49 protein-coding genes and 1 CRISPR repeat array are annotated in these 50,844 nt (G+C 66.3%); of the genes, 27 read left to right on the top strand and 22 right to left on the bottom strand.

Annotated elements, in window-relative coordinates; all coding sequences use genetic code 11:
- Positions 1-1,110: a CRISPR direct-repeat array (repeat unit 28 nt; unit sequence TTTCTGAGCTGCCTATGCGGCAGCGAAC).
- Between the two features lie 130 nt (positions 1,111-1,240).
- Genes cas6f through csy1 form a run of 4 tightly spaced genes read right to left on the bottom strand, consistent with a single transcriptional unit; the run spans position 1,241 to position 5,187 of the window.
- Entirely contained in the window at positions 1,241-1,807 is a 567-nt protein-coding gene (gene cas6f / locus G582_RS0114890; protein ID WP_028840499.1) for a type I-F CRISPR-associated endoribonuclease Cas6/Csy4, read from the bottom strand.
- Between the two features lies 1 nt (position 1,808).
- Positions 1,809-2,840, bottom strand: a complete 1,032-nt coding sequence (gene csy3, locus G582_RS0114885) for a type I-F CRISPR-associated protein Csy3 (protein WP_028840498.1) — start codon at positions 2,838-2,840, stop codon at positions 1,809-1,811.
- A gap of 17 nt (positions 2,841-2,857) precedes the next feature.
- Entirely contained in the window at positions 2,858-3,817 is a 960-nt protein-coding gene (gene csy2, locus G582_RS0114880) for a type I-F CRISPR-associated protein Csy2 (protein ID WP_028840497.1), read from the bottom strand.
- Positions 3,814-5,187 carry a type I-F CRISPR-associated protein Csy1 gene (gene csy1 / locus G582_RS0114875; protein ID WP_028840496.1) on the bottom strand — a complete coding sequence of 458 codons (1,374 nt, stop codon included), beginning with the start codon at positions 5,185-5,187 and terminating at the stop codon, positions 3,814-3,816. Before csy1 ends, csy2 begins: the two co-directional genes overlap by 4 nt.
- A 338-nt stretch (positions 5,188-5,525) precedes the next feature.
- Here csy1 and G582_RS0114870 point away from each other — a divergent pair, with 338 nt between their 5' ends.
- Together G582_RS0114870 and G582_RS0114865 are read left to right on the top strand one after the other, a co-directional pair.
- A complete protein-coding gene (locus G582_RS0114870; RefSeq protein WP_028840495.1) occupies positions 5,526-5,789 on the top strand; it encodes a FitA-like ribbon-helix-helix domain-containing protein in 264 nt (87 codons plus the stop codon).
- On the top strand, positions 5,786-6,202 hold the full coding sequence (locus G582_RS0114865; RefSeq protein WP_028840494.1) for a type II toxin-antitoxin system VapC family toxin: 417 nt from the start codon (positions 5,786-5,788) through the stop codon (positions 6,200-6,202). The genes G582_RS0114870 and G582_RS0114865 overlap by 4 nt, the downstream gene beginning before the upstream one ends.
- 11 nt (positions 6,203-6,213) lie before the next feature.
- On the opposite strand, the gene cas3f is transcribed toward G582_RS0114865, so the two are convergent.
- Together cas3f and cas1f are read right to left on the bottom strand one after the other, a co-directional pair.
- On the bottom strand, positions 6,214-9,648 hold the full coding sequence (gene cas3f, locus G582_RS0114860) for a type I-F CRISPR-associated helicase Cas3f (protein WP_028840493.1): 3,435 nt from the start codon (positions 9,646-9,648) through the stop codon (positions 6,214-6,216).
- The gene (gene cas1f / locus G582_RS0114855) at positions 9,645-10,631 is read right to left on the bottom strand and encodes a type I-F CRISPR-associated endonuclease Cas1f (protein WP_028840492.1); all 987 of its coding nucleotides are present in this window, start codon (positions 10,629-10,631) and stop codon (positions 9,645-9,647) included. Before cas1f ends, cas3f begins: the two co-directional genes overlap by 4 nt.
- 187 nt (positions 10,632-10,818) lie before the next feature.
- On the opposite strand from cas1f, the gene G582_RS0114850 reads away from it, so the two are divergent.
- The 3 genes from G582_RS0114850 to G582_RS0114840 all read left to right on the top strand — a co-directional run bounded on the left by G582_RS0114850 (position 10,819) and on the right by G582_RS0114840 (position 14,582).
- Complete coding sequence (locus tag G582_RS0114850; protein ID WP_028840491.1) at positions 10,819-13,032, top strand: NADP-dependent isocitrate dehydrogenase; 2,214 nt, start codon at positions 10,819-10,821, stop codon at positions 13,030-13,032.
- 101 nt (positions 13,033-13,133) lie between these two features.
- Positions 13,134-13,958, top strand: a complete 825-nt coding sequence (locus G582_RS0114845; RefSeq protein WP_028840490.1) for a class I SAM-dependent methyltransferase — start codon at positions 13,134-13,136, stop codon at positions 13,956-13,958.
- Between the two features lie 81 nt (positions 13,959-14,039).
- Positions 14,040-14,582 (top strand): pseudouridine synthase, encoded by a 543-nt coding sequence (locus G582_RS0114840; RefSeq protein WP_028840489.1) that lies wholly within the window; start codon positions 14,040-14,042, stop codon positions 14,580-14,582.
- 66 nt (positions 14,583-14,648) lie between these two features.
- Here the strand turns inward: G582_RS0114840 and G582_RS0114835 are convergent, their stop codons facing one another.
- Positions 14,649-14,972, bottom strand: a complete 324-nt coding sequence (locus G582_RS0114835) for a hypothetical protein (protein ID WP_028840488.1) — start codon at positions 14,970-14,972, stop codon at positions 14,649-14,651.
- A 62-nt stretch (positions 14,973-15,034) separates the two neighbouring features.
- On the bottom strand, positions 15,035-17,677 hold the full coding sequence (gene hrpB, locus G582_RS0114830; protein WP_038054575.1) for an ATP-dependent helicase HrpB: 2,643 nt from the start codon (positions 17,675-17,677) through the stop codon (positions 15,035-15,037).
- Between the two features lie 190 nt (positions 17,678-17,867).
- Between hrpB and G582_RS0114825 the strand changes: the two genes are divergently transcribed.
- Positions 17,868-18,674: a TatD family hydrolase gene (locus G582_RS0114825; RefSeq protein ID WP_028840486.1), complete on the top strand. Its 807-nt coding sequence runs from the start codon at positions 17,868-17,870 to the stop codon at positions 18,672-18,674.
- Here the strand turns inward: G582_RS0114825 and G582_RS0114820 are convergent, their stop codons facing one another.
- A complete protein-coding gene (locus tag G582_RS0114820) occupies positions 18,675-19,445 on the bottom strand; it encodes an ABC transporter permease (protein WP_028840485.1) in 771 nt (256 codons plus the stop codon).
- Entirely contained in the window at positions 19,442-20,386 is a 945-nt protein-coding gene (locus tag G582_RS0114815) for an ABC transporter ATP-binding protein (RefSeq protein WP_028840484.1), read from the bottom strand. Before G582_RS0114815 ends, G582_RS0114820 begins: the two co-directional genes overlap by 4 nt.
- Positions 20,387-20,474: 88 nt before the next feature.
- Between G582_RS0114815 and G582_RS0114810 the strand changes: the two genes are divergently transcribed.
- Positions 20,475-21,239 carry an FAD-binding oxidoreductase gene (locus G582_RS0114810; protein WP_282705145.1) on the top strand — a complete coding sequence of 255 codons (765 nt, stop codon included), beginning with the start codon at positions 20,475-20,477 and terminating at the stop codon, positions 21,237-21,239.
- 59 nt (positions 21,240-21,298) lie between these two features.
- Here the strand turns inward: G582_RS0114810 and G582_RS0114805 are convergent, their stop codons facing one another.
- The 4 genes from G582_RS0114805 to G582_RS0114790 all read right to left on the bottom strand — a co-directional run bounded on the left by G582_RS0114805 (position 21,299) and on the right by G582_RS0114790 (position 24,924).
- Positions 21,299-22,345: an OmpA family protein gene (locus G582_RS0114805; RefSeq protein ID WP_248642839.1), complete on the bottom strand. Its 1,047-nt coding sequence runs from the start codon at positions 22,343-22,345 to the stop codon at positions 21,299-21,301.
- Positions 22,346-22,448: 103 nt separating this feature from the next.
- Positions 22,449-23,636, bottom strand: a complete 1,188-nt coding sequence (locus G582_RS0114800) for a hypothetical protein (protein WP_156880603.1) — start codon at positions 23,634-23,636, stop codon at positions 22,449-22,451.
- Between the two features lie 212 nt (positions 23,637-23,848).
- Positions 23,849-24,643: a hypothetical protein gene (locus tag G582_RS0114795; protein WP_156880601.1), complete on the bottom strand. Its 795-nt coding sequence runs from the start codon at positions 24,641-24,643 to the stop codon at positions 23,849-23,851.
- Positions 24,640-24,924 carry a hypothetical protein gene (locus G582_RS0114790; RefSeq protein ID WP_028840479.1) on the bottom strand — a complete coding sequence of 95 codons (285 nt, stop codon included), beginning with the start codon at positions 24,922-24,924 and terminating at the stop codon, positions 24,640-24,642. The genes G582_RS0114795 and G582_RS0114790 overlap by 4 nt, the downstream gene beginning before the upstream one ends.
- A 332-nt stretch (positions 24,925-25,256) precedes the next feature.
- On the opposite strand from G582_RS0114790, the gene G582_RS18130 reads away from it, so the two are divergent.
- The 7 genes from G582_RS18130 to G582_RS0114755 are packed head-to-tail and all read left to right on the top strand — an operon-like array spanning position 25,257 to position 30,218.
- Positions 25,257-25,430, top strand: a complete 174-nt coding sequence (locus tag G582_RS18130) for a hypothetical protein (protein ID WP_156880599.1) — start codon at positions 25,257-25,259, stop codon at positions 25,428-25,430.
- Positions 25,427-26,023: a hypothetical protein gene (locus tag G582_RS0114780; RefSeq protein WP_051247375.1), complete on the top strand. Its 597-nt coding sequence runs from the start codon at positions 25,427-25,429 to the stop codon at positions 26,021-26,023. Before G582_RS18130 ends, G582_RS0114780 begins: the two co-directional genes overlap by 4 nt.
- Positions 26,020-26,445 (top strand): hypothetical protein, encoded by a 426-nt coding sequence (locus G582_RS17340; RefSeq protein WP_028840477.1) that lies wholly within the window; start codon positions 26,020-26,022, stop codon positions 26,443-26,445. The genes G582_RS0114780 and G582_RS17340 overlap by 4 nt, the downstream gene beginning before the upstream one ends.
- Positions 26,442-26,639, top strand: coding sequence for a helix-turn-helix transcriptional regulator (locus G582_RS0114770; protein WP_028840476.1), 198 nt, complete (start codon positions 26,442-26,444; stop codon positions 26,637-26,639). Before G582_RS17340 ends, G582_RS0114770 begins: the two co-directional genes overlap by 4 nt.
- 45 nt (positions 26,640-26,684) lie before the next feature.
- On the top strand, positions 26,685-28,235 hold the full coding sequence (locus G582_RS0114765; protein ID WP_028840475.1) for an alpha/beta hydrolase: 1,551 nt from the start codon (positions 26,685-26,687) through the stop codon (positions 28,233-28,235).
- Positions 28,236-28,260: 25 nt separating this feature from the next.
- A complete protein-coding gene (locus G582_RS0114760) occupies positions 28,261-29,016 on the top strand; it encodes an ABC transporter ATP-binding protein (protein WP_028840474.1) in 756 nt (251 codons plus the stop codon).
- On the top strand, positions 29,013-30,218 hold the full coding sequence (locus G582_RS0114755; RefSeq protein WP_051247373.1) for an ABC transporter permease: 1,206 nt from the start codon (positions 29,013-29,015) through the stop codon (positions 30,216-30,218). The genes G582_RS0114760 and G582_RS0114755 overlap by 4 nt, the downstream gene beginning before the upstream one ends.
- A 76-nt stretch (positions 30,219-30,294) precedes the next feature.
- On the opposite strand, the gene G582_RS0114750 is transcribed toward G582_RS0114755, so the two are convergent.
- The 5 genes from G582_RS0114750 to rpmH all read right to left on the bottom strand — a co-directional run bounded on the left by G582_RS0114750 (position 30,295) and on the right by rpmH (position 35,227).
- On the bottom strand, positions 30,295-31,317 hold the full coding sequence (locus tag G582_RS0114750; RefSeq protein ID WP_028840472.1) for an energy transducer TonB: 1,023 nt from the start codon (positions 31,315-31,317) through the stop codon (positions 30,295-30,297).
- A 76-nt stretch (positions 31,318-31,393) separates the two neighbouring features.
- Positions 31,394-32,722 (bottom strand): tRNA uridine-5-carboxymethylaminomethyl(34) synthesis GTPase MnmE, encoded by a 1,329-nt coding sequence (gene mnmE, locus G582_RS0114745; protein WP_028840471.1) that lies wholly within the window; start codon positions 32,720-32,722, stop codon positions 31,394-31,396.
- A gap of 177 nt (positions 32,723-32,899) precedes the next feature.
- Positions 32,900-34,537, bottom strand: coding sequence for a membrane protein insertase YidC (gene yidC / locus G582_RS0114740; protein ID WP_028840470.1), 1,638 nt, complete (start codon positions 34,535-34,537; stop codon positions 32,900-32,902).
- Positions 34,534-35,028 carry a ribonuclease P protein component gene (gene rnpA / locus G582_RS16995; RefSeq protein WP_051247371.1) on the bottom strand — a complete coding sequence of 165 codons (495 nt, stop codon included), beginning with the start codon at positions 35,026-35,028 and terminating at the stop codon, positions 34,534-34,536. The genes yidC and rnpA overlap by 4 nt, the downstream gene beginning before the upstream one ends.
- A 58-nt stretch (positions 35,029-35,086) precedes the next feature.
- Entirely contained in the window at positions 35,087-35,227 is a 141-nt protein-coding gene (rpmH, locus tag G582_RS0114730; protein WP_028840469.1) for a 50S ribosomal protein L34, read from the bottom strand.
- A 207-nt stretch (positions 35,228-35,434) separates the two neighbouring features.
- On the opposite strand from rpmH, the gene dnaA reads away from it, so the two are divergent.
- From dnaA to G582_RS0114680, 10 genes are all read left to right on the top strand, one after another.
- Positions 35,435-36,763 (top strand): chromosomal replication initiator protein DnaA, encoded by a 1,329-nt coding sequence (gene dnaA, locus G582_RS0114725; protein WP_028840468.1) that lies wholly within the window; start codon positions 35,435-35,437, stop codon positions 36,761-36,763.
- Positions 36,764-37,020: 257 nt separating this feature from the next.
- Positions 37,021-38,121, top strand: coding sequence for a DNA polymerase III subunit beta (dnaN, locus tag G582_RS0114720; RefSeq protein ID WP_028840467.1), 1,101 nt, complete (start codon positions 37,021-37,023; stop codon positions 38,119-38,121).
- A 131-nt stretch (positions 38,122-38,252) separates the two neighbouring features.
- The gene (gene recF / locus G582_RS0114715; protein ID WP_038054571.1) at positions 38,253-39,335 is read left to right on the top strand and encodes a DNA replication/repair protein RecF; all 1,083 of its coding nucleotides are present in this window, start codon (positions 38,253-38,255) and stop codon (positions 39,333-39,335) included.
- Between the two features lie 150 nt (positions 39,336-39,485).
- Positions 39,486-41,948 carry a DNA topoisomerase (ATP-hydrolyzing) subunit B gene (gyrB, locus tag G582_RS0114710; protein ID WP_028840465.1) on the top strand — a complete coding sequence of 821 codons (2,463 nt, stop codon included), beginning with the start codon at positions 39,486-39,488 and terminating at the stop codon, positions 41,946-41,948.
- Positions 41,949-42,024: 76 nt separating this feature from the next.
- On the top strand, positions 42,025-42,837 hold the full coding sequence (locus G582_RS0114705) for a M48 family metallopeptidase (RefSeq protein ID WP_051247369.1): 813 nt from the start codon (positions 42,025-42,027) through the stop codon (positions 42,835-42,837).
- Between the two features lie 109 nt (positions 42,838-42,946).
- On the top strand, positions 42,947-44,071 hold the full coding sequence (locus G582_RS0114700) for a hypothetical protein (RefSeq protein ID WP_156880597.1): 1,125 nt from the start codon (positions 42,947-42,949) through the stop codon (positions 44,069-44,071).
- 154 nt (positions 44,072-44,225) lie between these two features.
- The gene (locus tag G582_RS0114695; protein WP_028840462.1) at positions 44,226-44,885 is read left to right on the top strand and encodes an energy transducer TonB; all 660 of its coding nucleotides are present in this window, start codon (positions 44,226-44,228) and stop codon (positions 44,883-44,885) included.
- 83 nt (positions 44,886-44,968) lie between these two features.
- Positions 44,969-45,727, top strand: coding sequence for a MotA/TolQ/ExbB proton channel family protein (locus G582_RS0114690; RefSeq protein ID WP_028840461.1), 759 nt, complete (start codon positions 44,969-44,971; stop codon positions 45,725-45,727).
- 36 nt (positions 45,728-45,763) lie between these two features.
- The gene (locus tag G582_RS0114685) at positions 45,764-46,192 is read left to right on the top strand and encodes an ExbD/TolR family protein (RefSeq protein WP_028840460.1); all 429 of its coding nucleotides are present in this window, start codon (positions 45,764-45,766) and stop codon (positions 46,190-46,192) included.
- Between the two features lie 15 nt (positions 46,193-46,207).
- Complete coding sequence (locus tag G582_RS0114680) at positions 46,208-46,618, top strand: ExbD/TolR family protein (protein ID WP_028840459.1); 411 nt, start codon at positions 46,208-46,210, stop codon at positions 46,616-46,618.
- A gap of 85 nt (positions 46,619-46,703) precedes the next feature.
- Here the strand turns inward: G582_RS0114680 and G582_RS0114675 are convergent, their stop codons facing one another.
- From G582_RS0114675 to cls, 3 genes are read right to left on the bottom strand one after another with little or no spacing between them, the layout of a single operon-like run.
- On the bottom strand, positions 46,704-47,459 hold the full coding sequence (locus G582_RS0114675; RefSeq protein WP_028840458.1) for a pyridoxine 5'-phosphate synthase: 756 nt from the start codon (positions 47,457-47,459) through the stop codon (positions 46,704-46,706).
- Complete coding sequence (locus G582_RS0114670; protein WP_028840457.1) at positions 47,456-47,713, bottom strand: hypothetical protein; 258 nt, start codon at positions 47,711-47,713, stop codon at positions 47,456-47,458. The genes G582_RS0114675 and G582_RS0114670 overlap by 4 nt, the downstream gene beginning before the upstream one ends.
- Positions 47,714-47,760: 47 nt before the next feature.
- The gene (gene cls, locus G582_RS0114665) at positions 47,761-49,200 is read right to left on the bottom strand and encodes a cardiolipin synthase (protein ID WP_028840456.1); all 1,440 of its coding nucleotides are present in this window, start codon (positions 49,198-49,200) and stop codon (positions 47,761-47,763) included.
- Positions 49,201-49,252: 52 nt separating this feature from the next.
- On the opposite strand from cls, the gene G582_RS0114660 reads away from it, so the two are divergent.
- From G582_RS0114660 to G582_RS0114650, 3 genes are all read left to right on the top strand, one after another.
- Positions 49,253-49,552, top strand: coding sequence for a radical SAM family protein (locus G582_RS0114660; RefSeq protein ID WP_156880595.1), 300 nt, complete (start codon positions 49,253-49,255; stop codon positions 49,550-49,552).
- Between the two features lie 124 nt (positions 49,553-49,676).
- Positions 49,677-50,525 (top strand): tyrosine-type recombinase/integrase, encoded by an 849-nt coding sequence (locus tag G582_RS0114655; protein WP_169380665.1) that lies wholly within the window; start codon positions 49,677-49,679, stop codon positions 50,523-50,525.
- A gap of 63 nt (positions 50,526-50,588) precedes the next feature.
- Positions 50,589-50,844, top strand: a 256-nt coding sequence (locus tag G582_RS0114650) for a transposase (RefSeq protein WP_028840453.1), incomplete at its 3' end; no start/stop codon positions are given.

Genomic DNA, 50,844 nt, shown 5'->3' with positions numbered 1-50,844 from the left:
TTTCTGAGCTGCCTATGCGGCAGCGAACCCTCGCCCGCTCTATTTGACGTTCGACGATGATTTCTGAGCTGCCTATGCGGCAGCGAACGATGGCGACGAAACGCAGGCGCGGGGATGCCTTTTCTGAGCTGCCTATGCGGCAGCGAACGTGGCGAATGGTGCCACCAGCATCGACATCCATTTCTGAGCTGCCTATGCGGCAGCGAACAATTCCGACCTCGGCCTCCAATTAAATCAACGTTTCTGAGCTGCCTATGCGGCAGCGAACCCCGCACCGGCACGCCGGCAGGTGGCGCAGGTTTTCTGAGCTGCCTATGCGGCAGCGAACCACGCGGCGAAGGTGTAAGGGCGGCTGAAGACTTTCTGAGCTGCCTATGCGGCAGCGAACGCTCGAAAAGTGAACCGGGTGGCAAGAAAGGTTTTCTGAGCTGCCTATGCGGCAGCGAACGAACGAAATGAGCCTTTCGCCATACGACCACTTTTTCTGAGCTGCCTATGCGGCAGCGAACAGCTCCGGGCGCGCGGCCGGCTGCGCCACGACTTTCTGAGCTGCCTATGCGGCAGCGAACATTTCCACCAACGAAGCTCGATGCGGGACTCCTTTCTGAGCTGCCTATGCGGCAGCGAACACAACGAACCCATGAGGAACACGACCCGCCACTTTCTGAGCTGCCTATGCGGCAGCGAACTCTGTTTACGCCACGATCAATCACGGTCGTAAATTTCTGAGCTGCCTATGCGGCAGCGAACGTCTTTCCTAAGCAAGAACAACGAACCCATCATTTCTGAGCTGCCTATGCGGCAGCGAACGGCCGGAGTAATTGCGGACGCCGAGCGGTACATTTCTGAGCTGCCTATGCGGCAGCGAACGTCTTTCCTAAGCAAGAACAACGAACCCATCATTTCTGAGCTGCCTATGCGGCAGCGAACGGCCGGAGTAATTGCGGACGCCGAGCGGTACATTTCTGAGCTGCCTATGCGGCAGCGAACGTCGCCGCCCGAATACAGCCCCGGCTCAAATTTTTCTGAGCTGCCTATGCGGCAGCGAACCGGCAACACCCCGCGATCAAGCTGCGCCTCCATTTCTGAGCTGCCTATGCGGCAGCGAACTAGACGTGATGGCCGTTAAGCCATTGAGATCATAGGGGAAAAGCAGCAGCAAAAGCATGCCCCCGTTTTCTCGGGGGCATGCGCAAGGTATTGATTTCCAAAGAGCCGGGTGACTCCCGGTGGAAAAGGGTCAGAACCAGGGGATGGTGGTGCTGGCACTCAGTCCATGGCTGCTGAACGAACCAGCTTGCTGCTTTTCCTGAAGAGGGCCCAAGGCAACGAACAGATGAAACGTCTGGCCAGTGCTGCGGCTGTGCAGATGCAGGTAGGGGAGATCCGGGCGGCGTTCGATGGTGTGCGGGATGGCGGCCCGGGCTTGCTCCGCTGTTTCGCCCTTGCGCTTCATGCGACGGCGTCGCAGGCGTTCGGCGCTGGTCTTGTACTGCCGGCGCTGAATGGTTCGATGGCGGGCATCGGCCGGGACTTCGGCGATCTCGCTCAAGCGCACATGGTCACGCATGCCCTTGAGCCAATCGGTTTTCAGGAACTGGAGGAGTCCCTGTTCGCCACCATGGAGTCGCAACCGATTGCCGATTGCGCGCGGGCTCAGGCTGTAATCGGGGAAGCTGACGCCGATGTTGTCCAGCCGCTGCTGCACGAGGGTCAGATGCAAGCGGTCGTAGAGCGCACCCAGCAGCTGCGCCGGGCCTGTCTCCGGATCCGGCAAAACCCGGATATCGAGATAGTGGCTGGTCATATCACTTGTCCGCGTCGCCGAACACACCGCCGCGGATCAGGGTGGCGATGACGAAGTGCTGCTGTTCCACGTCAGGCGTCTTGTCCTTGATGATCCAACCGTCGAGCAGGTTGTAGAAGTCGACTTTTTCCTTGGGTTGGCGATAGGCCTTGCCCTGGGTAGTGACCGAGCCGTAGGGCTCCACTGCGATGGGGCCGTTCTCGGCGGCTTCGGGATACCAGGTGTCGATGGTGCGGATGGCGTTGCCGAGCTTTTGCGAATGAATGGCGGCCACGCCGGCAACGTCATACAAGGTCTTGCTCTTGTCGCCGCGTCCACGATCGAGAATCAGTTCCTGCGAGGGAAACACTTCCTGGCCGAAACCAATGCGCACGAATGCGGTGACTTGCAGCAGCACATGCGAGCTACCACCGAGGCCAGCCGCAACAACATCGGCCAACGCCTGCAGCTTATCCTTTTCGCCTGCCGATGCCGTGAGCTTGACTATGTCATGCGATAAGGCATCGAACGTCCAGCTCGCGACAGGCGCACCATCCTTCAGTTGTGCGACGGTGACTTCCACCTGCTCGGCACCGATGCGGTTGCGCCACAGGAAGCGGCCGTTGGCGAGATTGGCGGCGTAGCGCTTCGCCAGCTCATCGAAACCGCCATGCTGCGCGACATAGCCATTCACCGTAGCCAACAGCTTTTGCCGGTAAGCCGCGTCGTTGCAGGCGGATGGCTGTCCGGTGCCGGCCAGTACGCGGACGGTGAACTGCACTTTCAGCGTGTCCGCATCGACGGGCAGAGTAGCCACATCCACGGTCTGCAGGTTGGGGCTCTGGATGTCGGCATCGAGTTTCGCGGGATCGGTGGCGCCGCTTTTCCGGCGATTGGAAATCGTGCCCCGCACGGATTTTTCGCGCAGCGCGATCGGTGCCCAGTTGTCCGTGGCGGCGCGATTGTTCCAGTCGCCGCCATACATCAGCGCATCTGAAGGATCGAGCTTTCGCTCGAAGGCGAGCACGGAAGCAGTCTTGAGTTCGTTGGCCATGGGATTCCCCTTGTCGGTCAGATGGTGGTTTCGGTGGCGCGGTAATCGTTGCGGCAGCGGTAGAGGCCTTGCTCGGGCTGGCTGTCGGCGTACCAGAGCAGGTCCTGCGGTTTCTGCAGGCGGTGCGGCCCGATCCATTCGCCAATGGAATACAAGCTTTCCACGAAGCGGAAGGGTGTGGTGGCATCGCGGGCATTGGGCACGCTGCCGGCCGCAAGCACGGGGCCCAGTGCGCCGTAACCCACCGGGATGGGCACGATCCAGCCCGCGCCCTTGCGGTCGTGCTGCCACGCGCCCTTGCCGTTATCGGCAGCCGCATCGAAGTGCCAGTTGATCCGCGAAAGGGATAGCCAGGCATCAAGGCGGGTGGCTTCGGGCTGCTCCGCTCGCAGCGACTCCAGCCTCGTGTCGATCAGGTCATCGCGCGCCACCAGCGTGGTGCCGGGCAACAGGCGGGCACGCAGCTTGTGGAAGTCGTTGTTGTCCTGATCGGTGAAATCCATCACCCAAGGACGCTGCCGCGACGCCTGCGACGATGTCGATTGCAATAAAGTGCCACCGGCAATGCGCATGCATTGCACCAACCCCGCAATGGTCTGCGTGTCGCGCTGCCGGGTTTCGGCATCCCAGTGTTCGGCGTGCACCGCCAGCAGCAGGCTCACATCGAGGTGGATGCGGCCTTCCTCCACGATGGCCGCCGTCTTGCCGTCCCTGCCCACCGGATTTCGGGTGAGGCGGAAGCTGTGGACAAAGCCGCCGTCGTGGATCTGCTCGTCATGGTCGTGGCACACCACGCCCACCGCGCTGAACTCGATCTCCAGCCCCAGCGCTCGTGTCTTGCGCTCCAGCGCCCACATCAGGCCAAGGAAGGCGGTGATGGAAGGGAAGCCATGGGTCAACGGGCTGGAGACGGCATTGGCGTTCTGCACCTTGAGATGCGGCAGCACCAGGATATGGGTGAATCCGGGGCAGCTCATGCGGCACCTGCCTTGGAGCGGCGTCGTAGGGGAATAGGCCAGGCCACGTCAAGAACGGCCTGACGCGCGAAGTGGCGCATTTCGGCCTCGCCCAGCATCACCAACTTGTCGCTGCGCTTGCGCAGCTCGTCGTTGAGCCAGCGGCCGAAACGACCGGCGACTTCTTCGGCCCAGTCGCCGTGTTCGTAAGCCTCGTTGAAGGCCAGATCGTCCGCCTGCCAGTGCGGGTGCTCCGGGTCGTTGCGCGGCTCCAGTTCGGTACGCTCCGGGTCCAGCCAGAGTCGCTCGCACAACGGCAACCGGCAGCTGTCCTCGCGGCTCCAACCTGCAGGCTGACTGCCACGGATCGCCGCGCCGAACGTGGCCAGCTCCTGGCCGATGGCCAACTCGATCCGCTCGCGATGCTGGCGCGTTTCCATGACCGGCGCGGGATTTTCCCGCAGGAAGTCGGACAGCGTGTCCAGCAGTTCGCGGATACCGCCGAAGCGCTTGAGCGCGCCGTGCGGGTCGTCGAATACGGAGTCGAGTTTGAGCAGACTCGTGAATTCGCGCGACTTCCATGCCCGTGGTGGAAGCGAAGTGAACAGGTAGTTCACGCCGCCGCGCTCGCTGTTCAACTGCGAGATGTTTTGCGGTTTGGTGCCGCCCAGCTTGCGCACCACCAGGTCGCGGTAATCGCGATACGTTGTTTCGGCGGGCTTGTTCTCTCGGCGGGCTTGCCGTGCGGCCTTGTTGATCTCGCCGAAGCGCGCATCCTGGATCTCCGCGTGCACGGCGTGCGCCAGTGCGCTTGAAAACATTGGCTGCAGCAGCTGGTAGTGGCTGTCGTCGTACGGGGTATCGCCAGCCAGCCAGTACAGCTGCTTGGCCATGGGGTGTGTGGCGGGCCGGGTGTCAGCGTGCACCAAGGCGGCGAATGCCTGCATCCAGCGTCGCGACTCGTCGACATCCCCGGAAAGCGCGGCGGCAAGATCGGCATCGCCGGCCTGCATCCAGTTGAGCAAGCGCTTGCCATCAACCTCCAGCTTGAGCAGCTTGAACACATCCAACGCCGCCGCATTGCCCACCACGTCTTCAGCGTAGTCCGTGCCCAGCAGATGGCTTCCCACTTCCGCATGCTGCGACAGTGCCGATGGCTGGACGTGCAGGCTGCTGCCGCGCGCGTCGGGATGGGTGGCCTTGAGCACATGGGTGACGGCCTGGATCTGGCCCACCCGGCGGGCCGCATCCGCCAACCAGCCTGCGTAATCGTATTTCGATGCCGCTTCGGCGTCGTCCTCCTTGCCTTTGAGCTTGGCCTCGCGCCGGGCATCGATGAAGCCGGCGATGGCGGCGCGGAACGCTGTTCCGCGATCGGTCAAATTGCTCATATGCCTCTCCCTCCCAAAGAGTCATCCTCACGAATAGCGATGTACCTTCAGCCGATCTCACAGCCTGCGACTCGCGGCTCGCGACCGCTTGACACGTCGGTGCATGGAGCAAACACTATCATCTATCAACCGTGATACTGATAAATAAAAATTTTAAGAAACACGTTGAGCGGGGCTGAGTGACAGACGCTGTATTGCTCAACCCTGATCGCTGCCGAGCAGGCAGCTCAGAAAGTGATCCTGATGAATGTTTCTTTGCTGCCGGATAGGCAGCCCAGCATCGAAAGTGATTTCAATGCCATCATTGCAATCGCCCTTGAGTCATCTTGGAGTCTTTCATGGCCACCATGACCATCCGCAATCTCGACGACGAACTGAAGGCGCGCCTGCGCATACGGGCGGCGCAGCACGGGAAGTCGATGGAGGAAGAGGCGCGGAGCATCCTGCGCGAGGCCCTGAAATCCGAGCCACTGAGCGGCAAGGAGCTGGTGCAGCGCATCCGCGAGATGGTGGAACCATACGGAGGCATCGAACTGGAGCTGCCGCCACGGGAGCCGATGCGCGAGCCGCCGGATTTCAGCGGCCCCGAGTTCGATCCATGATCGTGCTGGACACCAACGTCATCTCGGAACTGTTCAGGCCCACGCCGGCTCCCGCGGTGATCGCCTGGGTGACCCGCCTGTCGAGCAGCGAGCTGTACACGACGGCGGTCACCCGCGGCGAGCTGCTGTTTGGCGCGTATTGCCTGCCGGAGGGTCAGCGCAAGCATGAGTTGCTGCGCCGGATGACGGTGCTGTTCGTGCAGCGGTTCGCCGACCACGTGCTGCCGTATGACGGCACCGCCGCCGAAGCGCAGGCTGCTTTCGCAGCGATGCGGCGTGCGCAGGGACGACCGGTGTCGCTGGCTGACGCCATGATCGCCGGCATTGCACGCTCGCGCGGTGCGCAGCTTGCCACCCGCAACACCCGTGATTTCGAAGACTGCGGCTTCGAGCTGATCGATCCGTGGCAGTGACTTGCGCAACGTCAACGCGCCTTGCCGAAGCCAAGCCATGGATGCCAGCGCCAGCCCTGCACGCTTGCCGGCACGTCCACGGTGGTGAATTTTTTCCCGGCCTGCTCCAGTGACAGCTCCTGCGTTTCTGCCTGATCGGCGACCAATGCGGTCATGTCGAAATCGCCCCAGCGGCTGACGCCACAGGCGGGCGCCAGGGAAACCTCGTGCCGTAATTCCTCTGCGGGAACATAAAGCCGATCGCCCCGCTTGCCACCACGCTGCTCTTCCACCCGATGCAGTTTCAGCACGTCGGCGTCCACTTCATCCGGCAGCCAGGCCAGGGTGACATCGCGCTGCGGGTCGTCGCGGAAGGGCTGCTGTTGCGGCAGCACGCCACTCAAGGCAGCCTGCGGATATTGCCAACAGGCGGCGGCGTGATCGCGCAAGGACTGTTGTGCTGCTGGCTGGGTGCCGCGCCGCCCTGAGCAGCGTGCTGGCGCAACGGCGCGCGGCAACAGGCCGGCGCGCAGGCGTGCATGCTCCAGATCGACCCAGCGCTGGCGAGGCTTGAGTTCGGCACGCGGCTGGATGCGCGGAACGGCATCGAGGTGCTGGTATTCGGCGGCCTCCAGTAGATCACCGAGACGATGGCTGGCAAGCAGGAATCGCTCGTCGTCCGTGGTTTTCTCGAAGCCCGGCCGCGTGAACACCGCGCCGCGCGCACCACTTTGCAGCACGCCCTTGAGATTGGTTTCGAACACCAGCAGGTTTGGCCGCACAGGCGCCTTGCGCCGATGGCGCTGCACGCGGCCTGCAAGCTGAATCAGCGAGCGCATCGATGACGGTTCCGCGATGGCCCAGTCGGCATCCCAGTCGCGGCCGACTTCGCAGACCGGCGAAGCCAGCACCACGAATAGTTGGTCGGCTTCGGCATGGGTATCCAGCGCACTGCGTACCTCCGGAAGCTGCCACACGGCATCCGCCTTGCGCCGGTTGAACGTGGCATCCAGCATGGCTTCGATGGCCGAACGCAACAGCAGCGGAAAGCGCGCGTGGTAGACGCACAGGTGCAACCGTACGCCGGGAGGCAACTCGCTTTCGATCAGGGCCCGTGCCACCGAAACAATCGGCTCGATGTTGGCCATGCGCACGATGCCGAAACTGACCCGCTTGCCGGTTCCCGGATCGGACTCGGCATGGTCTCCATGCAGGCGCAGGCAGGCCTCGCGGATGCGGGCGGCGAACGCCACGCGGACGCGCTCCTCGCCCAGTCCGGGATGCGTATCGAGCGGCAGCAGCTCGGCGACGCGCAGCGGTGGCACCTTGCGCAACTCGCCCACTCGGCGTTGGACGAAGCGCGCATGCGCGGCGGCGAAGTCGTCATCGTTCTGGCAGGTTTTCGTCTGCACGCCGAACTCGTCCGCCCACAGGCAGGGCAGATCCAGCGGCGCATCGTCGGCCACGCGCTGCTGACCGCGGTTGCGCCGGTAATGGCGGCGCCCGGCGCGATACGCCAGATACATGCCCTGCACCAGTGACGGCGGCAGGGTGGCGGACGACAGCACCACCCGCGCGCCAAGCATGCCGGCCCAGTGCACCAGGCGGGTCAACGCGGGCAGGTCATCGAGGTCGTAATCGTCCAGTTCATCCAGCACCAGATCGCCGCTCAGCAGGCGCAGCATCGGCGCGATCTGGCGACCGGCGCGCAGGGATTCGGTGGCCGGTGCGAGGTGATCCACCGTGCACACCAGCATCGGCGCGGAAAGCAGCTTGCGGATGTCGGGGTTGGCCAGCGCGCGCGACAGCAGCGGGTGATCCGTGACGTTGCCTTCGTAAAGCACGTGGCTGTCTTCTTCGATCAGCGCCTGAGTGGAGGCGGAGCCTGTGCTTTCGGCCTGCTTCTCGTGGTACTCGAACAGGGCGCGGCTGGCCGAACCGCCGACCAGCACCGCCAGTTCGTCGTCGCCCAGGCTCAGATCCTGACGGTAGCTGCGACCGGTTTGCAGGGTGAGCGTGCGCAGGCCCAGCGCATAGCTCATGCGCAGACCGATTGCCGGATCGGACAGGGCATACAGGATGCGCGCATTGGCCAGCGTCTTGCCGCAGCCTGTGGACGCCATGTTGATGATGAAGGCGCCGTGCTCGCGCGCGGCCTCGCGCAGGCCGGCGGCCGCATCGAACGCCTTGTCCTGCCACGCGAACCTCTTGTCCGCGCTGCGCTTGCGCAGGCCGCGATGATTGGCAAGGCGCGGCAAGTGACGCTCGAAACCGGGCAGCGCGTGGGCGATCAGGCTGGCGGTGTGGCCCACGCCCAGCAGATGTTCCAGCAACGATTGATTGCGCTGTGTGTGGCCACGCTTGTCCTTGCGGGTATTGGCGAAGACGGCCTGGTCGGCCTGCAGGAAGCGCTGGCGTTCGGCGACAGGCATGTCGGCGCCATCCACGCCGAGACTGGAATAGTGGTGGTCGGCCAGCATCAGCGCCAGCCGCGCCAGATGCATGACGTAGGGATTTCCCAGCCAATCACCCTGTGGCTGCGCCTTCCGCTCCAGCAAGGTCTTGGCGACACGGCGTGCCTGGGTTCGCCATGCCGGTGCGACGGCGGGCAACTCGGCCACCAGGTCCCAGTACGGCGTCGCTTCAACCGGCGTGGCGCGCGAATCGATTTCGTTCCAGTCGTGGGCGACTTCGGCCAGCGGGGTTTCCAGCCAGACTTGTCGATGGCCCTTGGCGCGGGCACCGATCCCGGCCTGGCCTTCACCATTTTTCTTTTCCCCCGGCACGCAGGGAAGACGGTGATGGGTGACGATCAGCCAGCCGATCGCGGCGGCCAGCGGCGCGCGTGCAGCAAGCTCGCGAAACGGATAGCGCTCGATGCCCGCATCCACGCCATCGCGCAGGTAGCGACCTTGCGCCGTCCACACGCCATCATCGGCCTCTTCGCTGGCCATGCGTGTCAGCCAGCCGGCATCATCGTCCCCGCCCACGAAGGCCAGGAACAGGCGCAGCGACACCCATTCGTGCCGGTAGCGGTTGCGCTCGTCGAGCCGGCCCTGTAGCCGCTGCTGGAACGCCACGCTGGCCTTGCCGAGGTCATGCAGCAGCGCGCCGAGCTGCGCCAGCAGGCGAATGTGCTCAGCACTGTGCCAGTCGTTCTCGTCGCCTTTGCGCAGCACGTCGCCGGCAGTGGCATTGGTGGGCACGGCGCCCTCGCTGTTGAAGCGCCGCGCGTCGCCGACCACCCACAGCAGTTCGCTGTGGTCGGCGCCGCGAATCCAGTGACAGGCCACGGCGGTGTTCTTGCGTGCAGTCTTGCGCAACAGCTTGCGCAGGGTATCGAGCCCGGCGCGGGTGATCGGCGTCTGCCAGGTGCGGTCGCCGCGGCGTTCGGCGAACTGGTCGAGGATGCGGCGGGTTTCCGTAAGGGCGCGCTTGTCGCATTGACTGACCAACAGCACATTCATGCCGGCTTCCCGCTGGCGAGGGCGGCGGTGTCCAGTGCCACGGCCTTCACCGAATCGATCATGAAATCCAGCGCCTCGCTGCGGGTCAGCGCTTCGATGCAGTTCTGGCGAAAATCTTGCTCTTCATCGCCGCGCATCGCCGAGAGAAAGGCCTGCGGCAGGATGTGGGCATCCTTCACCAGATCGGCGATGTCGAACACCAGGCCGCCGCGGCGGGTCTTGCCGTGCAGGACGGCGAGTCCGTGCGGCAATCCCAGCACCCAGGTCGCGGTGGCACCGAGCCCGTAGGCTAGGTAGTTGCCATGATCGAGGAAGCGGTTGGCCGGATCGCCACCGGTGCCGCCCTTGGCGCGGGTGAAGTCGCCGTAGCCCACGGTATCGACGGCGAGCTTGAACAGGGCCTTGGTGAGGCGTGCCTCTTCGGTCAGCAGATGGGTGTTGTCTTCTGCAAGATCGATCTGTCTAACGGTTGCTTGCAGCAAGTCGTCCAGTCGCCGGGTGTCGATGTCGAAGCCGGCATCACGGAGACTCCGATGCTGCCATTGCGTGCGGATGCGCGCGGCGCGGGCATGCTGGAACGCCTTGGCTGCAGCCAGACGAAGGTCATCATCGAACCAGAACCGCACCCACGCCTGCAGGTATTCGGTGGGCCGGTACTCGGACTGCGGCGAGAACCATGCCACCTCGGTATCGACCTCGTTGGCGCTGAAAAGGGGCGTGCCGCCACCGCCACAGAATCCGACCAGCACGCCGGCCTTGGCCAGCTCGCGCATCGCCGCCTGGGTGATCGAGGTGCCGGTGCCCAGCAATATGGTGGTGGTATTGGCGATAGGAATGTTCCAGTACAGCGAGCGCTTGCCGGCGTCAGTGACATATTCGACGCGGCCGCCATTGACCAGCACCCGGCAATGCTGCAGGTAGTAGATGTTGGCGCGCTTGGAATGCAGGATCGTTTTCAGATCCGACGGTGAAATTTCGTCCACGTCCACTCTTTAGTGTTCGGCCCGGCTTCAAAGATGCCGTAAATCCCGCGGGCCGGAAAACCGGCCCTGTCGTTTCTGCCACCTCCCCGTCTCATTCCCCGCGACTCTCGGTCCATTCTCGCCCCCGCTTTGCCGGCGGGGGCGGCCGGGGCGACAATGGCGGTCTCCTCCGCGAACCCGAGCCGCCATGTCCAAGATCCTCTACACCCTGACCGACGAAGCGCCGTTCCTCGCCACCGCCTCGTTCCTGCCGATCGTGCAGGCCTATGCGAAGACTGCCGGGGTGGCGGTGGACACCCGCGACATCTCGCTGGCGGCACGGATCCTGGCGCAGTTCCCGGAGCTGCTGGGTGAGCGCGCGGTGGCGGATGACCTTGCAGAGCTGGGCGAGCTGGCCAAGACGCCGGAAGCCAACATCATCAAGCTGCCCAACATCAGCGCTTCGATCCCGCAGCTGAAGGCCGCGATCAAGGAGCTGCAGGACCGCGGCTACCCGCTGCCGGACTACCCGGACGCGCCGCAGGGCGAGGGCGAGAAAGACATCAAGGCGCGCTACGACCGCGTCAAGGGCAGCGCGGTGAATCCGGTGCTGCGCGAGGGCAATTCCGACCGCCGCGCGCCGAAGGCGGTGAAGGCCTATGCGAAGAAGCATCCGCACCGGATGGGCAAGTGGGACGCATCCTCGAAGTCGCACGTGGCGCACATGACGGCCGGCGATTTCTACGGCAGCGAGCAGAGCTACACCATGGTCAACGCCGGGCCGGTGCGGATCGAATACACCAGCGTCACCGGCAGCAGCTTCCCGCTGCGCGGGCCGTTGCCACTGCAGGCGGGCGAGATGATCGACGCATCCGTACTGAGCGCCGGCGCGCTGGCCGATTTCATCGACGCGCAGATCGCCGATGCCAAGGCGCAGGACGTGCTGTTCTCCCTGCACCTGAAGGCGACCATGATGAAGGTCAGCGACCCGATCATGTTCGGCATCGCGGTGTCGCGCTTCTATGCGCCGGTGCTGGAAAAGCATCCGCGCACGCTGGCCGAAATCGGATTTGACCCCAACAACGGCATCGGCGACCTGTACGCCAAGCTGGGCCAGCTGGCCGAATCCGAGCGCAGTGCGATCGAAGCCGAGATCAATGCGCTGTACGCGCAACGCCCGGGCCTGGCGATGGTCAATTCCGACAAGGGCATCACCAATCTGCACGTGCCGTCCGACGTGATCGTGGACGCCTCGATGCCGGCGATGATCCGCGACAGCGGCCGGATGTGGAACGCCCGCGGCGAACTGCAGGACACCAAGGCGGTGATCCCGGACCGCTGCTACGCCGGCATCTACCAGGTGGTGATCGACGACTGCAGGGAACACGGCGCGTTCGACCCGGCAACCATGGGCAGCGTGCCCAACGTCGGCCTGATGGCGCAGGCGGCCGAGGAATACGGCAGCCACGACAAGACCTTCAAGATCAGCGGCGACGGCGTGGTGCGGGTGATCGACGAGCACGGCACGGTGCTGCTGCAGCACCCGGTCAAGGCCGGCGACATCTGGCGCATGTGCCAGACCAAGGACGCGCCGATCCGCGACTGGGTGAAGCTGGCGGTCAGCCGCGCGCGCCTGTCGAACACCCCGGTGGTGTTCTGGCTGGATCCGCAGCGCGACCACGACCGCGGCCTGATCGCCAAGGTCGCCGCCTACCTCAACGACCACGACATTTCCGGCCTCGACATCCGCATCCTGTCGCCGGTGGAGGCGATGAAGTTCTCGCTCAAGCGCATCCGCGAGGGCCTGGACACCATCAGCGCCACCGGGAATGTCTTGCGCGACTACCTGACCGACCTGTTCCCGATCATGGAGCTGGGCACCAGCGCGAAGATGCTGTCGATCGTGCCGCTGATGAACGGCGGCGGCCTGTTCGAGACCGGCGCCGGCGGCAGCGCGCCCAAGCACGTGCAGCAGTTCGTGGAAGAGGACTACCTGCGCTGGGATTCGCTGGGCGAATTCCTGGCGCTGGCCGCCTCGTTCGAACACCTGGCCAACACCACCGGCAACAAGCGGGCGCAGGTGCTGGCCGATGCGCTGGACGCGGCCAACGCGAAGTTCCTCGACAACGACCGTTCGCCCGGCCGCAAGCTGGGCACCATTGATAATCGCGGCAGCCATTTCTACGTGGCGCTGTACTGGGCGCAGGCGCTGGCCGAGCAGAGTGCGGACACGGAGCTGGCGGCGAAGTTCGCGGCGGTCGCCCAGGCGCTGGCGGACAACGAAGCGAAGATCGTCGAGGAACTCGTCGCCGTACAGGGCAAGCCGGTGGACATCGGCGGCTACTACCAGCCGGACATGGGCAGGCTGTCGGCGGCGATGCGGCCGTCGGCCACGCTGAACGCGGCGCTGTCGATGCTGTAACCCTCGCCCGTCGGCGACCCGCGAAGCCCGGCCGCGCGCCGGGCTTCGTGTTTGCGGCGGCCCGGTTTACCCTGCAGGGCCCGTCGCATCCGGAGCTCCGCATGACCCGCCTGTCGATTCCCGCGCTTGCCCTGCTGCTGGCCGCCTGCGCCGGCACGCCCACGTCCTCGACCGCGCAGCAGCCGACCACGCCCGCGGCGGATTCCGCGCTGCAGGCCGCGGTGGCCGATCCCGGCCGCGATGCCGCCCAGCGCGCCCGCGACCGCTACCGCCACCCGGCCGAAACGCTGGCATTCTTCGGCCTGAAACCCAGCGACACCGTCATCGAGATCAGCCCGGGCAACGGCTGGTACAGCGCGATCCTGGCGCCGTACCTGCGCGAGCGCGGCCGCTACATCGCCGCCAGCGCCACCCCCGCGCCCGGCCGCAGCAGCGCGCTGCCGGCGCTGTTCGCTGCCGATCCCGCGCGCTACGGCCGCGCCAGCCTGCACTGGTACGACGGCAAGGCGCCGTCGCTGGGCACGCCGGCCAGCGCCGACGCGGTGCTGACCTTCCGCAACGTGCACAACTGGGTGGCCGCCGGCACTGCGGAGGCCTATTTCCAGGCCTTCTTCGCCGCGCTCAAGCCGGGCGGCACGCTGGGGGTGGTGGACCACCGCGCCAAGCCCGGCACCGACTTGGACACGATGAAGAAGTCCGGCTACCTGACCGAAGCGCTGGTGATCGAGTCGGCCACCCGCGCCGGCTTCGTGCTGGACGCGCGTAGCGAGGTCAACGCCAACCCTGCCGACAGCGCGGACCATCCCAACGGCGTGTGGACGCTGCCGCCCACCAACCGCCATGACGCTGGCGATGCGGAAAAGTACCGGGCCATCGGCGAAAGCGACCGCATGACCCTGCGCTTCCGCAAACCGGCCAGCGAATGACTTTTCGATGCGGTGCCATCTGCGCCGCGCCCGCGGCCGACGACGGTGAACCGCGACGCTTCCGGCTTTCGTAACCCGCGCATGCTGATCGCCTTCAACAAACCCTATGGCGTGCTCTGCCAGTTCACCGACCGCAGCCGGCCGCCGCGGCCGACCCTGGCCGGCTTCGGCCTGCCGGCGGACGTGTATGCGGCGGGGCGGCTGGATTTCGATTCCGAAGGCCTGCTGCTGCTGACTGATGACGGACGGCTGGCGCATCGATTGACCGACCCCGCGCACAAGCAGCCGAGAACCTATTGGGTACAGGTGGAAGGCACGCCGGACGCGGCGCAGCTGCAGCAGCTGCGCGACGGCGTGATGCTCAATGACGGTCCCACCCGCCCCGCGCAGGCGCGGCTGCTGGCCGCGCCCGCGCTGTGGCAGCGCGATCCGCCGGTGCGGTTCCGCAAGACCGTGCCGGATGCCTGGCTGGAACTGGTGATCTGCGAGGGCCGCAACCGCCAGGTGCGACGGATGAGCGCGGCGGTGGGCCTGCCCACGCTGCGGCTGGTGCGGGTGGCGGTGGGGCCGCACCGGCTTGATGGCCTGCAGCCCGGCCAATGGCGGGAAACCGCCAGCAGCTGAGGCGATGCGGCGCGCGCTTCGCGCAAAAAACACCGCGCGCCGGGTGCCGACGGCGCGGCGTCCGGCTCAGACGCCGTAGTCGTCGCGCTCGTAGTCGCCGCGGCGCAGCGCGCGCACCTGCTTCGCCTCGCCTTCGATCGTTTCCCTGCGCTTGGCGCGCTGCCGCGCGGCCAGCCACAGCAGGCCGGCACCGACTACCGCGGCCCCGACCAGCACCGGGTTGCGGCGCACGAACTTGCCCGCGACCTTGCTGCCCACCCGCAGGGCACCCAGCGCCGCGCCGGTTTCGACCCACTGCACGGCCTTGTCCGGAAGCTTGCGGCGCAGGCCCTCGCCCACGTCGGCCAACAGTTCCAGGGTCCGATCCTGCGTGCGTTCCAACTTGCCCATGTGCTGCTCCTCGGCTTGCATCGTCTTGACCACGAGTATGGCGTGTCTGCGTGACGGGTGCGTCACGTCCCGCGTGGCTTGGCCCGGTGCGTGGCGATGGCGTTCCACGGGTCGTCCGGCCATGGGTGGCGCGGGTAGCGGCCCTTCATTTCCTTCCTGACCTCGGCATAGGTGTTGGTCCAGAAGTTGTGCAGGTCGGCGGTCACCTGCAGCGGCTTGCCGCCGGGTGAGAGCAGATGCAGCAGCAGCGGCACCCGGCCGTCGGCCACGCGCGGCGTCTGCGCCAGCCCGAACAGCTCCTGCAGCTTCACCGCCAGCACCGGCGGCGCCGGCTCGCCGTGGTCGTCCAGCCGATAGTCGATGCCGCGCTCCAGTCCCGACGGCACCGCGATGCGGGTCGGCGCCAGCTGGTCGATGCGCTGGCGCAGGCTCCAGTCGATGCCGGACTTCAGCGCTTCGGCCAGCTCGCCGGCGTCCAGCGCATCCAGCCTTGTCTTGCCGGCAAACGCGGGCTGCAACCAGAGCTCCAGCGAAGCCAGCAGCGCGGCGTCGGAAAGATCCGGCAGGCCCAGCTCCGGCATCCACGCGCGCAGGCACTGTACTCGGATGCGCCACTGCGACAGCGCCTCGCTCCACGGCAGCACCGACAGGCCCAGCTCACGCACCGCCGCGGTCAACGCGCACGCGGCCTGGTGCGGATCCACCCGCCCCGCCGATTTCACCGCCAGCACGATGCCGTCGAACCGCTCGATGCGCTCGCTGCGCAGCGCGCGCTTGTCGGCATCCCAGCGCACCTCGTCGGCGTCGGAAAAATGGCTCGCGAATTCCGCGCGCAGCCGCGCCTCGTCCACCGGCGCGGCGCGCAGCAACAGCGCATCCTTGGCCTCGAAGCGCAATTCGCTGGCCACCAGCCACGGCTCGCCGTACAGCGCGGAATCGTCGAACAGCCGCGCCATGCGCCCGTTCGCCAGCTGGTAGCGACGCGGGTCCTGCGGATGCTGTTTGGCGATGCGGTCGGGGAAGGCGTGCGCCAGCAGGTCGCCCAGCGCATGCGCCGGCACGGAAACAGGCGGCGAGGCGGCGCAGCGCAGGCGGCGACGCCACTGTTTCGCTGCAGCGTCGATGGCGGCCAGCGCGGAACGGTTGGCATCGGCGGGCACGCGCCCATCGCGGAGTGCGGCCAGCGCCTGCCAGCGCTGCGCCAGCGCGTCGCTGCGCGAACGCAGTGGATCGCGTGCTTCCACCAGCGCCGCCAGATCGCAGGCCAGCGCGATGCGCGCCGGGACATCGGTAGCCAGCAGCATCGCCGCCAGCCGCGGGTGCGTGCCCAGCGCCAGCATCCGCCTGCCGCGTGCGGTGAGCTTGCCGTCACTCAGGGCATCCAATCGCTGCAGCAGATCCCTACCCGCCGCCAGCGCGCCCGATGGCGGCGGATCGACGAAACGCAGTTCGCTGCTGCCCCAGGCCGCCAGCTCCAGCGCCAGCGCCGCCAGTTCCACCTGCGCGATCTCCGGCTTGCGCTGCCCCTCCAGCCGCTGCGACTGCGGCCACAGCCGATAGGCGAAGCCTTCCGCCACGCGCCCGGCGCGACCGGCGCGCTGGTCGGCGCTGGCCTGCGAGATCGTCACGCTGTCGAGCCGCGAGAAGCCGCTGTTGGGATCGAAGCGCGGCTCGCGCGCCAGCCCGCTGTCGATCACCACCCGCACGCCGGGCAGGGTGACCGACGACTCGGCGACGTTGGTGGCCAGCACGATACGGCGGCGGCCATCCAGCGCCGGCTGCAGCACGTGCGATTGCTGTTCGATTGGGAGGTCGCCGTGCAGAGGCAGCACCTCGACATCCGGCGCGAGCGATCTCCGCGGCGGGGGTGTTGCGTCAAGCGCGCCATGGAGGGCGCGCGCCCGAATCGGGGCAGGATGCCCCGACTGAGGGGAAAGCAATGCCCCCGCCGCGAAGAGCGGTCGCTGCAAAAGTGCCTCGGCAAGCACGGCCTCCAACTTCGCGATCTCCCGCCGCCCCGGCAGGAACACAAGCACATCGCCCGGATGCGCGGCCAGCGCATGTTCGATCGCGCGTCGCACCTGCTGCTGCAGCGCCTCGTCGCGGCGCGCGGGGAAATGCGCGATCTCCACCGGGAAGCTGCGGCCCGCACTCGACAGCCGCGGCGCATCGAGGAACGCCGCCAGCCGCTCGCCGTCCAGCGTCGCCGACATCACCACGATCCGCAGGTCCTCTCGCAGCCCGGCCTGCACGTCAAGCGCCAGCGCCAGCCCGAGGTCGCCGGCCAGATGGCGCTCGTGGAATTCGTCGAACAGGATCGCGCCCACGCCTTCCAGCAGCGGGTCGTCCTGCAGCATGCGGGTGAGGATGCCCTCGGTCACGACCTCGATGCGGGTATTCGGCCCGACCTTGTTCTCGAAGCGGATGCGGTAACCCACCGTCTCGCCAACCGCTTCGCCCAGCTGCTTGGCCATGAACCCGGCCGCCGCGCGCGCGGCGACGCGGCGCGGTTCCAGCATCACGATCTTGCGGCCGTGCAACCAATCGGCATCCAGCAGCGCCAGCGGCACCTGCGTGGTCTTGCCCGCGCCGGGCGGCGCTTCCAGCACCAGGCGGGGATGCGCGGCCAGCGAGGCGAGGATGTCCGGCAGCAGCGGGGTGATGGGGAATGCGGAGACGTTCACCCGGTAAGGATACGGGAGCATTGTGTGCCGCTTCGGGCGGGCCGCGCGCCGAAGCCGGCGGGTGCGCTTCGCCGCTCAGGCTCCGCATCCGGCTTCGATGCGCGGCCGCGCGCCATCCATGGCACGCTCGAAGCGCACCCGCCGCCGCCTTCGGCACACGGCATCGCGACTTTCGGTCTTCGACTCCGTTTGCTATCGGTAAAATCGCGCCATGCAACTCATCGACATCGGCCTCAACCTCACCCACGACAGCTTCGACCGCGACCGCGACGCGGTGTGGCAGCGCGCCCGCGATGCCGGCGTGCGCCAGGCCATCCTCACCGGCGCCTCGCGCGAGCATTCGCCGAAGGCGCTGGAACTGGCGCGCACCCGCCCCGGCGAATGGTTCGCCACCGCCGGCGTGCATCCGCACCACGCGACCGAGTACACCGCCGAATGCGATGCCGAACTGCGCGCCCTGCACACCCATCCGGAGGTGGTCGCGGTGGGGGAATGCGGGCTGGACTACTTCCGCGATTTCTCGCCGCGGCCGGCCCAGCGCAGCGCATTCGAAAAGCAATTGCAGATCGCGCTGGACCTTGCCGTCGATGGCGTGGGCAAGCCGCTGTTCCTGCACCAGCGCGACGCCCACGCCGACTTCATGGCGATGATGAAGAACTTCGAAGGCCGGATCGGCCCGGCGGTGGTGCACTGCTTCACCGGCACGCGCGAGGAACTGTTCGACTACCTCGACCAGGACTGGCACATCGGCATCACCGGTTGGCTCTGCGACGAGCGCCGCGGTGCGCATCTGCGCGAGCTGGTGAAGAGCATCCCGGGCAACCGCCTGATGGTGGAAACCGACGCACCCTACCTGCTGCCGCGCACGCTCAAGCCGATGCCGAAGGACCGCCGCAACGAGCCGGCGTTCCTGCCGCACATCGTGGAGGAACTGGCGCGCGACCGCGGTGAGGACTTCGCCACTGCCGCCGCGGACAGCACCGCCACCGCGGCTGCATTCTTCCGCCTGACCGGTTGATCAGCTGCGCAACCCCACGCCCCGCTTGAGCAACCACAGGCCCAGAGCGGCCAGCGCCGTCGCAAAGGCCAGCATCAGCGCGTAGGCCACCCACAGCGGCACGTCGGAGCTGCCCAGCAGGCCGTAGCGGAAGGCGTTGACCATGTAGAAAATCGGGTTGGCGTGGGTGGCTGCCTGCGCCCAGCCGGGCAGCAGGTTGATCGAATAGAACACGCCGCCCAGGTAGGTCAGCGGGGTGAGGATGAAGGTGGGGACGATGGCGATGTCGTCGAACTTCTTCGCGTACACCGCGTTGACGAAGCCGGCCAGCGAAAAAATGATCGCGCCCAGCAGCACTGAGCTCAGCGTCACCAGCGGATGCGGCACGTGCACGCGGGTGAACAGCATGGCGATGCACAGCACGATCGCGCCTACCATCAGCCCGCGCAGCACCGCGCCGGCCACGTAGCCGGCCAGGATCACCCAGTGCGGCATCGGGCTGACCAGCAGTTCCTCGACGTGGCGGCCGAACTTGGCGCCGAAGAACGAACTGCTGATGTTGCCGTAGCTGTTCTGGATCACGCTCATCATCACCAACCCGGGGACGATGAACTCCATGTAGTCCAGACCGCCCATCTTGCCGACCTTGCTGCCGATCAGGCCGCCGAAGATCAGGAAGTACAGGGTCATGGTGATCGCCGGCGGGATCAGCGTCTGCGTCCAGATCCGCAGGATCCGCATCACCTCGCGGCGGGTGACGGTGCCCAGGGCGACCAGGTTCTGGCTGCTCATGCGGCGGCTCCTTCGCGTGCGGTCATCCGCACGAACAGTTCTTCCAGCCGGTTGCTCTTGGTACGCATCGAGCGCACCCGGATGCCGGCGGCGTCGAGCGCGGCGAACACCCGGTTGAGGTCCATCGCCCGCGGCATGTCCAGCTCCAGCGTATGCGGGTCGGCGGCCACCAGGGTGGCGCCCTCGATCGCCGGCAGCGCCGCCGGCAGCGCATCCTCGACGTCGAACAGGAAGCCTTCCACGTCCAGCTTGGCCAGCAGCGACTTCATCGGCCCGTGCTCGACGATGCTGCCGTGGTCGATGATGGCGAGGTTGCGGCACAGGCTCTCCGCTTCCTCCAGATAGTGGGTGGTGAGGATGATGGTGGTGCCGGCGGCGTTGATCTCCTTCAGCGTCTTCCACATGCCGCGGCGGATCTCGATGTCGACGCCGGCGGTGGGCTCGTCGAGGATCAGCAGCTTCGGCTGGGTCATCATCGCGCGGGCGATCATCAGCCGCCGCTTCATGCCGCCGGACAGGGTGCGGCTCATCTTGTCGGCCTTGTCCCACAGCTGCGCGTCCTTCAGCACCTGCTCGGCGCGCGCCAGCGCCTGCGCGCGCGGCAGGCCGTAGAACCCCGCGTAGTTCACGCAGATGTCCAGCGGCTTTTCGAACATGTTGAAGTTGAATTCCTGCGGCACCAGTCCGATCAGGCGCATCGCCGCGCTGCGCTCGGCGTCGATGTCCACGCCGAACACTTCCACCGTGCCACCGCTCTTGTTGACCAGCGAGCTGACGATGCCGATCAGGGTGCTCTTGCCGGCGCCGTTGGGGCCCAGCAGGGCGTGGAAATCGCCGGGCGCCACGTCCAGGCTCACGCCTTTCAGCGCCTGCACGCCGTTGTCGTAGGTCTTGCGCAGGTCGCGCACGCGCAGCGCGGGCACAGCGGGATCGAAGGGCATGGATGGCCTCGTGCGCGGGGGCGGCGCGGGAAGCCGGTAGTATAGGCAGCCCTGTGGCGTCACTCCTGCCACGCACTGTTGCAACGCCGTGGCCATCGCCCATTTCCCGCTGAAGCTCGTCGCCCGCCGGATGATCGCGCCCACCGTGGCGCACCTGTCGTTCGAACGCGACGACGGCCAGCCGCTGCCCTGCATCCCCGGCCAGTTCATCCAGATCCACTTCGACTACGCCGACGGCAGCGCCGCGCGGCGCAGCTATTCGATCGCGGTAGGACGGGCGCTGGACGCACCTGCGGACGGGCGGGTGGATATCGCGGTCAGCTACGTGCCAGGCGGCGCCGCCACCGCGCTGTTCGAGGCGCTGGATATCGGCGCCACGCTCAATGCCAGCGGCCCGTTCGGACGCTTCTGCCTGTATCCCAACGACGCCAACCGCCGCTACCTGCTGATCGGCACCGGCACCGGCATCACCCCGTACCGGGCGATGCTTTCGCAGCTGGCGCAGCAGATGACCCAGCGCGGCGTCGAAGTAGCGCTGCTGCAGGGTGCGCGCACGCCGGAAGAGCTGCTGTACGGCGACGAGTTCCGCGCCTTCGCCGAGACCCATCCCGGCTTCCGTTACTTCCCCTGCCTGTCGCGCGAGCTGCCGGCGGAAGGCTCCGCGCATGCGCATGCCGACGTCCGCCACGGCTACGTGCAGAACGTGCTGCCGGAACTGGCGCCGGACCCGGCCAACGACATCGCCTACCTGTGCGGCAACCCGGACATGGTGGATGCGAACTTCGAGGCGCTGAAGGAAATCGGCCTGCCGGTGCCGATGATCCGGCGCGAGAAGTACGTCAGCAACAAGTAGTCCCGGCGGCCAATTCCCGCTAATCCCGCCACGCGCTCACGCGCGCAGCAGGCGCCTGCTCAGCGCTTCACCAGCTCCACCCGGCGGTTCTTCGCCTTGCCTTCCTGGGTGCCGTTGTCGGCCACCGGTTGCGTGGAACCGAAGCCGGCGGCGGTCAGCCGCGACGCCTCGATGCCCTTGCCGGCGAGCAGGGCGACCACCGCCTTGGCACGGCCCTCGGACAGCCGCTGGTTGTGCGCCGCATCGCCGCTGTCGTCGGTATGGCCGTTGACCGCCAGCTTGAGCGCGCCATCGATCTTCATCAGTTCGGCCACCTGCTCGATCTGCGGCAGAGAATCGGGCAACACGTCGGTCTTGTCGGTGGCGAAGTTGACCTGCAGCGCCACCTTGCCGGCGGCATCCAGTTGTTTTTTCATTTCACTGGCGGGCAGGAGTTGGGCGGTGGCCACGAAGGCCTTTTCCTGGCCGACGATGAGCCCGCCCTGGGCGGTGTCCTGGGCGAAATGGATCCAGATGTTGCCGTCGTCGCGACGCACCACGTAGGTGCTGGCGGGCACGTTGTAGATATCACCCAGGCCTTTGAGGAAGCCCATCGTGATTTCGTCGCCCCAGCTCTTGATGATGTCGTAGGGAATTTTTTCCTCGGAGAGTTTCACTCCACCCATCTGCGCGACCAGCGCTTCCAGATTCTTGCGCAACTCGTACGGGTTGTAGTCGCCTTCCTTCTCAGGATAGACATTGACCAGATAGAAACGCCCTTCCACCCAGTGCGCCCGGCCTTTCACCCAGAACGGGAAGCGCGCGATCCGCTTGGTTTCGGCATCACCGTTGCCGACGTAACCCGCGGGCAGGGTGAGGTAGGGGAAATCGCCCAGCGCCACGGTGCTCAGAGGGACCGACGAAATGTCGAACTCGCCCACCGCCGCCTGACCTGCATCGGCTGCGTCGTCAGCCTGTCCCGGCTTCGCATCGGTAGCCTTTTCCAGCGCGGCCGCGGTGGCCTCCTTCAACGCATCGGTTGCGCCTTCCTTCTTGCAGCCCGCCAGCAGCGCCATCGCGATGGCCGCAGTCACGCCGATTGCCAATCCAGTCCTGTCCAAACGCATCCAAAGCTCCTTGAATATCAAAAATTGCAAGTCCAGCGCACAACGGAAATGCTGCCGGTCTTGTCCGTGCGCGGGCACCGATCTTAGCGGACGTCCAGGAGGCTTACTGGGTGAACGCTTCGAGCGGGATTGATGCTGCCGGTAGATCCGGCGTCGTCACTCTGACCGGTGCCGAACCAGCGCCCGGAGTGAGATAGACATCGGTAGGCAGATCGAGATCCGGCATCAATGCACATGCGCCGGCGTGCGCCGCGCAGGAAGCATTGAAGCCAAGCAGATTCGCCTGCATCCAGCGCCTCAGCAATGGATAGGCCGTGACCAGGCTGGCCTGATCGCGCGCAAATACGATGACCCGCGGTCGCAGTCCCTGGCGCTTGGCTCGCTTTTCATATTCGGCCACGGAAGTGTACGTACCGGATTTTCCATATGTCAGGCCCAGGATGTCATCCACGACTGCGGCCAATTCCAGCTGCCCGGTTTTGTCCGCGATGACCACCGACTGGAGATTCGCCTCTTCGTACTTGAAGCCCCAGGTCACGGTGCTTCCATCCGATGTCGCCATCACCCTTCCCGCGGCTTGCAACCCCGCAAGAATGCGATCCGATACATGCATCTCCGGATAATTGACCAGCCCCACGGACGAGCCCAGGGTCGCGGTGCCCACCAGCTGCTTGAGCGCCCCTTCATCAGGCGCGTCTTCCAGCTTGAGCACACTCGCCCGGGGAGGTGCCACCTGCTTCATCTTGTACAACCAACCGTCGTACATGTGCCAGAGCTGCTCGTTTCCATCCTCGTACGCGATTTCGTACCAGTACGCAGGATCTCCGGCTTTGTCATCCGGCGCATGGATCTCCAGCACCGCCACGGCATCCCGGTCGGCGCCGAATCCGTAGAAGCCGCTCCAATACCCGCCCCAGCGCGTCGCGGGAATCTCCCCCTCGGCCCGCAAAACCGGATAACAGGAAATCCGGTAGCGCGGCCTCGCCACGGATGCCCTGTTCCAGTTCGATTCGAACATTCCGGCCGAGAGCACGACCATTTTCCCGATGCGCTCCTTTGCTTGTTCATCCGGACTCGAACTGCCGGCGTACCGGGAAACCGAAATGATCTCGTAGCTCCCCAGGTATTCCGCCGTACTTCCATTCTGTTTGCATGAGGCCGTTTCGACACGTGCCGGAACAGGACGGGCGCCGCCTCGATCGGCCGGGGCTGCCGTTGCCGCCTGCCCGCTCCTGTCAGCATAGCCTTCGCTTCGTGCGCCACTACCCGCCAGCACCGGCAGCACCGCCAACACCGATATTCCGAAAAGACCAGCGCATCTCAGCACTACCGACTTCCTCCGGGAAGTACGCCGAGGTCCGCCGTTTTTTCATGACTCATCGATTCGTATCCCCGGCGAAACGTCTTTATGGAGCCTGATGGCAGGTGGCGAGGGAGCTTCGCGTGTGGCCTCAACGACGCCACAAGCGGCGCTACGCATTCCACGCCGAAGGTACGCATGCGTCAGTCTCCCGCTGCCGGCGCGTCGAGCTCGGCCATGGCGCGCCCGACTTCCGGCAGCAGGCCTTTGCCAACGGTCATGGTTTCCAGTTCGAGGTTGCAGCCAGGTCCCTGTGAGCCATGCCTGCTCTCCAGCGGCAGCCCACCCAGATACGCCATCGGCCCGAGTTCGCCTGCACATGGCGAGTCCACCGGCCCGTCGCTCATGCCGATGTCCAGTCCGCCGGACCAGACACACGCCTCATGGTTCTCGCTGCGCCAGCGCGTGCACGGCTGACCCTTGACCTGCGACTCCCCTATCCGCGTGAAGCCCAGCAGCTTGGCCCCCAATGCCACGTCCGACGGATCCACCGGCGAAATCTCCATCGGAGTGCCGTCGATCTCGCGGAAACTCTGGCTTTCCTCCTGAAGCTGTTCTTCCAGCCTGATCACGCAGCCGCCATCGGCGCGCTCCTCCAAGACGTGGCGCCAAGTCCGTTGCCGGCCGTAGGCACCGCGATCGTCCCGCCACAGTTCCACAGCGCCGGTGTCAAGCTTCTGGACTTCACCCGGCGCAAGGCCACGCACCAAGCGACCGCTTGCCTTGCAACCCTCCTCCAGCACGGCGTAGTTCCAGCGCGCCATGTGCTTGCCGTCGTACAGCCGTTCCCACCGCAGGGTTGCGTGCACGGCGCGGCGATTGACCGCGGCGCTCCCTGCGCCGGCTTCACCTGCCGTGTCCTCCGCAGCGCTGGAGTGGCATCCAGCTGAGGCGAAGAGGCAGAGGGCGGCGGCAGAGGCCGCAATCGTCTTGTTCATGGGCCCGCCAGAGGGATGAGTTTGTCGGCCCGCGGGGTTTCCACCAGGCGCGCCTGCCAGTAGGGGCTGAACATGCTGCCTTGCTCGAACTTGCCGGCGCCCCGGCCCCAGACGATGCGCTTGAACGGCGCGTACTCGTGGGGCCGGTTGAAGTACACCTGTGCGCTGGCCATCGCGCGGAGCTCGCGGCCGCGCGCCTGATCCTTCAGCGCCATGCGACCGGCGCCAGCGCCGAGCGCGGAATTGCTCCGCGCATTGCACACCCCGGTTGCCATTTCCATGGTTAAGATCGGACCAGCCTTGTCGCCCTCTGGAAGTTCGCCACAGCCCACGCGTGTGCCGGGGCCGGTTCTAGATATCGCGCACTTCCGACCTTCAACCTGCGGCTCTTTCCTTTACAACTGCCATTTATTCCCCCTGAATGTGACATTTAATGTCACTAACGGCCGTTTTTTTGCAAATCTATCACGCCTTTTGTGACAAACAACACAAACGATTTGCGCAGCGCATCGCGCGCCTCGCGCTAACCCAAGGCCCTGTCAAGCAACCTTGACAATCCTTTCGTGACGCCGGTATCGTCCCTGTCAAGCTCGCTTGACATAGGATTTCCGTCATGGTCACACCGCGCAACCGCCTGAAAGGCACCGGCACCGGTCTCCTCGGCGTCGGCATGGCCTTCTTGGTCCTCGCCTTCAATGGGCAACCGGCCATGCTGGGCGTCGGCATGGCATTCCTGGCCGTGGGGCTCGGCTTGCTGGATCGCGCGCGCAGGGGCGGTGGCCAGTGACCCTGCGGCGCTGGATGTGGATCTTCGTCGCCATCGGCCTGGCCGCGCTGGCGCTGGCCGCGGCCGGCCAATGGCTGCTGCGCTGGCCGGACGAGATGGTGGGCATGTGGGTCGGCATCGGCGCCGGCTACCTGCTGGGCGCGGCCCTGTTCCTGCTGCTGCCGCGCTGGTGGCGCCAGCATTGCGACGAGATGTATGCGCAGCCGGCCGGCCGCCGCTACCTGCGCGCACTGTGGCCGATCATGGTGGGCTATTCGCTGACCCTGTTCCTGTCGATCTGGCTGGTCAAGCGCGGGATCGAATCGGTGCCGCTGCGCGCGCTGGTGGCGGTGTTGCCGGCGCTGGCGATCGCGCTGCTGATGCGCGCCGCGCTGCGCTACCTGCGCGAGATCGACGAGTTGCAGCGGCGCATCGAAACCGAGGCGATCGGCGCTGCCAGCCTGCTGGTGTCGCTGCTGTATTTCGCCACCGGGCTGCTGCAGAAAGCCAAGGTCGTCGATGTTGACGCCGCCGCCGCGATGATCTGGGTGTTCCCGTTGCTGTGCGCCAGCTACGGCATCGCCAAGATCGTGCTGACGAAGCGCTACCTGTGAGCGCGCTCGCACGCTACTGCCAGCACCTGAGCCCGGCCTTGCGCGCGTACTACCGCGCTTCGGCATTGCCTTCGCTGTTGTTCCTGGCGTTGACCGGCCTGCACGAATGGCTTTCCCGCCAGCCGGATCTGGCGCGGTGGCTGCGCTTTGCCGGCGCACTGGCGCCGGCCGCCGCGATGGCTTGGCTGTTCGCCTGCTACCTGCGCTTCCTGCGCGACTGCGACGAACTGGAGCGCGGCATCGAGTTGAAGGCGCTGGCCTGGGCCGCAGGCATCAGCCTGCAGGGGCTGATGGCCCTGCTGTTCCTGATCGACGCCGGCCTGCTGGACTGGCCGCAGAAGCGCCTGATGGCAGTACTGACGGTGCTGCTGCTGGCCAGTTACGCACTGGTTCGTGGTGGCCTGCACCGCAGGTACGCATGAACAACCGTCTGCGCGAACTGCGGGAATGCGAGGGCTTGTCGCAGGGCGAACTGGCGCTGCGGCTGGACGTGTCCCGGCAGACCGTCAACGCGCTGGAGACCGGCAAGTACGACCCGTCGCTGCCACTGGCCTTCCGCATCGCCCGCCTGTTCGCCTGCCGCATCGAAGACATCTTCCTGCCCGATGAAACCTGAATCCTTCCGCTTTTCCACCTGCAAGCACCCAAAGGGGTTGTCCCGATGAACTCCCGCAAGACCAGACTGATCCTTGCCGTCGCGGTTGCCGCCGCGATCTTCGGCTACAAGGCATTGAACCCGAAGCCGGACGCAGGCGATTCGCCGCTGGCCGCCGCCTCGGACGCCAAGCCGGTCGCGCCGGTCCAGCCGGTGATGCTGGGCCAGATCGCCTTCACCTCGTGCAGCCTGAGATCGCCGATGGCCAAGGAAAGCTTGGAGGCGATGTGCGCCACCTATGCGGTGCCGGAAGACCGCGCCAAGCCGGAAGGCCGCAAGATCGCGCTCAACATCGCCTGGCTGCAGGCCACCGGCAAGGGCGAAAGGATGCCCGACCCGGTGTTCTTCCTCGCCGGCGGACCCGGTCAGTCGGCGGTCGAAACCTTCCCCGGCCTGGATCCGGTGTTCAAGGAAGTGCGCAAGCAGCGCGACGTGATCCTCGTCGACCAGCGCGGCACCGGCAAATCCAACCTGCTGTCCTGCAAGGCGCCGGACGGCGGCGATGACGCCTTCGATCCATCGCCCGAGGCGATGCAGGCGCAGGCCACCACCTGCGCGGCCGAGCTTTCGAAAAAGGCCGACCTGCGCCACTACACCACCACCGACGCCATCGCCGACCTCGAGGCGGTGCGCCGGGCCATCGGCGCCGAGCAGGTCAACCTGGTTGGCGTGAGCTACGGCACCCGCGTCGCCCAGCAGTACGCGATGCGCCATCCGGCCGCGACCCGCAGCATCGTGCTGGATTCGCCGGTGCCCAACGCGCTGGGGCTGGGCAACATCTTCGCCCGCAACCTCGACGACGCGCTGGCGCTGCAGTTCGCGCTGTGCAGCAAGGACCCCGCCTGCAAGGACAAGCTGGGCGATCCGCGCGCGCAACTCGACGTGCTGCTGACCACGCTGCGCGCCAACCCGGTGCAGCTGCAGTACCGCGACGCCAGCAGCGGCGAGATGAAGCAGGGCACGCTGCGTGCGGAAACCGTGGCCGGGCTGGTGCGCATGTACGCCTACATGCCGCTGGCCAGCGGCCTGCTGCCGAAGCTGATCCACGAAGCCAACGCCGGCCGCTACGAGAACCTGATGGCGCTGTCGAAGATGATGAGCGGCGACATGCAGGACGCGATGGCGATGGGCATGCAGCTGTCGGTGATCTGCAGCGAGGATGCCAACAGCATGGTGGTGCGCGAGGAAGACGCGAATACCGTGCTCGGCAACTTGATGCCGTCGGGCATGGCCGCGATGTGCAAGGCCTGGCCGAAGGGCGCGGTGCCGGCCGACTTCAACCAGCCGCTGGCCACCAAGGTGCCGGCGTTGGTGCTGGCGGGCGAGTTCGACCCGGTGACCCCGCCGCGCTACGGCGAGGAGATCGTGAAGTCGCTGGCCAACGGCCGCCTGTTCGTGCTGCGTGGCCAGGGCCACAGCGTGATCGGCGCCGGCTGCATGCCCAAGCTGTTCACCCAGTTCATCGAGAAGGCCGATGCCAAGGCGCTGGACGGCAAGTGCCTGGACACGCTGGCCTATCCCTCGCCCTTCATCAGCTTCAACGGCGCGCAGCCGTAAGCCACCCTCCAACAGGACGCTTGCAATGATCGTTGCAGAACACCTTCGCAAGACCTTCCCCGGACGGGGCAAGGACAAGACCCCGGTCATCGCCGTGGACGACGTGGGCTTCACCGCCCGCGACGGCGAGATCACCGGCCTGCTCGGCCCCAACGGCGCCGGCAAGACCACCACCCTGCGCATGCTCTACACCCTGATGTCGCCGGAGTCCGGCCGCGTGCTGGTGGACGGCATCGACGTGGCCAGCGACGCCGAACGCGTGCGCCGCAGCCTGGGCGTGCTGCCCGACGCGCGTGGCGTGTACAAGCGCCTGACCGCGCGCGAGAACATCGACTACTTCGGCAAGCTGCACGGGATGTCGCCGGCGGAGATCGCCGCGCGCACCGGCAGGCTCGCGCAGGCGCTGCAGATGGAAGACTTCCTCGACCGCGCGACCGAGGGTTTCAGCCAGGGCCAGCGCACCAAGACCGCGATCGCGCGCGCACTGATCCACGATCCGAAGAACGTCATCCTCGACGAGCCCACCAACGGCCTCGACGTGATGACCACCCGCGGCCTGCGCGGCTTCCTGCAGGAACTGCGCGGCGAAGGTCGCTGCGTGATCTTCTCCAGCCACATCATGCAGGAGGTGGCGGCGCTGTGTGACCGCATCGTGATCATCGCCCGCGGCAGGGTGACCGCGCAGGGCACCCCGGACGAACTGCGCGCACTGACCGGCGAGGCCAATCTGGAAGACGCATTCGTGAAACTGATCGGCAGCGAGGAAGGACTGCACGCATGAACAACTCCACGCACAAGACCGGCTTTTTCGCCGCCATGCTGACGGTGATGCGCAAGGAGTGGCTGGACTTCTTCCGCGACCGCCGCACCTTCTATCTCAGCCTGCTGGTGGCGCCGCTGCTGTACCCGCTGATCTTCCTCGGCATCGGCAAGCTCACCCAGATGCGCGCCGAGACCCAGCTGGAGAAGACCCTCAGCGTGCCGGTGGTGGGCATGGAGCGCGCGCCCAACCTGGTCAAGTTCCTGGCCAGCTACGGCATCGAAGCCAAACCGGCACCGGCCGACATCGAAGCGCGCGTGCGCGCCCAGCAGGAAGACCTGGCGCTGGCGATCGATGCCGATTTCGCCAAGGACTGGCATGCCGGCAAGCCCGCCAAGATCGACATCATCACCGACACCACCCGCCGCAACGGCGACGTGAAAGTGGCGCGGGTGGGCAAGGTGCTGGAGGGCTACGGCAACGGCGTCGGCGCGATGCGGCTGCTGATCCGCGGCATCAACCCGGGCATCGCCACGCCACTGCACGTGGGCACCCGCGACATGGCCACGCCGGAAGCCAAGAACAGCCAGTTCATGTCGATCCTGCTGCCGATGATCCTGACCATCTTCGCCTTCATCGGCGGCGCGCATCTGGCGATGGACACCACCGCCGGCGAGCGCGAGCGGCAGTCGCTGGAACCGCTGCTGGCCACGCCGGCATCGCGCGCGGCGCTGGTGGGCGGCAAGATGCTGGCGGCGGCCCTGCTCGGCCTGGCGTCGATGCTGCTGATCCTGGTGTCGTTCAAGCTGTCGGCCACGTTGGCCAGCGGCATGGCCAAGCAGATGGACGTGAGCTTCCTGGCCATGGGCAAGCTGCTGCTGACGCTGGTGCCGCTGGTGCTGATCGGCACCGCGCTGATCACCGCGCTGGCCGCCGGCGCCAAGAGCATGAAGGAAGCGCAGAGCCACATCATGTGGCTGATGATGCTGCCGATGCTGCCGGCCTACGGCCTGATGGCCTATCCGCTGAAGGACACCGCGCTGTGGCAGTACGCGGTTCCGTTCCTGTCGCAGAACCAGCTGATCCAGAAGATCACCCGCGGCGAAACCGCGTCGATGGAGCAGTGGGGTCTGTATCTGGCCAGTTCGCTGGCGTTGGCGGCGGCGCTGTGGGCGCTGGCGGTGTGGCGCTACCGGCAGGAGAAGCTGGCGATCTCGGCCTGATCGATCCACCCGCTTCCCGCGTAAACAAAAAGCCCGGCGTCCGCCGGGCTTTTTGCTGCCGCTCGCTCCGCCGCGCTTACTGCTCGAACGAAATCGTGCGGCGGCTGGTGGTGGCCTGGCCGATCGGCTGGAAGCGCCAGCGCTTGACCGCATTCAGCGCCTCGCGCTCGAACTCGCGTTGGAACTGGCGGGTGCCGTCGGACGAAACCACCCGCGCGCTGGCGATGTTGCCATCGGTGCCGACGGTGAACTCCACCTGCACCGAGCCGGTAGCACCGGCACGCTGCGCGGCCGGCGGGAACTTCGGCCCGGGCTGGCTGATCGCGCGCAATTCGGTCGACGCCGCGGCCGGCCGCGCTGCGGCGGCCGACGCCGCCTGCTGGCGCTGCGCCGCTTCACGCTCGGCAGCCTCGCGCTGCGCGGCCTCGCGTTGCGCGGCTTCACGCTGGGCCGCCTCGCGCTGCGCAGCTTCACGCTGGGTCTGCTCCTGCTGTGCCACCTGCTGGCGCTGCTGCTCCTGCTGCTTGCGCTGGTCTTCCTCGCGCTGCTTGAGCTGATCGGCCTTGCGCTTGGCCTCTTCTTCGGCGGTCAGCTTCTGCGTCTCGGTCTGCTGCTTGAGCTTCGATTCGCCGCTGGCGACGCTGGCCTTCAGCCGCTCCAGCGCCGGGTGGTTGGGATCCGCCTTGCCGATCAGGGCCAGCAGGCGCGAAGCCTCCTCGTAGTCCTCGCGGGCGATGCTCTGCTCGGTGGCGATCACCGTCATCGGCAACAGATCGCTGAGTGCGCTGGATGCACCGGCATCGCCAGGCTGCTTGTCGCGCAGGGCGAGGTAGTACTCCATCGCGTTGTTGCCGGGCGGCGCGTACAGCCGGTTGTCGTTGTAGGCGGTGTTGGCCGCGTCGCGCAGCTGGTCGACACCCATCGCCGACACCGACGCCGCCACCACCGTTTCCGGCGTCGGCGCGGGCGCTGCCTGTTGCGCCGCCTGCGGACCCGCAGCCGCCTGTTCGTCCTTCTTGCATGCCCCCAGCGCGCAGGCCACGGCCACCGTCAGTGCGACCGGGACCCACCCCTTTCGCATCTTGTTGTTTGCAGTCATTGCGTTCCCCCTGTTATGCAAAGCGCTTTTCAGCGTAGCACGCGGCATCCGGGCGCCGGTTGTCAAGTGGATGGGCTCATTTGCCGATGCAGAACGAGCTGAAAATGTGACCCAATAAGCCATCCGCATCGACCCGCCCACCGATGGCACCCAGCGCATCGTGCGCACGCAGCAGTGCTTCCGCGGCCAGTTCCAGGCGTTCGACGGACAGTTCCGCCGCGGCCTGTGCCAACCAGTCGTCGGCCTGCGCCAGCGCCTGCACGTGGCGCGCGCGCGCCGAAAACGCGCCCTCGCCCGCGCCGCCACCGGCCAGCGCGAACAGGCGCTGGTGCAGCTGCGCCAGCCCCAGGCCCGTATGCGCCGACACCGCCAGCGCGTCATCGTCCAGCGCGGGAGATGCGGGCAGCAGGTCGACCTTGTTGTGCAGCCACAGCACCTGCGCCACGCCGGCCAAATCGGCGGCGAGCGCGGCCCGCCCGGCTTGGGGATCGCGCGCATCCAGCACCGCCAGCGCGAGGTCGGCGCGCCCCAGTTCGCCGCGGGCGCGGCGGATGCCTTCGGCCTCGATGGCATCGTCGGCATGGCGCAACCCGGCGGTATCGGCCAGGGTCAGCTCGACCCCGTCGATGCGGATGGTTTCCTGCAGCACGTCGCGGGTGGTGCCGGCGATGTCGGTGACGATGGCGCGGTCGCTGCCCGCCAGCGCATTGAGCAGCGAGCTCTTGCCGGCGTTGGGCGGGCCCGCCAGCACCACGTGCAGGCCGTCGCGCAGCTTGCGCCCGCGCTCGGCGTCACTGCGCAGCTGCACCAGTGCGTCGCGCGCCTGTTGCAGCCGGCCGAACAGGACCGCGCCGCCAAGCGTGTCCAGCGGTTCGTCGGCGAAGTCGATCGCCGCTTCCACGTGCACGCGGATCGCCAGCAGCTGCGCCATCAGCGCATCGACGCGATGCGAGAACGCGCCGTCCAGCGACCGCCGCGCCGCTCGCGCCGCTCGCGCGTCGGCGGCCGCGATCAGGTCGGCAATGGCCTCGGCCTGCGCAAGATCGAGCTTGCCGTTGAGAAATGCGCGCTGGCTGAACTCACCCGGCGCGGCCTGGCGCGCACCCAACGCCACGCAGCGCGCCACCAGTTCACCCAGCAGCACCGGGCCGCCATGCGCCTGCAGCTCCACCACGTCCTCGCCGGTGAAACTGGCAGGACCGGCGAAATACAGGGCGATGCCATCGTCGAGGGTCTCGCCATCGGCATCGGTGAAGCGCGCGTACTGCGCCATGCGCGCCCGCAACGGCTTGCCGCAGATGCGCTCGCCGATTGGCCGCGCCTGCGGCCCGGACAGGCGCACGATGCCGACCCCGCCTTCGCCGGCGGCGGTGGCAATCGCGACGATGGTGTCGGTGTCGGACATGCGGGGATGATCGCAGACGGACCCGCTCGCGGCGAGACGATGTGCGGTGGGCCGATGGCCAAGACTCTCGGCGACAAGGATGTCGCCGAGAAGCCTACATGGATGTATTCACGACGTGTCTTGGCCATCGGTCCAGCGTGCAGCGCCGGTATCCGGCCAGCGCCCGCGCGACGGCCCTTACGCCTTCGCCGGCTCCTCGGCAAAGCGCTTCATGTTCCACCACTGCTGGGCCATGCCCAGCGCGCCATTGGTCACCCAGTACAGGACAAGGCCGGCCGGGAAGAAGGCGAACATCACCGCCATCACCAGCGGCATCATCTGCATCATCTTCTGCTGCATCGGATCCATCCCGACCATCGGCGACATCCTCTGGGTGAGGAACATCACCACGGCGTTGAGGATCGGCAGGATGAAGAACGGATCGCGCGCGGTCAGGTCGCTGACCCAGCCGATGATCCACGGCGCCTGGCGCAGTTCCACCGCTTCCAGCAGCACGTAGTACAGGGCCAGGAACACCGGCATCTGGATGAAGATCGGCAGGCAGCCGCCGGCCGGGTTGATCTTCTCCTTCTTGTACAGGTCCAGCATCGCCATCTGGAACTTCTGCTTGTCGTCGCCGTAGCGCTCCTTGAGCTGGGCGATCCGCGGCTGGAACTTGCGCATCTTCGCCATCGACTTGTACTGCGCGGCCGACAGCGGATACAGCACCAGCTTGATCAACACCACCAGCAGCACGATCGCCCAACCCCAGTTGTGGGTGAGCTTGTGCAGCTGGGTCAGCAGCCAGTGGATCGGCTTGGAGAGCACGGTGAAGATGCCGTAGTCCATCGCCAGGCCGAGGCCGGGCGCGGTGGCGTCGAGCTTGCCGGCCAGCTTGGGGCCGACCCACAGGGAGGCGGTGCTCTCGAAGCGCTGGCCCGGGGCCAGGGTCACCCGCGGCCCGCGCGCGGCGATGCTGTAGAGATGGCCCTTCTGGGCCAGCGAGTACAGCGCGGCCTGGTCCTTCTGCGGCACCCAGGCGCCGAGGAAATAATGCTGCGACAGCGCCACCCAGCCGCCGGTGACCTGCTGGTTGAGCGGGCCGTCCTCGACGAAGTTCGGATATTTGCGCTTTTCGTACTTGTCTTCCGGGCTGTACCAGGCGGCGCCGTTGAGGCTGAACGATTCCGGGTTGGTGAAACCGGTCTTGACCGCTGGCGGCACGCGCTCCAGCCGGCGCTCGATGTCGCCGGTCCAGGCGCTGCTGCCGGCGTTGACCAGTTCGTCGCGCACCCGCAGCGCGTAGCTGCCGCGCGCCAACGTGTAGGTGCGCTGCAGCTGCATGCCGTTGGCGGCAGTGGCGACGAAGCGCGCCTGCACCTCGGCGGCGCCATCGGCCAGCGTCATCTCCCGCGCTTCGCCCTGCGGCTGCAGCGCCAGCTCCACCCCGTCGACTCCGCGCCAGAAGGCTTCCGCGGCGAAGAAGCGGGCCGGGTCGGTATCGAACAGCACTACCGGCGGGCTGCCAGTGGCACGGGTCTGCGGGTAGTGGAGCAGCTCGGCGCGGGTGACGTCGCGGCCGTTCAATTCCAGCGCCAGCACGTCGTTGCGCAGGTGCAGGGTCGGCGCCGCGGCCACCGCACTGGCCTGCGCGATGGCGCCAGCGGCGGGCGCCGCCAGCGGGGCGGCGACGGCGGCCGGCACTTCCCCCTGCGCTGCCGCGGGAACCGCCGCTGCAGGCTGCGCCGCGGCGACTTTTTCCTTGCCCCACTCCTGCCACAGCAGGAACGCCACCATCAGCCAGGCAATCAGCAGGAACGTACGGATCTGGTTCATTGGGCAGGGGTCTCGGGGCGCGCTTGCGGCGCGGCCACATCGGGAGAAGCCGGGGAATCGGCGGGCGGCATTGTGCCGGCCACGGCCGGCAGGGGCAACGCACCGGCGCGCGTCAGCAGCTGTTCAAACGCCGCTTGCAGGGTGCGGTTGTCGGTTCGCGCGGCGCCGCTGCGGGCAACCACGACGTAAGCGCCACCCTGCAGTTGCGGGCGCAGCCGGCGGAAACATTCGCGCAGGGCGCGCTTGATGCGGTTGCGTCCGACCGCATGGGGATCGACCTTGCGCGAGACCGCCAGGCCCAGCCGCGGCGGCGCTGCATCGGCCAGCCAGTGCAGGGCAAGGCGCGGCTCGGCGGTCCGCCGGCCGCCATCGAACACGCGGCCGAACTCGGCCTTGGCGCGGACCCGCGCAGCAGGCGGGAATCCGGCGGCCTTGCGGCGCGCAAACGCGACAACGCCGGCATCCTGCGTGGACGCCGGCGTCTGGTTCATCGCTGGCAACATCATTTGGTTCCGGCGCGGACGCCGGACGCGCGATCCGACCCGAAGGTCAGACGGTCAGGCGACGACGGCCCTTGGCGCGGCGACGCGCCAGTACCTTGCGGCCGTCGGCGGTGGCCATGCGGGCGCGGAAGCCGTGATCACGCTTGCGCTTGAGGTTGCTGGGCTGGTAAGTGCGCTTGGTCGCCATGGCGGGCCTGCTTGCTTTGTTTCAAAGAATAAGACCCGGAATCATAGCTGGCTAATAAGCCCCGTGCAAGTCCAACCGCTTTTCCTGCGCCAGCTGATGGTTTGGCGGCACCCGGGCGCGGTGGTAACCTGCCCAGCTCCCATCTTATCCACAGCCATCCGGTTTCCCGGTTCGGCTGCTCGCGCTTTTTTCCGGATCCTTCGACCCATGCACGTCTGGCCCGCCTGCCTGCAACGCCTTGAAACCGAGCTCCCGCAGGACGAGGTGAGCATGTGGCTCAAACCGCTGCAGGCGGACCGGCGCGACGGCGGGTTGGTGCTCTACGCACCCAATGCCTTCGTCCGCGACGAGGTCCAGAGCCGCTTTCTCGAACGCATCCGCGAGCTGGTCCGCCATTTCGACGACGGCGCCGAGGTGGTGGTCGACATCGGTGCCCCGCGCCGCATTGCCGCAGCGCCCGCCAACCAGGCGCTGCCGGCCCGCCCGGCGCCTGCCGCGGTGGTCGAACCTTTCCACGGCAACGTCGATCCGCATTACAGCTTCGACAACTTCGTCGAAGGGCGCAGCAATCAGCTGGCCCGCGCGGCGGCCTGGCATGCCGCGCAGAAACCCGGCGAGCGCACCCACAACCCGCTGCTGCTGTATGGCGGCACCGGCCTCGGCAAGACCCACCTGATGTTCGCGGCCGGCAACGAGATGCGCCGGCTCAACCCGGCGGCGCGGGTGCTGTACCTGCGCTCGAACACGTTCTACGACGCGTTCTTCCGCTCGCTGCAGGAAAAGACCACCGACCAGTTCAAACGCCAGTTCCAGAAGATCGACGCGCTGTTGATCGACGACATCCAGTTCTTCGCCGGCAAGGACCGCACGCAGGAGGAGTTCTTCCACACCTTCAACGCGCTGTTCGAGGGCCGCCAGCAGATCATCATGACCTGCGACCGCTACCCGCGCGAGGTGGACGGGCTGGAGCCGCGGCTGAAGTCGCGGCTGGGCTGGGGGCTGTCGGTGGCGATCGACCCGCCGGACTTCGAGACCCGCGCGCAGATCGTGCTGTCCAAGGCGCGCGAGCGCGGCGCGGTGCTGCCGGACGAAGTGGCCCAGCTGATCGCCAAGAAGATGCGCAGCAACGTGCGCGAGCTGGAAGGCGCGATCAACAAGCTGACCGCCCAGGCCGGCCTGCTGGGTCGCCCGGTGACCATGGAGTTCGCCCAGGAAACCCTGCGCGACCTGTGGCGCGCGCAGCAGCAGGCCATCAGCATCGCCAACATCCAGAAGGCCGTGGCAGACTACTACGGTCTGCAGCTGCGGGAGATGCTGGGCAAGAAGCGCACCCGGTCGCTGGCGCGACCGCGACAGGTGGCGATGGCGCTGGCCAAGGAACTGACCGAACACAGCCTGCCGGAGATCGGCGTGGCGTTCGACGGCCGCGACCACACCACCGTGCTGCACGCCTGCCGGCAGATCCGCACGCTGATGGAAAGCGACGGCAAGCTCCACGAAGACTGGGACAAGTTGATCCGCAAACTCAGTGAATGAGTACGGAACAAGCTGTGGATAAGCAGGGGATCGAATCTGCCGTGCAAAACCATCCACAGCTTGTCCCATGCTTCCAAGGGGGTTATGCAGGCGCTTTCAACCCGCATAAAACCGATTTGAAACAAATAGTTACAGTAGATATCCCGGGTTTTTAGCTACTCCAGCACCACCGTCTTTCTAGATTTATCCATATTCAAGAAGCAAGGGCTTGCCAACCGGCGTGCCTTTCGAATCAGCCAAAAGGGTGAGGGGTTTACATGCGGTTTTCCCTGCAACGCGAAGTCCTGCTGAAGCCATTGGCCCAGGTCGTCAACGTGGTCGAACGTCGGCATACCCTGCCGGTCCTGGCCAACCTGCTGGTCCGGGTCAATGACGGACAGCTGTCCCTGACCGGTACCGATCTGGAAGTCGAAATGGTCGCGCGCACCGCGGTCGAAGACGCCCAGGACGGCGAGATCACCATTCCCGCCCGCAAGCTGTTCGACATCGTGCGGGCCCTGCCGGATGGCAGCCGGGTCACGATCAGCCACAGCAGCGACAAGGTGACCGTGCAGGCCGGCCGCAGCCGGTTCAGCCTGGCCACCCTGCCTGCCAACGATTTCCCTTCGCTGGACGAGGTGGACGCCACCGAGCAGGTCAGCGTGCCCGAGGCGGCGCTCAAGGAACTGCTGGAGCGCACCGCGTTCGCGATGGCACAGCAGGACGTGCGCTATTACCTCAACGGCCTGCTGTTCGACCTGCGCGACGACACTCTGCGCTGTGTGGCCACCGACGGCCATCGCCTGGCGCTGTGCGAAACCAGCCTGGGGCAGGAACATGGCGGCAAGCGCCAGATCATCGTTCCGCGCAAGGGCGTGCAGGAACTGCAGCGCCTGCTCGAGGGCGGCGACCGCCAGATCGAGCTGGAGCTGGGCAAGGGCCATATCCGGGTCAAGCGCGACGACGTGACCTTCACCAGCAAGCTGATCGACGGCAAGTTCCCGGATTACGAAGCGGTGATCCCGATCGGTGCCGATCGCGAGGTCAAGATCGACCGCGAGGCGCTGCGTGCGTCCCTGCAGCGTGCGTCGATCCTGTCCAACGAAAAGTACCGCGGCGTTCGCGTCGAAGTCTCGCCTAACCTGCTCAAGATCAGCGCCCACAACCCGGAGCAGGAAGAGGCGCAGGAAGAGGTGGAAGCGGAAACCCATGTCGATTCGCTCGCCATCGGTTTCAACGTGACTTATTTGCTTGAAGCGCTCGGCGCGCTGCGCGAGGAATTCGTGGTCATCCAGCTGCGCGACGCCAACTCTTCCGCGCTGGTGCGCGGTGCTGGCAGCCACCACGCCCGCCACGTGGTGATGCCACTGCGGCTGTGACCGGGCATGCCATGCCAGCCTGAGCCCGGCCGCTGGCCGGGCGCGGTTGCAGGGATGTTCCACGTGGAACATCCACCTCGACGCCCGGCACAGTCCGGGCGTTGTCGTTCCCGCCAGAGTGAAAACCCGAGATGCTGATCCACCTGCTTCGCGTCGAGGCGTTCCGTCGCTTCGATTCGGCGGAGATCGCCCTGCGCCCCGGATTCAACCTGCTGACCGGCGACAACGGTAGCGGCAAGACCAGCGTGCTTGAGGCGCTGCATCTATTGGCGCACGGGCGCAGCTTCCGGGGCCGTGTTCGCGATGGGCTGATCCGGCAAGGGGAACCGGCGTTGCAGGCTTATGTGGAGTGGGAAGCAGAAGGCGTGGCTCGCCGGGCCGGGTTGCGCCACGCGGGTGGAAGCTGGGAAGCGCGGTTGGATGGCGAGGATGTGCGCCAACTCGGGCAGTTGTGCGAAGCGCTGGCCGTGATCACCTTCGAACCCGGCAGCCACGCGCTGGTGGATGGCAGCGCCGAAGTGCGGCGGCGCTACCTCGACTGGGGTTTGTTCCACGTGGAACATGGCTTCATGCCGCAATGGCGCCGGTACGCGCGTGCGCTCAAGCAGCGCAACGCCCTGTTGCGGCAGACCGGCGGGGCCAGTGCGCAGCTGGATGCCTGGGAACATGAGCTGGCGCAATCGGGGGAGGAGCTTACCCTGCTGCGGGAAGCCTATGTGACAGGACTTCAGCCCAGCCTCACCCGGCTGCTGCCGACCCTGTTGCCCGCGGCAGGGGGTGTGGAACTGCTGCTCCAGCCGGGATGGAAGCGGCAAGAGCTGTCGCTCGCGGATGCCTTGCTGCTGTCGCGCGAACGCGATCTGGCGCTGGGCTATACCTCGCTGGGGCCGCATCGCGCCGATCTGAGGATTTCCCTGCGCGATCTACCAGGTCGTGAGGGTCTGTCGCGGGGGCAAACCAAGCAGTTGGCGTTGGCACTGTTGTTGGGGCAGGCCGCGCACCTTGCAGCGATCAGGGGCGGGTGGCCGGCCCTGCAGCTGGATGACCTCGGCTCCGAGCTGGATCGCCACCACCAGCGTCGGTTATTGGAGGTTCTGGCCGAGAGCGGGGCGCAGGTGCTGATCACCGGCACGGAAGCCCCGGCCGGGCTGGCCACGGTCGGGGTCGATGTGGCGATGTTCCACGTGGAACATGGGAAGATCGGCGGCGCCTGATCGCTCGTTCGCCTGGATCCAAGCGTAACCAGGCGTGAGCCGCGGCATCGGCCACAAAAAGCCTGCGGGCCTCGGTCGGCTATACTGTAGGTTCCTATAGCTAATGTGTCTTGGCGTGCCCACGGCACGTCACGGGAGTCGAACGCGTCGATGTCGCAAAACGAACAGACCCCGGGCCAGCAGCCCGAAACCACCCCGAACTCCACCTACGATTCCAGCAAGATCACCGTTCTGCGCGGGCTGGAAGCGGTGCGCAAGCGCCCGGGCATGTACATCGGCGATGTCCATGACGGCACCGGCCTGCACCACATGGTGTTCGAAGTGGTCGACAACTCGGTGGACGAGGCGCTGGCGGGCCATGCCGACAACATCATCGTCAGCATCCATGCCGACGGCTCGGTCAGCGTGTCCGACAACGGCCGCGGCATTCCGGTGGACATCCACAAGGAAGAGGGCGTGTCTGCGGCCGAGGTCATCCTCACCGTGCTGCATGCCGGCGGCAAGTTCGACGACAACAGCTACAAGGTGTCCGGCGGCCTGCACGGCGTGGGCGTGTCGGTGGTCAACGCGCTGTCCAGCAAGCTGACCCTGGACATCTGGCGCGACGGCGGCCACCACCAGCAGGAATACGCACACGGCGAGCCGGTCTATCCGCTCAAGCGGGTCGGCGATCAGGGGGGGCGTCGCGGCACCGTGCTGCGTTTCTGGCCGTCGGAGCAAACTTTCAGCGACACCGAATTCCACTACGAGATCCTGGCGCGGCGCCTGCGCGAGCTGAGCTTCCTCAACTCCGGGGTCAAGATCACCCTGATCGACGAGCGCGAGGAAGGCCGTCGCGATGTATTCGAATATGAAGGCGGCATCAAGAGCTTCGTCGAGCATCTGGCGCAGCTGAAGACTCCGCTGCATCCGAACGTGATCTCGGTGAGCGGCGAGCAGAACGGCATCACCGTGGAGGTCGCCCTGCAGTGGACCGACGCCTACCAGGAAACGATGTTCTGCTTCACCAACAACATCCCGCAGAAGGATGGCGGTACCCACCTGCAGGGTTTCCGCTCAGCGCTGACCCGTACCCTGACCAATTACATCGAGAACAACGGTATCGCCAAGCAGGCCAAGGTGGCGCTGTCGGGCGACGACATGCGCGAAGGCATGATCGCGGTGCTGTCGGTGAAGGTGCCGGATCCCAGCTTCTCCAGCCAGACCAAGGAAAAGCTGGTGTCCTCGGACGTGCGTCCGGTGGTGGACAGCACCTTCGCGGCGCGGCTGGAGGAGTTCCTGCAGGAACACCCCAATGAGGCGAAGGCCATCGCCGGCAAGATCGTCGATGCTGCCCGCGCCCGCGAGGCCGCGCGCAAGGCGCGTGACCTGACCCGCCGCAAGGGCGCGCTGGACATCGCCGGCCTGCCCGGCAAGCTGGCCGACTGCTCGGAAAAGGACCCGGCGCTGTCGGAGCTGTTCATCGTCGAGGGCGACTCCGCCGGCGGCAGTGCCAAGCAGGGCCGCAACCGCAAGACCCAGGCGGTGCTGCCGCTGCGCGGCAAGATCCTCAACGTCGAGCGCGCGCGTTTTGACCGCATGCTGGCCAGCGCCGAGGTCGGCACCCTGATTACCGCGCTCGGCACCGGCATCGGCAAGGATGAATACAACCCGGATAAATTGCGCTACCACCGGGTCATCATCATGACCGACGCCGACGTCGACGGCAGCCATATCCGCACCCTGCTGCTGACTTTCTTCTACCGGCAGATGCCGGAGCTGATCGACCGCGGCCACATCTACATCGGGCTGCCGCCGCTGTACAAGATCAAGCAGGGCAAGAACGAGCTGTACCTGAAGGACGATGCCGCGTTGGACGCCTACCTCGCCGGCAGCGCGGTGGAAGGCGCTGGGCTCGTGCCGGCCGAGGCCGAGCCGGCCATCGATGGTGCCGCGCTGGAGGGCCTGCTGCTGGCCTACGCCAAGGCCAGGGAAGCGATTGCCCGCAACGCCCACCGCTTCGATCCGGGCGTGCTGGAGGCCCTGATCGATTTCGTGCCGCTGGATGCCGCTTCGGTGGCGGCGCACGGAGATCTGTCCGCGGCGCTCACCGCGCTGGCCGGGCGCCTCAACCAGAGCGGACTGGGCAAGCCGCGCTACGCGCTGCGCTGGCAGACCGCGGAAGAGGGCCGTCCTGCCGCGCTGCTGGTGACCCGCAGCCACATGGGCGAGGAACTGATCCAGGTGTTGCCGCAGTCGCTGTTCGAACACGGCGAATTGCGGCCGCTGCGCGAAGCCGCCGCCAAGCTGCATGGTCTGGTGCGCGACGGCGCGAGGATCGTCCGCGGCAGCAAGTCGCAGCCGATCGCGCGCTTCGCCGATGCCCAGGCCTGGCTGCTGGAGGAGGCGAAGAAGGGCCGCCAGATCCAGCGCTTCAAGGGTTTGGGCGAAATGAACCCGGAGCAGCTGTGGGACACCACCGTGAATCCGGACACCCGCCGCCTGCTGCAGGTGCGGCTGGAAGACGCGGTAGCCGCCGACACCATCTTCAGTACCCTGATGGGTGATGTGGTCGAACCGCGCCGTGCATTCATCGAGGACAACGCGTTGAAGGTGGCCAATCTCGACGTTTGATCGGGCGCGCCGGATTGACACCGCGTTCAGGCCCTGCGGCCTACAACGGCGATCCTGGCCCTGATCGGAGATCGACATGAACACCAAGGCAATTGCACTGGGTGTCGCCACCGCGCTGTCGGTTGCGGCCTGCGCCACCACCACCTCGCCGACAGGGCGCACCCAATACGTGGGCGCGGTGTCGCAGGCGCAGCTGGACCAGCTGGGCCTGCAGGCGTTCGCCCAGGCCAAGGCATCGACGCCGCTGAGCCGGGATGCCGCGAAGAACGCCTACGTCGGCTGCGTGGTGCGCGCCGTCACCGCCCAGCTGCCGGCGCCATGGAGCGGCGTGCGCTGGGAATACGCGCTGTTCGACAACAACGAAGCCAACGCCTGGGCACTGCCCGGCGGCAAGATCGGCGTCTACACCGGCATTTTCAAGGTCGCCACCAACCAGGACCAATTGGCCGCGGTGATTGCCCACGAGATCGGTCACGTGATGGCCCGCCACCACGACGAACGCATCACCCGGCAGGTCTACGCGCAGACTGGGCTGGGGGTGGCCGGCGCGCTGGCCGGCTCCCGTTACGGCGAGGCGGCGCAGCAGACCACCGGCCAGCTTGGCGGTGCGTTGTTGCAGGGCACCTTCCTGCTGCCGAATTCGCGCGTCCAGGAGTCCGAGGCCGACGTCGTGGGCCAGGAGCTCATGGCCAAGGCCGGGTTCGACCCCGAGGGCGCAGTGTCGTTGTGGCGCAACATGGCGGCAGCCGGCGGCGGCCGGCCACCGCAGTGGCTGTCCACCCATCCCGACCCCGCTTCCCGCCTCCGCGAATTGCAGGCGCGTGCGGCCGGGTTGACGCCGGTCATGCAGGCGGCGCGCAACAAGGGGCAAACTCCGCGCTGCCGCTGACTTTCCGCTGACCTGCCGTCCTCCGGCACAGGAAGGCGCAGCGACTTTCTGCTACGTTTCCGCACCTGGCCGCGCCTGCCGCGGCACCTTGCCATCGAGGAATGCCCCCATGTCCAAGTCTCACCACCGTCCGTTTGCCGTTGCCCTGTCCGCCGCCCTCGGCATGCTGGTGCTGGCGCCTTTCGTTCATGCCGAACCGCAGTCGCAGACGATGAGCAAGCAGGAAGAACGCGCTCGGAGGCGCGCTGAACTTGGCAAGGGTCAGCAGAAGGCGGAAGAGGCCAAGCCGGCGCTGTACCCGAACGCAACCCGTCAGTCGCCGGAAGCCAAGGCGTCGCCCAAGCTGATCAAACATCTGCAGGAACTGCAGGCGCATTACGAAAAGGACGACTGGGCAGGCGTGATCGCCAAGGCCGAGGAAGTCGCGGCGATGCCGGCCGCGAACGCGTACGAGAAGTCGTTCGCCTATTCGATGGCGGGCAATGCCGCTGCCAACATGGATGACCAGGCCAAGGCGGGCGAGTTCTTCGCCAAGGCGGTCGCTGCCAATGGTCTGGAGAACGACGGTCACTACTCCACCATGTACAACATGGTGGTGATTCAGTACGGCGAGGACAAGTTCGCCGAGGCGCTGGCCATGCTGGAGAAGTTCCTGGCCGAAACCAAGTCCGACAAGAAGGACCACCTCGCCCTGCGCGCCGGCCTGCTTGGCAACCTGGACCGCCACGAAGAAGCCGCCGCGATCTACAAGGACCTGCTTGCCAAGAACCCGGATGACAAGCGGCTGCTGATGAACGCCGTCGCCGCGCTGCAGAATGGCGACAAATTCGACGAAGCCAACGTCCTGCTGGAAGCTGCGTACAAGCGTGGCATGCTGACCGAGAAGCGCGAGATCCGCGCGCTGTACATCGGCTACATGAATGCCCAGCGTTGGGACGACGCCAAGAAGGTCATCGACGATGGCGTGGCCAAGGGCGTCCTGCAGGCCGACGCGGACCTTGCTCGCGACTACCAGGTCCTCGCGCAGAACGCCTACATGGACGACAAGATCCCGCTGGCGATCGAGCTGTACAAGCGCGCGGCGCCGATGGCGGCCGATGGCGAGGCCTATCTCAATCTCGCCAAGGTGCTGGACTACGCAGAGCGCAAGGCGGAGGCAAAGGCAGCCGCCAAGCAGGCGTTGGAAAAGGGCGTCAAGAAGCCGGAAGATGCCAAACGCATCCTCGCGCGTTGAGACGCACCGCGCAGTTTTCGCCCTACACCACAGACAATGCTTGGAACAAGTCGTGTCTGCTGGTATAAACTACGGGATTCCTGCGGCCATAAAGGTCGCACCGTAATCCGCCCCGGTCCAACCGAACGGGGCCCTCCACTCCAGAGCCGTGCGCATGACGGAAGATCTCGCCCACATCGAGAAGAATGACAACCGCGATGGCGGCCTGAGCTGGCCGCGCATCGCCGGCTTCAGCTTCGCCATCGCCCTGCATGCCGCAGCGCTGCTGATGCTGCTGGCACCGCTGTCGCCCCCGGCCCAGGACGTGGAGAAGGACGATGTGGTGAGCGTCACCTTCATCGAACCGCCACCGCCGCCGCCGCCGCCGCCGGAACAACCCAAGCCGCTGACCACGCCGCCGAAGACGTTGTCGCCGCCGCGCCCGAGCCCGATCCCGCCGCCGCCGGATGACCCGCCGGTGGTGCTGAGCGAATCGCGCGCCGTCGACGTCGCCGCGCCGCCGCCGTCGCCGCCGTCGCCGCCGGCCTCGGTGCCGGACATCGGTTCCAGCGTGGATGCTTCCTCGCGGGCGATGAATCCGCCGAAGTATCCACCGGAAGAAATGCGCCGGGGCATCCAAGGCACCACCGTCCTGATTGTCAGCATCGATTCCAGTGGCGGCGTGCTCGACGTCGAGGTCGAACGCTCCAGCGGCAACCGCAATCTCGATCGCGCCGCGATCACCGCGGCCAAGCGCTGGCGCTTCAACCCGGAAGTCAGGAACGGGCAGAAGATCGCCAGCCGCGTTCGCGTCCCGGTCGAATTCAAGATGTAACTGCTGTTCCGCACCACCCGTTCCAACGCAATCGCTTCATCTAGCTCTGAACAACTTCATCCACGACATCCAAGGGTAAGCGTATGTTGCAAGAAACTGCTGCCGCCGCACCTGCCGCCGCCGGAGGCAACAACGCCGCCGCGCTCCAGCAGATGGGCTTTGAAAGCCTGATCCAGAACTTCGACGCAGTCGGCTGGATCGTGTTCCTCACCTTGAGCATCATGTCGGTGATGTCCTGGTACTGGATCATCATCAACTTCATCAAGAACATTCGCCTGCGTGGCCGCGCCGAACGCGTGGTCAGCACCTTCTGGGAGACCACCAACGCCCAGGACGCGATCCGTTACATGGAAGAACAGCCGAAGTCGGAGCCGTTCTCCAAGATCGCGCTGGATGCCGCCCAGGCTGCCGCGCACCACCAGCGCCACGACGGTTCCAAGCTGGCCGAGTCGCTGAACCGCTCCGAGTTCGTCGACCGCGCCCTGCGCCAGGCCGTGACCCGCGAGTCGCTGAACCTGGAAGCCGGTCTGACCGTGCTTGCCACCACCGGTTCGTCGGCCCCGTTCGTCGGCCTGCTCGGCACCGTGTGGGGCATCTACCACGCGCTGATCGCGATCGGCTCGTCGGGCGATGCGTCGATCTCGGCAGTGGCCGGCCCGGTGGGCGAGGCGCTGATCATGACCGCACTCGGCTTGTTCGTGGCGATTCCGGCACTGCTGGCGTACAACGCCTTCGTGCGCGCGAACCGGATCACCAACAACCAGTTCGACACCTTCGCCCACGACCTGCACGACTTCTTCGCCACCGGCGCTCGCGTCGGCGACGCGGCCGGCAAGCGCTGATTTTTGGCCACTGGAACCTGACGGAGGCCCCTGACCATGGCAGCAAGTGTCGGTAACAAGGAAGACGGCGCGCCGATGGCCGAAATCAACGTCACGCCCCTGGTGGACGTGATGTTGGTGCTGCTGATCATCTTCATGATCACCACGCCGCTGATGAACCACAAGGTCAAGGTGCAGCTGCCGCAGGCGGTGGTCCAGAAGAAGGAAGAGAAGAAGCAGCAGATCCCGCCGGTGACCATCACGGTGACCGAGGCGGGCGAGCTCTTCCTCAACGATGAGCCGGCGACCCGGCAGGCGATCGAAAGCCGCCTGTCGGTCGAGGCCCAGAAGACCCCGCAGCCACCGGTGCAGATCCGTGGCGACAAGACCACCCCGTACCGGCTGATCAACGAAGTCGTCAAGATCGCGCAGGCGCAGGGCATGGCCAAGGTCGGCTTCGTCACCACGCCGCCGAAGAAAGGGTAGTAAGGAGAACGCACGATGGCCTTTGCCAAAGCCAGCGCAGGTGCCATGGCGGACATCAACGTCACCCCGTTGATCGACGTGATGCTTGTGCTGCTGATCATCTTCATGGTCACCATGCCGATCCAGTCGGTGCCGGTGGACGTGGATCTGCCACAGAAGACGGAAAAGCCGCCGGAAAACCCGAAGGAGCCGCCGGATCCGATCGAACTGCGGATCGACGCCTCTGGCCAGGTGTTCTGGAACAACTCGCCGGTCGCCGTTTCGGCGCTGGAGCGGATGATGGACGAGGAAGTCGCCCGTGATCCGAGCAACCAGCCCGAGCTGCAGATCGACACCAATGAATCGGCGGAATACGGCGTGCTGGCCCAGGTGCTGGCAGCCGCGAAGAACGCCGACATGATCAAGATCGGCTTCGTCCAGAAATAAACATTCAGCCCCGGCTTCCGGGGCACGTCGTGGATGACGAAACGCCGCCCGATTGGGCGGCGTTTTTTTTTACCTGAAGCCCCTGCTACGAAACCGAATCGACGATGTGTCGATAGGCGCGCACGGTCGCGGCGAGGCCGGCGTACAGCGCTTCGCCAATCAGCGCATGGCCGATCGACACCTCGCGGACGTCGGGCACATCGGCGAGGAAACGGCCCAGATTGGCCTGGTTGAGGTCGTGGCCGGCGTTGACCTGCAGGCCGGCGGCCTGTGCGGTGCGCGCGGTTGCGGCGGCCAAGCGCAGCGCCGCATCGGCATCGCCGGCGGCGAAGGCTTCGGCATAGGGGCCGGTGTAGAGTTCCACCCGATTCGCGCCCAGCTCGGCGGCCTGCGCCACATCCGGACCGCCGACGTCGACGAACACGCTGACCCGGCAACCCAATGTCTTGAACGCGGCGATGAGCGGGCGCAGCGATTCGCCGTCGCGGTCGAAATCGAAGCCGTGGTCGGAAGTGAGCTGGCCGTCGCCATCGGGCACCAGGGTGACTTGGGCCGGCCGCACCGCATCGCACAATGCCAGCAGGCCCGGATAACCGACGCGCGGCGGTGCAAACGGGTTGCCTTCGACGTTGAATTCGACCCCGCGCGCAGTGCACAGCGCGCCGAGCGCGTACACATCGTCGCTACGGATATGACGCGCATCGGGCCGTGGATGCACGGTCAGGCCGTGGGCGCCGGCATCGAGGCAGGCCACGCCGGCGGCAAGCACGTCGGGTTCGCCGCCGCCGCGCGAGTTGCGCAGCACCGCGATCTTGTTGAGGTTGACGCTGAGCGCGGTCATGGCGCGTCGCCAGCGTCGTCGCGCTCCTGTTTGCGCGCTTGGGCCAGCTCGCGCAACCGGCGCAGTTCGGCCGGGTCGACCATCATGGTCGCATCGCGATCGCTGCCGGCGACGCGCGCCTGATACAGGCCCAGCACCCAGGCGACGAACAGGACAAGCGCTGCCAGCAGGCAGCCGGCCAGCGCCGCCATGGAGGTGGTCAGGAACGCCAGTGCCATGGCGGCAACGGCGAGGAGCAGGAACAACCAGTGCATGCGTGCGGCTCCGGGTCGGGTGGGCGAAGTTTACGCCGCCGCGACGGTCACAACAGGGGCGCCATCAGTCTTGCCAGCGCCTCCGGCAGACGCGCCGTGAGCAGCGGCCGCGGGCGATCAGGGCGCACCCGCGGCGCCGAGGCGAACTCGCGTTCGATCAGCAGGGCCAGCGCGTTGGCGACGCCGGCATCATCGATCAGCAGCGACGATTCGAAGTTGAGGCGGAAGCTGCGGTGGTCGAAGTTGGCGCTGCCGATGATCACCAGCCGGTCGTCGACCAGCAGCGATTTGCTGTGCAGCATGCGTGGGCCGTACTCGTAGACCTTCACCCCGGCCGCCAGCAGATCGTCGTAGTAGGAGCGCACGCACCAGGTGACAAGCCGGCTGTCGCTCATCTGCGGCAACAGCAGACGCACGTCCAGGCCGCCAAGCGCGGCCGAGGTCAGCGCCATCATCGCTGCCTCGCCGGGCACGAAGTACGGCGTGGTCAGCCAGATCCGTCGGGTTGCCGAATGGATGGCGCCGACGTGGGTGCGGTGAATCGCCTCCCACGGCGAATCGGGGCCGGAAACCAACAGCTGGGCGTGGATTGGGCCTGGCTGCGGCGCCGGCATCGCCTGCACGACGTCACCGATGAAATCCTTGCGCTCGGTGGCATAGGCCCAGTCCTCGACGAACACCTCCTGCAGCGAACGCACGATGTCGCCTTCGACGCGCAGGTGCAGGTCGCGGTAGGCATCGTCGCGCAGGCGCTCGTCCTCCTCGTCGGTGATGTTGATGCCACCGAGGAAGCCGACCCGGCCGTCGATCACCACGATCTTGCGGTGGGTGCGCAGGTTCAGCCACGGGCGCTTCCACGGCAGCCACAGCCGCGCCGGGTGAAACCAGGCCAGCTCGCCGCCGGCTTCGATCAGCGGATCAAAGAAGCGCTTGCGGCACTGCATCGAGCCCATCGCGTCGACCAGCAGCCGCACCTTGACGCCGGCGCGCGCACGTTCCACCAATGCGTCGCGCAGCGCCGTGCCGGTGCGGTCCGGGTTGTAGATGTAGTACTCCAGATGGACGTGGTCGCGCGCCTGCGCGATTGCTTCCAGCAGCGCCGGATACTTGCTGCCGCCGTCGACCAGCAGGCGCACGTCATGCGCGGTGCTGGGCGCAAGCCCGCTGGTGGCATGCGCCAGCGCACGCAGCTCCAGGCTCTCGTCGCCGGGGCCTTCGGCCTCGGTCGGCAGATGGGCATGGTGGCGCTTGCGGCGGGCGCGGTGGCGGACGATCCGCTGCGGGCCGAGGATGTAATAGATCGCGAAACCGATGTAGGGCAGCGCCGCCAGGCTGATCAGCCAGCTCAGGGTCGCCGCCGGCTCGCGCTTCTGCAGCACGATCCAGCTGCCCAGCCAGACCAGGTACAGCGCCCAGCCCGCGGTCAGCCAGGCGCGGATGTGGGGAATCGCCCACAGCGCATCCCAGGCGTCGATCAATGCGGTCACGGCGTTCTCCTGCGTCGCGGGGGTTGCGACCGCCACAGGGTAGGCTGGGTGGATGCAGATTTCATCCGCCCCGTCCCATCCCGACGACGATGCGCGCCGAGCGATGGCACCGCACAAGGGGCGCGGCGCTGTCTCGGCGCCTGCAGGTCGTTTCGAGAAGCGCGCGCTGCGTTACGACGACGATGGCTGGGGTTCGGTGTATGAAGCACTGGAGGAAGCACCGGCACCGCGCACCCAGGTCACCAGCGAGCGCGCGCGCAGCATCATCAGCCGCAACAGTTCGCCGGACATCGGGTTCTCGCAGTCGGTGAACCCCTATCGTGGATGCGAACACGGTCTGACGGCCTGGTAGTATGTTCACCGTTCTGATCCGATAAGCTATTGATTCATATGACGTAAGGTTGCTTTTCTGTGAACATAATAAGAAGATCGGGTCCGTGATCTCGTGAACAGTACATCCACTGCTGGAGAAGGGAGTGGTTGAAGTGCGCGATACAAGACGCAGGCAAGAACAAGGGGACCCCGGTAATCAAGAGCAGTTCAAGCCTTACAGGCTTGAGATCCAGAGGGCTGCGCCGCCAGAACATGTCGTTGCCGATTTCCCGAGTATCAATGTTGCGCAGCTCCCTGCAGGAACGAACTTTCTTGTCAGCAGTGCGACGAGCCTTCCGTTCGAGCCTTTCTTGGAGTTCTTGGCAGACAAGGCATTCACTCGCTCATCGAGGCATCTGAGACTCCACAAGAGCATCAAGACGGTGGAAGCATGGACGTCCGACCTGCGAGACTTCTTTGCATTCCTGGATGCAATGAAAATAGTCTGGCAGGACGCCAACGAAGACATCCTTCTCGCCTACCTGGACACCATGATCGAACAGCCCTCCCCTGCGACTGGGATGGCGTATGCAGATAAGACGATCATCAGGCGATTGAGCACGATCAAGAGCTTCTTCACTTGGGCTCATCTCAATGGTCAGACCAGGTCAAGCCTGGCCGAGGTTGAAGAAGCCAGGGAGCTGGAAGCCAGGAGAATGAATCCGCAGCTCCAGCCGAAGGGAATGCCGAGGCCACCGCCGCTTGACCGTAAGGTGCGCCCCATCCCAATGGGGGAACTGCGCCAGATCTTCGACTGCATCGGCCCTCCTTTGGTCCACGGAGGCAAGATCATCGACGCCTCTAGACGCGACCTCAATCACGCAGAAGTGCGTAACCGCATGATTGCCGAATGCGGATTTCAGGCTGGATTGAGGCGCGCAGAACCGCTTGCCTTGGAAGTTGGAAATATCCTCCAGACAAGGACGTCAGGGCGCAGCCTGTCGTCCATGTGACCTGCCCCCACTGAGCCGTACCACTCGAAGCTAGGTAGAGTCCGTCATCCAGAGAGGACGGACATGCGCAAGAGTCGCTTCACCACGGAACAGATCATCGGCTTCATCAAGCAGGCCGAGGCCGGCATGGCGGTATCGGAGATGGGCCGGCAGCACGGCTTCAGCCCGGCCAGCTTCTACGCCTGGCGGGCCAAGTACGGCGGCATGGAGGCCGAAGACGCCAAGCGTCTGAAGGAGCTGGAGTCTGAGAACAACCGCCTGAAGCGGCTGCTGGCTGAAGCGCACCTGGACATCGAAGCGCTCAAGGTTGGCTTCGGGG

The sequence above is a fragment of the Thermomonas fusca DSM 15424 genome (assembly GCF_000423885.1).
In the GTDB taxonomy this organism is placed as follows: domain Bacteria; phylum Pseudomonadota; class Gammaproteobacteria; order Xanthomonadales; family Xanthomonadaceae; genus Thermomonas; species Thermomonas fusca.
This window is presented reverse-complemented; position numbering and strand designations above follow the sequence as displayed.

What these genes read in the sequence shown, in the direction of transcription:
- G582_RS0114685 (WP_028840460.1), top strand. Translation starts at nt 45,764, where the DNA reads ATGGCAGCAAGTGTCGGTAACAAGGAAGACGGCGCGCCGATGGCCGAA.
- rnpA (WP_051247371.1), bottom strand. Translation starts at nt 35,028, where the DNA reads ATGAACCAGACGCCGGCGTCCACGCAGGATGCCGGCGTTGTCGCGTTT.
- G582_RS0114690 (WP_028840461.1), top strand. Translation starts at nt 44,969, where the DNA reads ATGTTGCAAGAAACTGCTGCCGCCGCACCTGCCGCCGCCGGAGGCAAC.
- G582_RS0114840 (WP_028840489.1), top strand. Translation starts at nt 14,040, where the DNA reads ATGCTGATCGCCTTCAACAAACCCTATGGCGTGCTCTGCCAGTTCACC.
- yidC (WP_028840470.1), bottom strand. Translation starts at nt 34,537, where the DNA reads ATGAACCAGATCCGTACGTTCCTGCTGATTGCCTGGCTGATGGTGGCG.
- hrpB (WP_038054575.1), bottom strand. Translation starts at nt 17,677, where the DNA reads ATGCTCCCGTATCCTTACCGGGTGAACGTCTCCGCATTCCCCATCACC.
- G582_RS0114755 (WP_051247373.1), top strand. Translation starts at nt 29,013, where the DNA reads ATGAACAACTCCACGCACAAGACCGGCTTTTTCGCCGCCATGCTGACG.
- cas3f (WP_028840493.1), bottom strand. Translation starts at nt 9,648, where the DNA reads ATGAATGTGCTGTTGGTCAGTCAATGCGACAAGCGCGCCCTTACGGAA.
- csy2 (WP_028840497.1), bottom strand. Translation starts at nt 3,817, where the DNA reads ATGAGCTGCCCCGGATTCACCCATATCCTGGTGCTGCCGCATCTCAAG.
- mnmE (WP_028840471.1), bottom strand. Translation starts at nt 32,722, where the DNA reads ATGTCCGACACCGACACCATCGTCGCGATTGCCACCGCCGCCGGCGAA.
- G582_RS18130 (WP_156880599.1), top strand. Translation starts at nt 25,257, where the DNA reads ATGGTCACACCGCGCAACCGCCTGAAAGGCACCGGCACCGGTCTCCTC.
- G582_RS0114820 (WP_028840485.1), bottom strand. Translation starts at nt 19,445, where the DNA reads ATGAGCAGCCAGAACCTGGTCGCCCTGGGCACCGTCACCCGCCGCGAG.
- G582_RS0114845 (WP_028840490.1), top strand. Translation starts at nt 13,134, where the DNA reads ATGACCCGCCTGTCGATTCCCGCGCTTGCCCTGCTGCTGGCCGCCTGC.
- gyrB (WP_028840465.1), top strand. Translation starts at nt 39,486, where the DNA reads ATGTCGCAAAACGAACAGACCCCGGGCCAGCAGCCCGAAACCACCCCG.
- dnaA (WP_028840468.1), top strand. Translation starts at nt 35,435, where the DNA reads ATGCACGTCTGGCCCGCCTGCCTGCAACGCCTTGAAACCGAGCTCCCG.
- rpmH (WP_028840469.1), bottom strand. Translation starts at nt 35,227, where the DNA reads ATGGCGACCAAGCGCACTTACCAGCCCAGCAACCTCAAGCGCAAGCGT.
- G582_RS0114870 (WP_028840495.1), top strand. Translation starts at nt 5,526, where the DNA reads ATGGCCACCATGACCATCCGCAATCTCGACGACGAACTGAAGGCGCGC.
- recF (WP_038054571.1), top strand. Translation starts at nt 38,253, where the DNA reads ATGCTGATCCACCTGCTTCGCGTCGAGGCGTTCCGTCGCTTCGATTCG.
- cas6f (WP_028840499.1), bottom strand. Translation starts at nt 1,807, where the DNA reads ATGACCAGCCACTATCTCGATATCCGGGTTTTGCCGGATCCGGAGACA.
- G582_RS0114695 (WP_028840462.1), top strand. Translation starts at nt 44,226, where the DNA reads ATGACGGAAGATCTCGCCCACATCGAGAAGAATGACAACCGCGATGGC.
- G582_RS0114865 (WP_028840494.1), top strand. Translation starts at nt 5,786, where the DNA reads ATGATCGTGCTGGACACCAACGTCATCTCGGAACTGTTCAGGCCCACG.
- G582_RS0114795 (WP_156880601.1), bottom strand. Translation starts at nt 24,643, where the DNA reads ATGAACAAGACGATTGCGGCCTCTGCCGCCGCCCTCTGCCTCTTCGCC.
- G582_RS0114705 (WP_051247369.1), top strand. Translation starts at nt 42,025, where the DNA reads ATGAACACCAAGGCAATTGCACTGGGTGTCGCCACCGCGCTGTCGGTT.
- dnaN (WP_028840467.1), top strand. Translation starts at nt 37,021, where the DNA reads ATGCGGTTTTCCCTGCAACGCGAAGTCCTGCTGAAGCCATTGGCCCAG.
- G582_RS0114790 (WP_028840479.1), bottom strand. Translation starts at nt 24,924, where the DNA reads ATGGAAATGGCAACCGGGGTGTGCAATGCGCGGAGCAATTCCGCGCTC.
- G582_RS0114670 (WP_028840457.1), bottom strand. Translation starts at nt 47,713, where the DNA reads ATGCACTGGTTGTTCCTGCTCCTCGCCGTTGCCGCCATGGCACTGGCG.
- G582_RS0114750 (WP_028840472.1), bottom strand. Translation starts at nt 31,317, where the DNA reads ATGACTGCAAACAACAAGATGCGAAAGGGGTGGGTCCCGGTCGCACTG.
- G582_RS0114680 (WP_028840459.1), top strand. Translation starts at nt 46,208, where the DNA reads ATGGCCTTTGCCAAAGCCAGCGCAGGTGCCATGGCGGACATCAACGTC.
- G582_RS0114660 (WP_156880595.1), top strand. Translation starts at nt 49,253, where the DNA reads ATGCAGATTTCATCCGCCCCGTCCCATCCCGACGACGATGCGCGCCGA.
- G582_RS0114835 (WP_028840488.1), bottom strand. Translation starts at nt 14,972, where the DNA reads ATGGGCAAGTTGGAACGCACGCAGGATCGGACCCTGGAACTGTTGGCC.
- G582_RS0114815 (WP_028840484.1), bottom strand. Translation starts at nt 20,386, where the DNA reads ATGCCCTTCGATCCCGCTGTGCCCGCGCTGCGCGTGCGCGACCTGCGC.
- G582_RS0114760 (WP_028840474.1), top strand. Translation starts at nt 28,261, where the DNA reads ATGATCGTTGCAGAACACCTTCGCAAGACCTTCCCCGGACGGGGCAAG.
- csy3 (WP_028840498.1), bottom strand. Translation starts at nt 2,840, where the DNA reads ATGGCCAACGAACTCAAGACTGCTTCCGTGCTCGCCTTCGAGCGAAAG.
- G582_RS0114825 (WP_028840486.1), top strand. Translation starts at nt 17,868, where the DNA reads ATGCAACTCATCGACATCGGCCTCAACCTCACCCACGACAGCTTCGAC.
- csy1 (WP_028840496.1), bottom strand. Translation starts at nt 5,187, where the DNA reads ATGAGCAATTTGACCGATCGCGGAACAGCGTTCCGCGCCGCCATCGCC.
- G582_RS0114805 (WP_248642839.1), bottom strand. Translation starts at nt 22,345, where the DNA reads ATGCGTTTGGACAGGACTGGATTGGCAATCGGCGTGACTGCGGCCATC.
- G582_RS0114765 (WP_028840475.1), top strand. Translation starts at nt 26,685, where the DNA reads ATGAACTCCCGCAAGACCAGACTGATCCTTGCCGTCGCGGTTGCCGCC.
- G582_RS0114675 (WP_028840458.1), bottom strand. Translation starts at nt 47,459, where the DNA reads ATGACCGCGCTCAGCGTCAACCTCAACAAGATCGCGGTGCTGCGCAAC.
- G582_RS0114770 (WP_028840476.1), top strand. Translation starts at nt 26,442, where the DNA reads ATGAACAACCGTCTGCGCGAACTGCGGGAATGCGAGGGCTTGTCGCAG.
- G582_RS0114850 (WP_028840491.1), top strand. Translation starts at nt 10,819, where the DNA reads ATGTCCAAGATCCTCTACACCCTGACCGACGAAGCGCCGTTCCTCGCC.
- G582_RS0114700 (WP_156880597.1), top strand. Translation starts at nt 42,947, where the DNA reads ATGTCCAAGTCTCACCACCGTCCGTTTGCCGTTGCCCTGTCCGCCGCC.